General features: G+C 64.8%; 53 protein-coding genes, 1 tRNA gene and 1 rRNA gene (1 of these 55 running past the window's edge). 18 read left to right on the forward strand and 37 right to left on the reverse strand.

The genetic code is table 11. The annotated features are described in order from the left end of the window. The 17 genes from NUW87_RS08460 to NUW87_RS08540 all read right to left on the reverse strand — a co-directional run. Positions 1–450: ribosomal RNA gene (locus tag NUW87_RS08460) — 16S ribosomal RNA — on the reverse strand; the annotation flags it as partial. A gap of 636 nt (positions 451–1086) precedes the next feature. Beyond that, a complete protein-coding gene (gene tyrS / locus NUW87_RS08465; protein WP_239219219.1) occupies positions 1087–2349 on the reverse strand; it encodes a tyrosine--tRNA ligase in 1263 nt (420 codons plus the stop codon). A 12-nt stretch (positions 2350–2361) separates the two neighbouring features. Beyond that, a complete protein-coding gene (locus NUW87_RS08470) occupies positions 2362–2541 on the reverse strand; it encodes a Trm112 family protein (RefSeq protein ID WP_239219217.1) in 180 nt (59 codons plus the stop codon). Beyond that, a complete protein-coding gene (locus tag NUW87_RS08475; RefSeq protein WP_269028052.1) occupies positions 2538–3188 on the reverse strand; it encodes a hypothetical protein in 651 nt (216 codons plus the stop codon). Before NUW87_RS08475 ends, NUW87_RS08470 begins: the two co-directional genes overlap by 4 nt. After that, positions 3175–4770, reverse strand: a complete 1596-nt coding sequence (locus tag NUW87_RS08480) for an extracellular solute-binding protein (RefSeq protein WP_269028053.1) — start codon at positions 4768–4770, stop codon at positions 3175–3177. Before NUW87_RS08480 ends, NUW87_RS08475 begins: the two co-directional genes overlap by 14 nt. Beyond that, positions 4767–5942: a hypothetical protein gene (locus NUW87_RS08485; RefSeq protein ID WP_269028054.1), complete on the reverse strand. Its 1176-nt coding sequence runs from the start codon at positions 5940–5942 to the stop codon at positions 4767–4769. Before NUW87_RS08485 ends, NUW87_RS08480 begins: the two co-directional genes overlap by 4 nt. Positions 5943–5991: 49 nt before the next feature. Continuing rightward, positions 5992–7428 carry an argininosuccinate lyase gene (gene argH / locus NUW87_RS08490; protein ID WP_269028055.1) on the reverse strand — a complete coding sequence of 479 codons (1437 nt, stop codon included), beginning with the start codon at positions 7426–7428 and terminating at the stop codon, positions 5992–5994. 3 nt (positions 7429–7431) lie between these two features. Continuing rightward, entirely contained in the window at positions 7432–8646 is a 1215-nt protein-coding gene (locus NUW87_RS08495) for an argininosuccinate synthase (RefSeq protein ID WP_239219207.1), read from the reverse strand. Between the two features lie 90 nt (positions 8647–8736). Beyond that, positions 8737–9234 carry an arginine repressor gene (locus NUW87_RS08500; RefSeq protein WP_269028056.1) on the reverse strand — a complete coding sequence of 166 codons (498 nt, stop codon included), beginning with the start codon at positions 9232–9234 and terminating at the stop codon, positions 8737–8739. Further along, a complete protein-coding gene (argF, locus tag NUW87_RS08505) occupies positions 9231–10199 on the reverse strand; it encodes an ornithine carbamoyltransferase (protein WP_377734830.1) in 969 nt (322 codons plus the stop codon). The genes NUW87_RS08500 and argF overlap by 4 nt, the downstream gene beginning before the upstream one ends. Continuing rightward, complete coding sequence (locus tag NUW87_RS08510; protein ID WP_269028058.1) at positions 10177–11355, reverse strand: acetylornithine transaminase; 1179 nt, start codon at positions 11353–11355, stop codon at positions 10177–10179. The genes argF and NUW87_RS08510 overlap by 23 nt, the downstream gene beginning before the upstream one ends. Continuing rightward, the gene (argB, locus tag NUW87_RS08515) at positions 11352–12287 is read right to left on the reverse strand and encodes an acetylglutamate kinase (protein WP_272508790.1); all 936 of its coding nucleotides are present in this window, start codon (positions 12285–12287) and stop codon (positions 11352–11354) included. The genes NUW87_RS08510 and argB overlap by 4 nt, the downstream gene beginning before the upstream one ends. 12 nt (positions 12288–12299) lie before the next feature. Next, on the reverse strand, positions 12300–13460 hold the full coding sequence (gene argJ, locus NUW87_RS08520; RefSeq protein ID WP_269028060.1) for a bifunctional glutamate N-acetyltransferase/amino-acid acetyltransferase ArgJ: 1161 nt from the start codon (positions 13458–13460) through the stop codon (positions 12300–12302). Positions 13461–13517: 57 nt separating this feature from the next. Next, positions 13518–14573, reverse strand: coding sequence for an N-acetyl-gamma-glutamyl-phosphate reductase (gene argC, locus NUW87_RS08525; protein ID WP_269028061.1), 1056 nt, complete (start codon positions 14571–14573; stop codon positions 13518–13520). Between the two features lie 55 nt (positions 14574–14628). Beyond that, complete coding sequence (pheT, locus tag NUW87_RS08530; RefSeq protein ID WP_269028062.1) at positions 14629–17136, reverse strand: phenylalanine--tRNA ligase subunit beta; 2508 nt, start codon at positions 17134–17136, stop codon at positions 14629–14631. Between the two features lie 14 nt (positions 17137–17150). Then, positions 17151–18221: a phenylalanine--tRNA ligase subunit alpha gene (pheS, locus tag NUW87_RS08535; protein ID WP_377734819.1), complete on the reverse strand. Its 1071-nt coding sequence runs from the start codon at positions 18219–18221 to the stop codon at positions 17151–17153. A gap of 134 nt (positions 18222–18355) precedes the next feature. Beyond that, positions 18356–19168: a TrmH family RNA methyltransferase gene (locus NUW87_RS08540; RefSeq protein WP_269028063.1), complete on the reverse strand. Its 813-nt coding sequence runs from the start codon at positions 19166–19168 to the stop codon at positions 18356–18358. A gap of 37 nt (positions 19169–19205) precedes the next feature. On the opposite strand from NUW87_RS08540, the gene NUW87_RS08545 reads away from it, so the two are divergent. The 4 genes from NUW87_RS08545 (at position 19206) to NUW87_RS08560 (ending at position 22994) form a co-directional block, all read left to right on the forward strand. Continuing rightward, a complete protein-coding gene (locus NUW87_RS08545; RefSeq protein ID WP_269028064.1) occupies positions 19206–20351 on the forward strand; it encodes a sensor histidine kinase in 1146 nt (381 codons plus the stop codon). Between the two features lie 135 nt (positions 20352–20486). After that, a complete protein-coding gene (locus NUW87_RS08550; protein WP_269028065.1) occupies positions 20487–20654 on the forward strand; it encodes a hypothetical protein in 168 nt (55 codons plus the stop codon). A gap of 10 nt (positions 20655–20664) precedes the next feature. After that, positions 20665–21363: a response regulator gene (locus NUW87_RS08555; protein ID WP_269028066.1), complete on the forward strand. Its 699-nt coding sequence runs from the start codon at positions 20665–20667 to the stop codon at positions 21361–21363. A gap of 161 nt (positions 21364–21524) precedes the next feature. Further along, on the forward strand, positions 21525–22994 hold the full coding sequence (locus tag NUW87_RS08560) for a hypothetical protein (RefSeq protein ID WP_269028067.1): 1470 nt from the start codon (positions 21525–21527) through the stop codon (positions 22992–22994). Positions 22995–23127: 133 nt separating this feature from the next. Here the strand turns inward: NUW87_RS08560 and rplT are convergent, their stop codons facing one another. The 4 genes from rplT to uvrA all read right to left on the reverse strand — a co-directional run bounded on the left by rplT (position 23128) and on the right by uvrA (position 27464). After that, entirely contained in the window at positions 23128–23511 is a 384-nt protein-coding gene (gene rplT / locus NUW87_RS08565) for a 50S ribosomal protein L20 (protein WP_034999914.1), read from the reverse strand. A 53-nt stretch (positions 23512–23564) separates the two neighbouring features. Further along, positions 23565–23759 carry a 50S ribosomal protein L35 gene (rpmI, locus tag NUW87_RS08570; protein ID WP_034999913.1) on the reverse strand — a complete coding sequence of 65 codons (195 nt, stop codon included), beginning with the start codon at positions 23757–23759 and terminating at the stop codon, positions 23565–23567. 33 nt (positions 23760–23792) lie between these two features. Next, positions 23793–24365 carry a translation initiation factor IF-3 gene (gene infC / locus NUW87_RS08575; protein ID WP_082855650.1) on the reverse strand — a complete coding sequence of 191 codons (573 nt, stop codon included), beginning with the start codon at positions 24363–24365 and terminating at the stop codon, positions 23793–23795. Positions 24366–24605: 240 nt separating this feature from the next. Then, the gene (gene uvrA / locus NUW87_RS08580) at positions 24606–27464 is read right to left on the reverse strand and encodes an excinuclease ABC subunit UvrA (RefSeq protein WP_269028068.1); all 2859 of its coding nucleotides are present in this window, start codon (positions 27462–27464) and stop codon (positions 24606–24608) included. A gap of 85 nt (positions 27465–27549) precedes the next feature. Between uvrA and NUW87_RS08585 the strand changes: the two genes are divergently transcribed. From NUW87_RS08585 to NUW87_RS08595, 3 genes are all read left to right on the forward strand, one after another. Next, positions 27550–28143 carry an MBL fold metallo-hydrolase gene (locus NUW87_RS08585; protein ID WP_239219187.1) on the forward strand — a complete coding sequence of 198 codons (594 nt, stop codon included), beginning with the start codon at positions 27550–27552 and terminating at the stop codon, positions 28141–28143. Between the two features lie 87 nt (positions 28144–28230). Beyond that, complete coding sequence (locus tag NUW87_RS08590; RefSeq protein WP_239219186.1) at positions 28231–29271, forward strand: DoxX family protein; 1041 nt, start codon at positions 28231–28233, stop codon at positions 29269–29271. A 76-nt stretch (positions 29272–29347) separates the two neighbouring features. After that, positions 29348–31501: a HelD family protein gene (locus NUW87_RS08595; RefSeq protein WP_269028069.1), complete on the forward strand. Its 2154-nt coding sequence runs from the start codon at positions 29348–29350 to the stop codon at positions 31499–31501. 3 nt (positions 31502–31504) lie between these two features. Here NUW87_RS08595 and NUW87_RS08600 read toward each other — a convergent pair whose 3' ends face one another. The 6 genes from NUW87_RS08600 to rpsA form a co-directional block, all read right to left on the reverse strand. After that, positions 31505–31948, reverse strand: coding sequence for a universal stress protein (locus NUW87_RS08600; RefSeq protein ID WP_181888349.1), 444 nt, complete (start codon positions 31946–31948; stop codon positions 31505–31507). Positions 31949–32007: 59 nt separating this feature from the next. Further along, positions 32008–32466, reverse strand: coding sequence for a universal stress protein (locus NUW87_RS08605; RefSeq protein ID WP_239219181.1), 459 nt, complete (start codon positions 32464–32466; stop codon positions 32008–32010). 15 nt (positions 32467–32481) lie between these two features. Next, positions 32482–34581, reverse strand: a complete 2100-nt coding sequence (gene uvrB / locus NUW87_RS08610) for an excinuclease ABC subunit UvrB (RefSeq protein ID WP_269028070.1) — start codon at positions 34579–34581, stop codon at positions 32482–32484. Between the two features lie 66 nt (positions 34582–34647). After that, a complete protein-coding gene (locus NUW87_RS08615; protein ID WP_269028071.1) occupies positions 34648–34998 on the reverse strand; it encodes a DUF4259 domain-containing protein in 351 nt (116 codons plus the stop codon). 69 nt (positions 34999–35067) lie between these two features. Next, positions 35068–35661 (reverse strand): dephospho-CoA kinase, encoded by a 594-nt coding sequence (gene coaE, locus NUW87_RS08620; RefSeq protein ID WP_269028072.1) that lies wholly within the window; start codon positions 35659–35661, stop codon positions 35068–35070. Positions 35662–35765: 104 nt separating this feature from the next. Further along, complete coding sequence (gene rpsA, locus NUW87_RS08625; protein WP_034999903.1) at positions 35766–37229, reverse strand: 30S ribosomal protein S1; 1464 nt, start codon at positions 37227–37229, stop codon at positions 35766–35768. A 306-nt stretch (positions 37230–37535) separates the two neighbouring features. On the opposite strand from rpsA, the gene NUW87_RS08630 reads away from it, so the two are divergent. After that, the gene (locus NUW87_RS08630) at positions 37536–38768 is read left to right on the forward strand and encodes a YkvI family membrane protein (RefSeq protein ID WP_239219174.1); all 1233 of its coding nucleotides are present in this window, start codon (positions 37536–37538) and stop codon (positions 38766–38768) included. Between the two features lie 414 nt (positions 38769–39182). Here the strand turns inward: NUW87_RS08630 and polA are convergent, their stop codons facing one another. Further along, entirely contained in the window at positions 39183–41786 is a 2604-nt protein-coding gene (gene polA, locus NUW87_RS08635; RefSeq protein ID WP_377734839.1) for a DNA polymerase I, read from the reverse strand. 152 nt (positions 41787–41938) lie between these two features. Here polA and NUW87_RS08640 point away from each other — a divergent pair. The 9 genes from NUW87_RS08640 (at position 41939) to NUW87_RS08680 (ending at position 48223) form a co-directional block, all read left to right on the forward strand. Beyond that, positions 41939–42012, forward strand: a tRNA-Leu gene (locus NUW87_RS08640). Between the two features lie 334 nt (positions 42013–42346). Beyond that, positions 42347–42556, forward strand: a complete 210-nt coding sequence (locus NUW87_RS08645) for a helix-turn-helix transcriptional regulator (RefSeq protein WP_269028074.1) — start codon at positions 42347–42349, stop codon at positions 42554–42556. After that, complete coding sequence (locus NUW87_RS08650) at positions 42556–43059, forward strand: SRPBCC family protein (protein WP_269028075.1); 504 nt, start codon at positions 42556–42558, stop codon at positions 43057–43059. Before NUW87_RS08645 ends, NUW87_RS08650 begins: the two co-directional genes overlap by 1 nt. Positions 43060–43141: 82 nt before the next feature. Next, positions 43142–43597 (forward strand): MarR family winged helix-turn-helix transcriptional regulator, encoded by a 456-nt coding sequence (locus NUW87_RS08655; protein ID WP_239219160.1) that lies wholly within the window; start codon positions 43142–43144, stop codon positions 43595–43597. A 38-nt stretch (positions 43598–43635) separates the two neighbouring features. Next, positions 43636–44805, forward strand: a complete 1170-nt coding sequence (locus tag NUW87_RS08660) for an MFS transporter (RefSeq protein WP_269028076.1) — start codon at positions 43636–43638, stop codon at positions 44803–44805. A gap of 22 nt (positions 44806–44827) precedes the next feature. After that, a complete protein-coding gene (locus tag NUW87_RS08665) occupies positions 44828–45466 on the forward strand; it encodes a hypothetical protein (RefSeq protein ID WP_269028077.1) in 639 nt (212 codons plus the stop codon). Positions 45467–45582: 116 nt separating this feature from the next. Further along, complete coding sequence (locus NUW87_RS08670; RefSeq protein ID WP_239219154.1) at positions 45583–46482, forward strand: ABC transporter substrate-binding protein; 900 nt, start codon at positions 45583–45585, stop codon at positions 46480–46482. 2 nt (positions 46483–46484) lie between these two features. Beyond that, the gene (locus NUW87_RS08675) at positions 46485–47450 is read left to right on the forward strand and encodes an amino acid ABC transporter permease (protein ID WP_269028078.1); all 966 of its coding nucleotides are present in this window, start codon (positions 46485–46487) and stop codon (positions 47448–47450) included. Further along, on the forward strand, positions 47450–48223 hold the full coding sequence (locus tag NUW87_RS08680; protein ID WP_272508791.1) for an amino acid ABC transporter ATP-binding protein: 774 nt from the start codon (positions 47450–47452) through the stop codon (positions 48221–48223). The genes NUW87_RS08675 and NUW87_RS08680 overlap by 1 nt, the downstream gene beginning before the upstream one ends. 88 nt (positions 48224–48311) lie before the next feature. Here the strand turns inward: NUW87_RS08680 and NUW87_RS08685 are convergent, their stop codons facing one another. The 7 genes from NUW87_RS08685 to NUW87_RS08715 are packed head-to-tail and all read right to left on the reverse strand — an operon-like array spanning position 48312 to position 55410. Continuing rightward, positions 48312–49049, reverse strand: coding sequence for a TSUP family transporter (locus NUW87_RS08685; protein WP_269028079.1), 738 nt, complete (start codon positions 49047–49049; stop codon positions 48312–48314). Further along, positions 49049–49525, reverse strand: coding sequence for a pantetheine-phosphate adenylyltransferase (gene coaD / locus NUW87_RS08690; protein ID WP_239219149.1), 477 nt, complete (start codon positions 49523–49525; stop codon positions 49049–49051). Before coaD ends, NUW87_RS08685 begins: the two co-directional genes overlap by 1 nt. Beyond that, positions 49526–50116, reverse strand: a complete 591-nt coding sequence (gene rsmD, locus NUW87_RS08695) for a 16S rRNA (guanine(966)-N(2))-methyltransferase RsmD (protein WP_269028080.1) — start codon at positions 50114–50116, stop codon at positions 49526–49528. 18 nt (positions 50117–50134) lie between these two features. After that, the gene (locus tag NUW87_RS08700) at positions 50135–52237 is read right to left on the reverse strand and encodes an ATP-dependent DNA helicase RecG (protein WP_269028081.1); all 2103 of its coding nucleotides are present in this window, start codon (positions 52235–52237) and stop codon (positions 50135–50137) included. Continuing rightward, positions 52238–53782, reverse strand: a complete 1545-nt coding sequence (locus NUW87_RS08705; protein WP_269028082.1) for a DAK2 domain-containing protein — start codon at positions 53780–53782, stop codon at positions 52238–52240. It lies immediately after the preceding gene. A 24-nt stretch (positions 53783–53806) separates the two neighbouring features. Continuing rightward, positions 53807–54448, reverse strand: a complete 642-nt coding sequence (locus NUW87_RS08710; RefSeq protein WP_269028083.1) for a uracil-DNA glycosylase — start codon at positions 54446–54448, stop codon at positions 53807–53809. Beyond that, on the reverse strand, positions 54448–55410 hold the full coding sequence (locus NUW87_RS08715; protein WP_269028084.1) for a thiamine-phosphate kinase: 963 nt from the start codon (positions 55408–55410) through the stop codon (positions 54448–54450). The genes NUW87_RS08710 and NUW87_RS08715 overlap by 1 nt, the downstream gene beginning before the upstream one ends. A 34-nt stretch (positions 55411–55444) precedes the next feature. Here NUW87_RS08715 and NUW87_RS08720 point away from each other — a divergent pair, with 34 nt between their 5' ends. Continuing rightward, entirely contained in the window at positions 55445–56371 is a 927-nt protein-coding gene (locus NUW87_RS08720) for a DUF3515 domain-containing protein (RefSeq protein WP_269028085.1), read from the forward strand. On the opposite strand, the gene NUW87_RS08725 is transcribed toward NUW87_RS08720, so the two are convergent. Further along, a complete protein-coding gene (locus NUW87_RS08725; protein ID WP_269028087.1) occupies positions 56372–57412 on the reverse strand; it encodes a D-alanine--D-alanine ligase family protein in 1041 nt (346 codons plus the stop codon). A gap of 21 nt (positions 57413–57433) precedes the next feature. Further along, on the reverse strand, positions 57434–57671 hold the end of the coding sequence (locus tag NUW87_RS08730) for an NAD(P)H-dependent glycerol-3-phosphate dehydrogenase (RefSeq protein WP_269028114.1). The gene runs 761 nt beyond the window's last position; only the last 238 of its 999 coding nucleotides appear in the window; its start codon lies off the right edge, out of view; the stop codon is at positions 57434–57436.

Here is a 57671-nt window from a genome sequence, read left to right on the forward strand (position 1 = left end):
CGCTTCGTCCCTAGCGAAAGGAGTTTACAACCCGAAGGCCGTCATCCCCCACGCGGCGTCGCTGCATCAGGCTTGCGCCCATTGTGCAATATTCCCCACTGCTGCCTCCCGTAGGAGTCTGGGCCGTATCTCAGTCCCAATGTGGCCGTACACCCTCTCAGGCCGGCTACCCGTCGACGCCTTGGTAGGCCATTACCCCACCAACAAGCTGATAGGCCGCGAGCTCATCCCACACCGAAAAACTTTCCACCACACCATCCAAAATGTGGTCCTATCCGGTATTAGACCCAGTTTCCCAGGCTTATCCCGAAGTGCAGGGCAGATCACCCACGTGTTACTCACCCGTTCGCCACTCGAGTACCCCTGCAAGCAGAGGCCTTTCCGTTCGACTTGCATGTGTTAAGCACGCCGCCAGCGTTCATCCTGAGCCAGGATCAAACTCTCCACAAAAATGTTTCAGCAGAAACAGGCCGTGAAAAGCCCAAACCCAACCAAAAACAAACCAAACACCAACACCTGCAAAACGCAGGCACCAGTGACTGGCAAAAATCCAAAAATTACAAGGTTCAACAACCGACCCCAACCCGACGGGGTTATAAAGCAGGGCCGATCAAAAAACATACGTGAAACATGTTCAACCACACCCCACGCACACCATGAACCAAAAGATGACGCGATCCATCATTGGAATTCAACCACGCCACCACCGGCACACACCCAAAAAAGGCGTCCACCACACAGTGCACAAAAAGAGGCAGGCAAACACACCCACGCAACAAAAGTACATTGGCACACTATCGAGTTCTCAAACAACACCAGCACACCCACCAACCAGAACCAAACACAGCCCCAGCCGGAAAAGCGGCTTCATCAGAAGCTACACAACCAACCAACCAAAAGTCAAACTCACGTTAAACTCCGGTTAACCAGAACGTAACCCCTATTCAAATTATCTCGTCCCTCCCAACCGGCCGAACCGCTCGGAAGCAACGGATGGAAATATAACCACGAACCCAAACACAACACAAAACGCCCAGGCCAGAGTGCAAAACTGGCCTGGGCGATAGCTCGTCGTAAAGCTGGGTGCTACACGCGCTTCGCTCCCGCGAAGTTCTTCTTGCCGCGCCGCAGCACGAGCCAGCGGCCGTGGAGGAAGTCGTCCTCGGTGGGCGCCCACGCCTCGTCTTCGATGCGGACGTTGTTCACGTACGCGCCACCCTCCTTGATGGAGCGGCGGGCGGCGCCCTTAGAATCCGCCAGCCCGGCGCCGACGAGCAGGTCCACGATGGTGGTTTCGCCGGAGAACTCGAAGACGTCGGTCTCGGAGACGGACGCGGCGAGGGTTGCCTCATCCAGATCCGAAAGCTCCGCGCGACCGAACAACGCCTGGGAGGCGAGCTCGACGGCCTCGCGTGCTTCCACGCCGTGGACCAGATCCGTCATCTCCTGGGCAAGGCGGCGCTGCGCCTCGCGCTTGAACGGACGCTCCGCAACCTCCACCTCGAGGCGGGCGAGTTCCTCCTGGTCCAGGAAGGTGAACCAGCGCAGATAACGGATCACGTCGGCATCAGCGGTGTTCACGAAGTACTGGTACCAGGTGTACGGGCTGGTCATCTCCGGGTCGAGCCACAGCGATCCGCCGCCTGTTGACTTGCCAAACTTCTTGCCCTCGGAGTCGGTCACCAACGGAACGGTCAGCGCATGGGTCTGTGCACCGTCGATGCGGCGGTTCAGATCTACGCCGGCAACGAGGTTGCCCCACTGGTCGCCGCCACCGATTTGCAGGATGCAGTCGTGCTCGCGGCGCAGCTGCACAAAGTCGTTAGCCTGCAGCAGCATGTAGGAGAACTCGGTGTAGGAGATGCCGTCGTTTTCCAGGCGGCGCTTCACCGTCTCGCGTCCAAGCATTGTGGACAGGGAGAAGTGCTTGCCGATGTCGCGCAGGAACTCGATCACACCGAGATCCTTGGTCCAGTCGTTGTTGTTGACCAGCTTCGCGGCGTTATCGCCGTCGAAATGCACGAAGCGCTTGAGCTGGCCCGAGATGCGACCCGCCCAGTCTTTAACGGTGTCCGCGGAGTTCATGGAGCGCTCCCCCACGTCTCGCGGATCGCCGATCATGCCGGTAGCGCCGCCGGCGAGCACGATTGGGGTGTGGCCGGCTTCCTGGAAGCGCCGCAGCATCAACAGCGGCACGAGGTGGCCGGCGTGCAGCGACGGACCCGTCGGGTCGAAGCCGCAGTACAGCGTGATCGGTGTTTCGGTTGCCTCGCGCAAGTTATCCAGGTCGGTGGACTGGTTGATCAGGCCGCGCCAGGTCAGCTCATCAATGATGTTGGTGGAAGTCATGGTCGCTTTCTTCTAGTTCGCTGGGGTGTAGGTCTCTGCTTCGTCGATGAGCAGAACCGGGATGCCATCATCAATGCGATAGGCAATTCCGAGGCGTTCGTTGACCAAGAGCTGCTGTTCTTGGTTGTATTCCAGCGGGCCCTTGTCCTTGGGGCACGCGAGGACGCTGAGAAGCTTCGGATCCAGACTCATGGTTTCGGATCGTACCCGTCGCCGCCGCGGTAGCTGTCGTCGAGTCCGGGCAACTCCCCGAGCTCCTCCCTCAAAAACTGCGCCTGGGAGTCCATCGCCCGCAGGTTGTCGTCCAATATGCCCTGCCGCACCCGTCCTGCCGCGCGCGTGAGCGTGGTAAGCGAGTCCACAACCACCCGCACCGCGGAGGCGTCGCGGTACTGCGGGGCATCGAGATACGTATCGACGACCTCCGGGTAGTACACCTTCACCACATTCCATATCGTTTGGCGGTGCTCCGGGGTTGGTTCCAAATGCTCCCACTCGGAGAGCACAAACCGGACAGTGTCCTCGAGCGCACGCGCCTGCGCCATCACCTGGCGCGGCGGACGGGCACCGCTGAGGCGCTTGGACGTCTCCCGCAGCGATCGGTCTAGCACCACCGGTGTGGGCTCCGCCGGTGCCGCTGGAAGCTCCTTGGACTTGCGCGACGGGGTCAACGCTGCACCTGCGCCGTAGGCCGCCAGAGCCGCTACCGGCCAGTACATGCCGATGCCTATCACCAGGTGCAGCACGATCACCAGGATGGCAAGCACCAGCCCGACCTGGTTCTTCGCCGAGGCGAAGTAGCGGGCGGCTGCGTTTCCGGAAGGATTATTGGAAGCCACGGATCTCCTTAAACGCCGCCGCGAGGTCGCCGCCGAGCGCGTCGAACACTTCGCCGCCGGTCAGCTCCGCTAGTTCACGCATCTCTGCCTCGCTGGCGTCACCGTAGAGAATCACAAACACCGGTACGGACCGCTGCGCCGCCGGCAGCTGCTCGTAGTCCTCTTTGAACTTGGAAAAGCGTGGACCGACGGTGTCCTGGCCGTCGCTGAGCAGGACTATCGACGGGATACCGCCGGCCGGATCCGTCTTGCGCAGCGCTTCCAGCAGCGTCTGGTACATCGCGGTGGAGCCGCTGGCTTGGAGCCCGTCAACGTATGCGGTCAGCTTTGTGGCCGATGCCGGGTCCTCGTGGGAGAACCGCGCCGTGACGGACTCATTCGGCCTGCTGTCGAAGGACTGCAGCGTGACGTTCTCCCGGTCGCGCAGGGACACGTCGCCGGTGAGGGTGGAAGCGGAGCCGTCGATAAGCGAATGCATGATGTCCTTGAGCGAGGCGATGCGCTCGCCTTCCATCGAGCCCGAGGTGTCCAGCACGAAGGTGGTGGTGCCGGGCTGGCGGTAGGAGTTGTCGTAGGCGTAAAGCAGCTCATCCACCACGCCTTCGTTCGCGGGGAACGGCAGCTCGATGACCTGCTGGTCCGCGATCTCCGCGGGCATGTTGTCAACCTGTGCCACCGGCCTGCGGAAGGTATCCGCGATGTCGGGCTGGTGCTCGAGGAGCCAATTCGCAAGCTTTTCGACGCGCTCCCGTGCGTCCGCATTCTTCGGCTGCGAAAGCGCGGACAGCGGGTAATCCGCAGAGATCACACCATCCGCTGGAACAACGACCTCGATGGGCTGGCCCTGCTGACGCATCTGGTGGAGCGTGGCTTCGTAGTTGACGATCGCGTCTGCACGCTCGGGGTCGTTGGCGAACGCCTCCGCTAGCCACCCGGAGGACCCGGAGACCATGGATTGGGCCTGGAACAGCTGTTTGAGGCGCGGGCCGACGCGCTCCAGATCGGCCGGCACGATGGCGTCGCCGGTGTCCGCCAGCGCGGTGGCCACGGCGACCAGGGCGGAAAACCCGGAGTTGGACGCCTGCGGGTTGGTCATGCCGAAGCTGAACTCGCCAGCCTCTGCGGCCTGGGCGAACTCCGCCCACGTGGGCTGCTTAGTGTCCCAGCCGAGGCGCTTGGCGCTGTCCTCCCACACGCCGAACGCGACGGGGCTGGTGGCGATCTTCGTCTCGCCGTCCAGCTTGTCGGTAGCGCCGATGAGGTTGACGTAGCGGTTGGTGGCGAACCAGGTGGCGTCCACTTCCCCGTCGAAGTCGCCGCGCTTGAGCGTCTGCGAGTTGTCGAGGGTACCGCCGGGGAACTGCATATCGATGGAGAAGCCGAGGTCTTGAGCCGCCTGGTCGACCAGCCCTTGGAGGTCTTTCAGTTCTGTCGCGGCGACGACGGTCAGGTCGGCAGGCGTACCGGAGCCGGAGCCCGACCCCGAGCCGGAACCCGACCCTGCGGTGTCGCCGCCGAGCGAGACGCACGAGGCGAGCATGAGCGACATCAGGGCGGCGATGGCCGCGAGTAGGCGTTTCATTGGTCGTCCTCCTTCACCGGCACTGGCGCTCCGGCGTAGCGTTGCCCCACTCCGTCGATGAGCTGCTCGAGCCTGTCGTAGGAGGGCGGGTCGATGGAATTGACGTAATCGGATGGGGCGTCGAAGCCGCGGTCTGCGAGCTCGTCGGCCAAGCTGCCGGAGTTAGCGGGCCGGAAACCGTGGCGCGCGGCGAGCTGCTGCAACTGCGGGTCGTTAGACAGCAGGCGCCCCAGCTCCTTGCCGCCGGCCGATACTCCGACGATGCCATGGTTCGCGAGCACGGTGGGGCTCAAGTGCAGCAGCACCATGTCGTCCCGAATGCGCGAGTTCGGCCGCATTTGCTCGCCCAAGAACTGCGCCTCGTACACCATCACCATGGGCGCAGCACCCATACCCTGGCTCAGGTAGTCCGTGAATGGCCCGGACGAGGACGCTTCGCTATACCCTTGCGCCGTGAAAAACGGCGCGAGCTCGTCGATGAGGAAGCCGACGTCGTCCCTGTGCTCCGGGTCGCGCTCGGCGACCTCCCACGCCAGAAGCGACAGGTACATCGCCGCGGAGTTGGAGGTGCGGATGTCCGTGGAGCGGATCTGCACATTGCGTGGCGACGGGTACGTCTCGCCCAGGTCCCGCCAACGCTTGCCGGAGCGGGCCAGGTCCATGTACTTGTTCACGTCCAGGGTGTAGGCGCCGTTTTCTTCGCTGACCACGCCTTCCGCCACGAGGAGGTCAGCGATCGGTTTCCAGCTCGCCACCGCCATCGGCGTGAAGAACGGGAAGTCCACGGAGTAGCCGCTGCCCTGCTCGCGCACCTTCTGCGTCGCCGGCGCCGAGGACGGGAAGACGAAGTCTTGCTCGGCAATGTCCGTGGTGGTGGCGATCTGGCGCGAGCCGGCAGTGGTAACGCTGACGCGATACCCCAGCTCCTCCAGCCGGGCCACCACGTCGGGGTCTTCGAAGTAGGCCCGCTTTTCCGAGCCGATCACGCCGTGCAGCTGCGTCAGCTTGCCGCCGGACCCGTCAATTGTTTCCCCCTCATCCCCGTCGCCGAAGGGCAACAGCCCCCGACCCAGTGCGACGGCGGCGATGACCACCCCAACTAAAATGACGCCAAGCACCACGGAGACTTTGCGTCCCCGGGGCTTGGCGTCGTGGCTGCTCGGCACATTCATATCTCACATGCTAAATGGCCGGGCCGAGATGCGCGCCACAATCGCACAACTATTGCGAGCGCACCGGTGTCTTCGCCCACTCGCGCGCGGCCTTGTTCGCCTCGCGCACACGCTCGCGCTGCTCCTCCACTCGCGGGCGCGCGGTGCCGCCGCGGGTGTCGCGGGATGCCACCGCACCGTCAACGGTGAGCACCTCCCGGACCTCAGGAAGCAGTCGCTTATCGACGCTTTGCAGTTCCTCATCCGTCAAATCGACCAGATCCACGCCGCGGGATTCCGCGATGCGCACGCAGGCGCCGGACGCCTCATGAGCCTCGCGGAACGGTACGCCCTGGCGCACCATCCACTCGGCCAGATCCGTCGCCAGTGTGAACCCTGCCGGGGCCAGCTCGCGCATACGGTCCTCGTGGAAGGTCAACGTGGACACCAAACCGGTAAACGCCGGCAAGAGAATGGACAGCTGGGTCACCGAGTCCACCAGCGGCTCCTTGTCCTCCTGCAGGTCGCGGTTGTACGCCAGCGGCATTGCTTTCAGCGTCGACAAAAGGCCGGTGAGGTTGCCAATCAAGCGTCCAGCCTTGCCGCGGGCGAGCTCCGGCACGTCCGGGTTCTTCTTCTGCGGCATGATCGACGAGCCCGTGGACCACGCGTCGTGCAGGGTGACGTAGCCGAACTCAGGCGTGGACCAGGCGATGATCTCCTCGGCGAAGCGGGAGACGTCGATGGCGATCTGCGCCAGCACGTACGCCGACTCTGCCGCGAAATCGCGCGAGGCGGTGCCGTCGAGCGAGTTGTCGGTGGCGGAGTCAAAGCCGAGCTCCTCGGCGATCGCCTCCGGGTCCAGGTGCAGCGAGGAACCTGCCAGAGCGCCGGAGCCGTACGGCGAGACCGCGAGGCGCTTGTCCGCGTCCTGGATGCGCTCTAGGTCGCGCAGCAGCGGCTGGGCGTGGGCCAGAAGGGAGTGCGCGAGCAGGATCGGCTGCGCGGCCTGGAAGTGGGTCTTGCCCGGCATGATCGCGTCCGGGTGGGCCTCGGCCTGCTCGACGATTGCGTCGATCAGGTCCGAGACGTCCTGGGCCACACCACGGAGTGCGTCGCGCAGCCACATGCGGAACATCGCCGCAACCTGGTCGTTGCGGGACCGGCCCGCGCGAAGGCGGCCGCCGATCTCGGGTCCGACGCGGTCGATCAGGCCCCGCTCCATCGCGCCGTGCACATCTTCGTCCGTGGGCAGCGGGCCGAACGAGCCGTCGGCGACGTCGCGGCCGAGCTGGTCGAGACCGTCGAGCATGACCGCGAGGTTGTCGTCGCTAAGCAAACCTGCCTTGTTAAGCACCTTCGCGTGTGCCTTGGACGCGAGCACGTCGTAGGGTGCGAGCACCCAGTCGAAGTGGGTGGACACGGACAGGGCGAACATCGCCTCAGAGGGGCCGCCGGAGAATCGGCCGCCCCACAGTGCGCCCTCATTGGTCTTGTGCTGCTGCATCGATTACTTCTCCTGGTCGGCGCCAGCGGCACGATCGCGCTTGTTGGCGATCTGGGAGGACAGACCGTGCAGGCGCACAAAGCCCTTGGCCAGGGTCTGGTCGAAGGAATCGCCGGTGTCGTAGGTGGCCAGGTTGAAGTCGTACAGGGAGTGGTTGGAGCGGCGGCCGTTGACGGTGCAAGTGCCGGCGTGCAGCACCATGCGGATGTCGCCGGTGACGTGCTCCTGGGTGGACTCGATGAACGCGTCCAGGGAGCGCTTCAGCGGGCCGAACCAGAGGCCGTCGTAGACTTCCTCAGACCAGCGGGCGTCGATGAGGCGCTTGTAGCGGGCCAGCTCGCGCTCGACGGTGACGTCTTCAAGCGCCTTGTGCGCAGTGATCAGCGCAACAGCACCCGGGGCTTCGTAGACCTCGCGGGACTTGATGCCCACCAGGCGGTCCTCCACCATGTCAAGGCGGCCGATGCCCTGGGCGCCGGCGCGGCGGTTCATCTCCTCGATGGCCTCGAGGACGGTGACCTTGCGGCCGTCGATAGCCACCGGCTTACCGGCCTCGAAGGAGATGATCACCTCGTCCGGGGCGTTGCCCAGCGCCGGGTCCTCGGTGTAGGCGTAGAGGTCCTTTGTCGGCGGGTTCCACAGGTCCTCCAGGAAGCCGGTCTCGACTGCGCGGCCCCAGACGTTCTGGTCGATGGAGAACGGAGACGCGGCGGACTGCTCAATCGGCAGGTCCTTGCCCTCGGCGTACTCGATGGCCTTGTCGCGGGTCCAGGCGTAGTCGCGGGCCGGGGCGATGATCTCCAAGTCCGGGTCCTGGTTGAGGAAGCCGACCTCGAAGCGGACCTGGTCATTGCCCTTGCCGGTGCAGCCGTGGGCGACGTGGGTGCCGCCGTACTTGTGGCCGGCCTCCACCAAGTGCTTGACAATCAGCGGGCGGGAAATGGCGGAGACCAGCGGGTATTCGCCCTGGTACATGCCGTTGGCCTTGATGGTGGGCAGGCAGTATTCCTCAGCGAACTCGTCCTTGGCGTCCACCACGATGGACTCCACAGCGCCGCAGTCCAGCGCGCGCTGGCGCACGGACTCCATGTCCTCGCCGCCCTGCCCCAGGTCCAGGGAGACGGCGATGACCTCGCCGCCGGTCATCTCGGCGAGGTAAGGGATGGCGACAGAGGTGTCCAGGCCGCCCGAGTACGCGAGCACAACGCGGTTAGTCATAGTAAAAGATCTCCTTCGAAGTCCAGGATGATTCAGGATTATTCAGTATTATACAGCGTACGTAAAATTATGCGATCGGCGCGGCGATGTCTACTCGCCGACGCTTTCTTTCAGCCCGAACAGCTGCTGCGCCAGCTCTTTGCCGGTGAGCGGCTCGCGAGCGACCACGAAAACCGTGTCGTCGCCGGCGATGGAGCCGACCACTTGGTCGAGCCCCACGCGGTCGATGTAGCTGGCCAAATACTGGGCCGCCCCGGGAGGCGTGCGCACCACGGCGATCTGCCCGGAGTAGTCGACGGAGACGACTAACTCCTCAATCATGCGACGCAGCTTTTCGCGCGGGCCGGAGTGCGCCGATTCCAGCGAGTCCGCCTCCGAGCCCACGGTGTAGTAGGCGCGGCCGCCCGCACGGGGGCGCACCTTCTTCGCGCCGAGCTCGTCCAGGTCGCGCGAGAGGGTGGCTTGGGTGATGTCGATGCCCTCGTCCAGCAGCAGCTCAGACAGCTGCACCTGGGAGGACACGCGGGTTGATTCGAGCAGCTCGAGGATTCTCGCCTGCCGCGCGGTGCGGGATACAGGTTGGGTCATACTTGGTGCTCCAAAAGCCAGGCCAGCAGCGCCTTTTGGGCGTGCAGGCGGTTTTCCGCTTCATCGAAGACGCGCGATTGCGGCCCATCGATGACCTCCGCGGCGACTTCGCTCCCGCGGTATGCGGGAAGGCAATGCAAGAATATTGCATCCTCGGCCGCGCGCGACATCAGGGCAGCATCCACCTGGTACGGCAAAAACGGGGTGCGGCGGTCCTTGCCGTCTTCCTCCATGCCCATCGAAACCCACGTGTCCGTGATGACCACGTGCGCGCCCTCCGCAGCCGCGATATCGGAGGTCACTGCCACTGCCGCACCGGTTTCCTCACCGCGGCGCCGTGCGCGCTCAACGAACTTATCGCGCGGCTGGAAACCTTCTGGCGCGATGACGGTGATGTCCACGCCGGCGGTGGCAAAACCGATGAGGTAGGAGTTAGCCATGTTGTTGTCGCCGTCTCCCAGGTAGACGGCCTTCAGCCCCTTCAGCCCCGCCGGGCCCTCGTCCGGGCAGAAGTTTTCCACCACCGTTTGCAGGTCGGCGAGGATCTGGCACGGGTGCAGGTCGTCGGACAGTGCGTTGATGATTGGCACGGTGGCGGTTTCCGCCATTTCCCGCAGGTTGTCGTGGGAGTATGTGCGCCACACAATCGCCTCGACAAACCGCGACAGCACCGCGCCTGTGTCCTGGTAGTTCTCCTTCGTGCCCATCTGCGAGTTGCCGCTTTCGGTGACAATCGCGTGTCCGCCGAGCTGCGCGATGCCGGCGTCGAACGAGTAGCGGGTGCGGGTAGACGTCTTGTCGAACAGCACGGCGACGGACTTCGGCCCCTCCAGCGGCCGGCACGAGAAGGGATCGCGCTTCAGCTCCGCGGCGAGTGCGAGCACCTCGGCTTGCTCGTTGGGTGTCAGGTCGTCGTCTGACAGGAAGTGTCTGACCATCGGTCTAGCTCCTTTCTTTCGCTGCATCGATTGCGCGGGCGAGGCGCTGCATCGCCTCAGCAATCTCATCGTCGCTGATCACTAGCGGTGGTGTCAGTCGAATGACGTTTTCACCTGGCGCATTCAAAATTAGGCCTTCTTCGAGCCCCTGCTTGACGACGAGCTTCGCCACCGCCTCATCCAGCACCACCCCGAGCATCAGCCCGCGCCCGCGGACCTGCATGACACCGGGGATCTGCGAAGCAGCGTCGATAAGCATTTGCCCCTTGCGGCGCACTTCCGCGAGGAAGGCCCCGTCGATCACGCCCAGCGCTGCTTTTGCTGCGGCGCAGGCGACCGGGTTGCCGCCGAAGGTGGTGCCGTGCGAGCCCGGGGTAAAAAGCGTCGCTGCCTTGCCGCGGGCGATGGTCGCTCCGATGGGCAGTCCCCCGCCCAAGCCTTTAGCCATGGTGATCACGTCGGGCAGGACGCCTTCGTGCTGGAACGCGAAGAAGTCGCCGGTGCGGCCGACGCCGGTTTGGACCTCGTCGGTGATGAAGAGGATCCCGTGGGCGTCGCAAATCTCGCGCACCTTCGTGAGAAAGCCCTCCGGTGCGGGGATGACTCCTGTTTCGCCCTGGATGGGCTCCAGAATGATCGCGGCGGTGTTGCCCGGGTCTTGCTGCACCAGTGCTTCCAGCGCCTCGATGTCGCCGTAGGGGAAGAACTCGACGCCCGCCGGCATCGGTTCGAACGGTGCCCGCTTGTCCGGCTGACCGGTCAGCGCAAGCGAGCCCATGGTGCGGCCGTGGAAACCGCGCTCCGCGGCGAGGATGCGGCGGCGGCCGGTCAGGCGTGCCAGCTTGAAGGCGGCCTCGTTGGCCTCGGCGCCGGAGTTGCAGAAAAACACCCGCGCGGTGTCGTCGCCAACCCGGGCGCGTAGCGCTTCGGCGACCTCCACTACCGGCTGGGAGCCGAACAGGTTGGACACGTGCCCCAAGCGCGCCACCTGCGCGCTGACGGCGTCCACTATCGCCGGATGCGCGTGGCCGAGCGCGTTGACGGCAATGCCTGCGAGCATGTCGATGTAGGTGTTGCCGTCCGCGTCAGTGACGGTGGCACCTTCGCCGGAGACAAGCTCCACCGGCGGCGCCGGGTAGGTATCTAGTAGCGCGGAAGTCCAGCGCGAAGAAAACTCGCTCATGCGTCGTCCTTTCTAAAGATCGTGCCGTCCGGGTAGTGCGCTCGGTCGTAATCGTCCGGCAGCACCATGGTGCCCACGCCTCCCATGGTCAGAAGCTCCAGGAGCACGGAGTGCGCCACGCGGCCGTCGATGACATGCGCTGCCTTCACCCCGCCTTGGACCGCGGTGAGGCAGGCCTCCATCTTGGGGATCATGCCGGTGTCTAAGCCGGGCAGCATCTTGGCCAGCTCCCCCGCCTCGATTTTGGACAACAGCGAGTCCTTGTTCGGCCAATCCGTGTAGAGCCCCTCAACATTGGTGAGCACCACGAGGCGCTCGGCACCGATTGCGGCGGCCAGCGCGCCGGCGGCTTCGTCGGCGTTGATGTTGTAGACCTCGCCGTTTTCCCCCGGGGCGATTCCGGATACCACCGGGATACGGCCGGCCTCAATGATGTCCATCACCGCCTCCGGGTTCACATCCGTGATCGTGCCCACCAAGCCAATGTCTTGCGGCTCGCCGTCGACGACCACCTCGCGCTGCTTCGCAGTAAACAACCCGGCGTCCTCGCCCGAGGTGCCTACCGCGTAGGGCCCGTGCGAGTTGATCTTGCCCAAAAGGTCCCGGCCCACCTGGCCGAAGAGCACCATGCGCACCACGTCCAGGATCTCCGGGGTAGTCACGCGGAACCCGCCGATGAACTCTCCGCCGTCCAAGCCCAGGCGGGCGAGCATCTGAGTGATCTGCGGACCGCCTCCGTGCACCACCACGGGTTTCGCGCCCACGGTGCGCAAGAACACCATGTCGGCGGCGAACGCGGCCTTTAAGTCCTCATCGATCATGGCGTTGCCGCCGTATTTGACCACGACAATTTTATCGCGGTAGTGCTGCAGCCACGGCAGCGCCTCCGCCAGCACAGTGGCGCGCTGCTCGTTGGTCAGATTCGGCATCATCTCCCCCACCTCCTAGCTGGTGTAGGCCGAGTTGATCTCAACGTAGGCGTGCGACAGGTCCGTCGTGCGCACCGTCGCACAGCCCTCGCCGCCAGTGCCCAGATCCACCACGACCGCGATGTCCGCGCCACTTAGGTCCACGTCTCGCGCGCCGGGGGCACCGGTGGAGTATTCGCAGACGGTGTGCCCGTTGAAGGTCACCGAGATGTTGTCCGCGTCCATCTCCGCGTCGGCCATACCGACGGCGGCAAGCACACGGCCCCAGTTCGGGTCCGAGCCGAACATGGCGGTCTTGACCAGACTGTCGCGCCCGATGGTGCGGGCGGCATTCAGCGCCTGCTCGTTGTCTGCGGCCCCTTCAACGGTGATGCTCACCCGTTTGGTCACGCCCTCGGCGTCGGACTGCATCATCCCGGCCAGCTGCGCGCATGCTTCGTATACCGCTGCGTCCAGCTCGTCCTGGTCCGGGACTACCCCGCTTGCGCCGCTAGCCATCGCGACGACGGTGTCGTTGGTGGAGGTGGAGCCGTCGATGTCCAGGGTGTTGAAGGTGGTGGAGGTGGCGCGCTCCAACGCGGTCTGCAGCGCCTGGGCATCCACCTTCGCGTCGGTGGTCAGGCACACCAGCATCGTCGCCAGCGACGGCGCCATCATGCCGGCACCTTTACCCATGCCACCGACAGTCCAGCCGTCGCCCTTGACCAACACTTCCTTGGCGATGGTGTCGGTGGTGCGGATGGCATCAGCGGCGTCTGCCCCGTGATCGCCGAGCTGCGTGACTACGCCTGCGATGCCACGTTCCACCTTCTCCATCGGCAACAGATCGCCAATGATGCCGGTGGAGCAGACAGCCACCTGGTGCGGCTCGGCGCCGACACCTTCGGCCGTGAGCCGCTGCATAATTTGCGCGTCATGCAGCCCCTGCTCTCCGGTGCAGGCGTTGGCGTTGCCGGAGTTGAACACCACCGCTTTCAGCTCCCCTGCGGCCACCGCCGCGCGGCTGACCTTCACGGGCGCGGCGAAGACCTTGTTGCGGGTGAATACGGCGGCGGCAGCGAACTCGGGGCCTTCGTTGACAACGACGGCCATGTCCGGGTTGCCGGATGCTTTCAGGCCCGCGCTTGTGGCGGCGGCGGAAAAGCCTTGAGGTGCGGTGACTCCAAGAGCACTCATGATGGAGGGGTCCTTTCAGGGAAAAAGGGAAAGCTGGTTTGGGGGTCTAGCCGGCGGTTACGGAGCCACCGCGGCTCGCGACAGACCCGCCCCCTCGTCGAAGCCAAGCGCAAGGTTCATGCACTGCACCGCCGCTCCCCCGGTGCCCTTGGTCAGGTTGTCAATGGCGCTGGTGACAACAAGTTTGCCGGCTGCCTGGTCCACCTCAACCTGGACGTGGCACATGTTGGAACCCACCACATGCTGTGTTTGCGGCTGCTGGCCGGCAGGCAGCAGGTGCACGAACGGTTCCTCGGCGTAGGCGTTTTCGTAGGCGGCGCGCACCGCCCCCACGTCCGTGCCCTGCGCCAGTGGCGCGGTGACGGTGGTGAGGATGCCGCGCGGCAGCGGCGCGAGCACGGGGGTGAAACTTACCGCGACCTGGCCGCCCGCGACTTCCTCGAGGTTTTGCGCGATTTCTGGAGTGTGCCTGTGTGCGCCTGCGACGCTGTAGGCCTTCAGCGAGCCCATCGTCTCGGCGCCGAGCATGTCCACCTTGGCCTTCTTGCCGGCCCCGGAAACGCCGGTGACGGCCACAACCGTCAGGTCCGGCTCGACCAATCCAGCCTGCACTGCCGGCCATGCGGCGAGCGTGGCACCCGTGGGAAAGCAGCCTGGGACAGCGATGCGCGTTGCCTTTGCGACGTCCTCCCGGTGGCCCGGCAACTCCGGCAGACCGTAGGGCCAGGATCCTGCGTGTTCCGAGCCGTAATAGGCGTGCCACGCCTTAGCGTCGCGCAAGCGGAAGTCAGCCGCGCAGTCGATGACCATCACGTCCTCGCCCAGTGCGGCGCCGATGGCAGCGGAGTGGCCGTGCGGAAGCCCGAGAAAGACCACGTCGTGGCCGGAGAGCACCTCGACGGTCGTCTCTTCGATGACCCGGTCTGCAAGCTCCGGCAGATGCGGCATGAGCTCGCCGACGCTCTGGCCGGCGTTGGACGCACCGGTGAGCGCGCCGACCTTTAGCTTCCCCGCGAGATACGCCGGGTGGCCCAGCAGCAGGCGGAGAATCTCACCGCCCGCATAGCCCGTGGCCCCCGCGACCGCCACTTTGAGAACTTTGCTTTCTGACATGGCCGTCAGTGTAACAGTTATGCAGTCGCGTGGAAGTTATTCACGGAAAATATTCTTAGCCGCGCATTTCTGCGCCGAAGCGCTCCTTGGCCAACTCGGCCGCCTTCAGGCGCGCCTCCGAGGCCTCCTCCTCGGTCAGCGTGCGGTCCGGGGCACGGAACGCCAGGCCGAAAGCGAGCGACTTCTTGCCCTCGCCGAGGTTCTCGGAACGGTAGACGTCGAAAAGCGTGACTGCCTCGACGAGCTCGCCCGCACCCTCTTCGACGGCGCGGCGCACATCCTCGGCCGCCACAGCCTCGTCGACGACCAGGGCGATGTCTTGATTGAGCAGCGGGAACGCCGACAGCCGGGGTGCAGGCAGGCGCTCCGCCAGCGGGATCGCGGTCAGATCGATCTCCATCGCGCACGTGCGCGCCGGCAGGTTCAGCTTCTCAAGGATCTGCGGGTGCAGCTCGCCGGCGTAGCCGACCACCTCGCCGTCAACCTTCAGCGCCGCACAGCGGCCCGGGTGCCACGGCAGGTACTCGGCCGCTTGGACGTCCAGCTCAACGCCGCAGACACGGGCAACGAGCTGGGCTGCCTCGATGGCGTCCGACCACTCGTAGGCGCGGCCGGTGCCCCACGGGCCTTCCAGCTCCGTGTTGCCCAGTGCCACGGTCGCGGCGTGGAGGTGCTGCTTCGGCAGCGATTCGACGAGCTCCGCGACGACCTCGTCCGCTGGACGCTCGGACACGTCCGGCAGCGGCGAGACGTCCGCGCGCTTTTCCGAGGTCTGCGCCACGGAGTAGATCGCCACATCACCGCGACCGCGCGCGACGTTTCGGCCGGCAGCCTCCAGCATCGGCGGCAGCAGCGTGGTGCCCAGGATGCCGTAGTCCGCATCCAACGGGTTCTGCACCTTGACGGTGTTGCGGCGCGGGTCCTCTGCGTCCAGGCCCCAGGTGTCGAAGGTGTCGTTGGCGATAAACGGCGTGGGGATGATCTCCGCGTAGCCGGAGTACGCCAGCGCGTGGGTTACCGCACGGCGGCGGCGCTGCAACGGGCTCAAACCGCGGCCGCCACTGGGCGTGGGCAGGATCGACGGAATGTCGTCCAGGCCCTCCAGGCGCACGACCTCCTCGACCAGCTCCACCGGCACGGTGATATCGGTGCGCCAAGTCGGCGGGGTGACCTGAAGCTCGTCGCCGTCGCCAGCGACCTCGCAGCCGACCTCCTGCAGGCGGCGGACCACGGTCTCGCGCGCGTAATCCACACCGATCAGCTCAGCCGGCCGCGTGGCGCGCATCGCAATCGCATCACGCTTCTCGACGTCACCGACCAGCGTCCTGCCCGCATGAATCGTGCCGCCAGCGATCTCCACCAGCAGCGCGCACGCAATGTCCAGGGCGTTTTCCACCAGCTTCGGGTCCACGCCGCGCTCGAATCGGCGCGAGGCTTCCGAGCTCAGCTTCAGCCGGCGTGCGGTGCGCGCCACGGTCAGCGGATCCCAGGTTGCGGCCTCGAAGTGGACGTTGACCGTCTCGTCCGAGATCTCGGATGTGGTCCCGCCCATAACGCCGGCCAGCGACTGAATGCCGTTGTCGTCGCTGATCACCACGTCTTCAGCGGTCAAGGTGCGCTCGACGTGGTCGAGCGTTTCAAACTTCTCGCCGTCGGAGGCGTTGTGCACACGCAGGCCGCCGGCGATCTTGTCGGCGTCGAAGGCGTGCATCGGCTGGCCGGTAAGCAGCATGACGTAGTTGGTCACGTCCGTTGCGGCGTTGACCGAGCGCACGCCGGCGAGCATGAGCTCGCGCTGCATCCAGAACGGTGCGGTCGCGTTCGGGTCGATGCCTTCGACAGTGCGCACGCCGAAACGCTTGGCCTTGGTGGATTCCTCCACGGTCACCGGGATGGTCTCGCCTGCCGGGGCTGGCACGCCAGCAATGTCGATGCCGGCGATCGCGGGATCCTGCGCCACGTCTGCGAACTCGAGGTCGAAGGCGGAGGCGATCTCGCGGGTTAACCCGCGGGCCGACAGGGCGTAGCCGCGGTCCGGGGTGACGTTGACCTCGAATACGGTGTCGTCCGAGCCCAGAATCTCGCGCGCGTCCTGGCCGGGGGTAGCGGAGCCGTCGTGAAGCGTAATGATGCCCTCGCTCTTCGCGGCGAGCCCAAGCTCAGCCGCAGACGCCATCATGCCGGCGGAGATGTGGTCGTAGGTCTTTCGCGCCGAGATCTCGAATCCGCCCGGCAGCACCGCGCCCGGAAGCGACACGACGACCAGGTCGCCCTGCTTGAAGTTGCGGGCGCCACAAATGATGCCCTGCGGCTCGCCGGTACCGTTGGCCTGGCCCACGTCCACCTGGCAGTAACGGATGGGCTTCTTAAATCCAGTCAGCTCCTCGATCTCGGCGACGCGGCCGATGACCAGCGGGCCGGTGACTTCCGGAAGTGGCTCGTAGCCCTCTGTTTCGAAGCCGACGCGCACGAAGCCCGCGTCGAGCTCCTCGTCGGTGGGGTTGAAGTCCTTGTTACCTGCGTTCTGCAGCAGGCGGACGATCCAGTTTTTGGAAATGAGCATTATCAGTGTCTCCTTTACGCCTGCACGCCGAACGGGATGGTGAAACGGACGTCGCCTTCGACCATGTCGCGCATGTCCGACAGACCATTGCGGAACTGCAGGGTGCGCTCCAGGCCCATGCCGAACGCGAAGCCGGAGTAGACCTCCGGGTCGATGCCGACGGCACGCAGCACGTTCGGGTTGACCATGCCGCAGCCGCCCCACTCGATCCAGCCCGCGCCACCCTTCTTGTTGGGGAACCACACGTCCACCTCCGCGGACGGCTCAGTGAACGGGAAGTAGTTCGTGCGCATGCGCGTCTTCGTCTCCGGGCCGAACAGCACCTTGGCCAGGTGGTCGAGGGTGCCGCGCAGGTGCGCCATGGTCAGCCCCTTGTCCACGGCCAAACCCTCCACCTGGTGGAACACCGGAGTGTGGGTGGCGTCTAGCTCGTCGGTGCGGAACACGCGCCCTGGGCACGCGATGTAGATGGGCACGTCGCGCTCAAGCATGGTGCGCACCTGCACCGGCGACGTGTGGGTGCGCATGACCTGCTTGGAGCCCTCCTCGCCGATGTAGAAGGTGTCCTGCAGCGTGCGGGCCGGGTGGTCCGGGATGAAGTTCAGCGCGTCGAAGTTGAAGTACTCCGCTTCCACCTCCGGGCCTTCCGCAACTTCCCAGCCCATGCCGATGAAGATGTCCGCGATGTGCTCGGACAGCGTGGTGATCGGGTGCATCGCACCAGCCTGCGTGCGGGAGGTGGGCAGGGTGACGTCCACCTTCTCCTCGCGCAGCTGACGCTCGCGGTGCTCCGCCTCGCGCTGCACGCGCAGCTGGGCGTAGGCCTTTTCTGCGCGGCCGCGGGCCATGTTCACGAACCGGCCGGCGTCCTTGCGCTGATCCTTCGGCAGCGTCCCGAGTGCACGGCGGGCCTGCAGGATCGGGGCCTTCTCCCCCAGGTGCGCGCGGTGCGCCTCCTCCAGCGCAGCGAGGTCCTCGGCCGCCTCAAATGCAGCGATCGCCTCGTCCGCCGCCTTGTTCAGGGCGTCCTCGGTCAGTTCAATTTCCGGAGTTGGGTTTGCGTTTTCGGCCACGCTTGTGTTCACCCGCACCTTTCCACAAGTGCGCTGCGCTGTTTATACAGACCGCAGCAGTGTCGGTTCAAAAGCGTCCACCACTTTACCTATCGGCCGACACAGCGCCCGCGCGAGGGCGGGCGCTGCAACCCCAGCCGATAAAGCTAGTCCTCCGCGAGCGCCTTCGACGACTCCCACAGGCAGATACTCGCCGCTGTGGCCAAGTTCAACGACTCCGCACTGCCCTGGATAGGGATGGAAACGCGGTGATCGGCGGCCGACAGGATGTCGTCGTCGAGCCCATGCGCCTCGTTGCCGAACAGCCAAGCGGTCGGCTGCGCGAGCGTCTCCCCCGGCTGCGCCAGGTTCACCTCGCCGTTCATGGTGGTGGCGAAGGTGGACAGCCCGGCGTCTTCGAGCAGGCTGATCACGCGGCGGACATCTCGGTCGCGCGCCACGGGGATGTGGAACAGCGACCCCACAGTCGAGCGCACCACCTTGGGAGACTCCGGGTCCACGGTGTCGCCGGCGAAAATCACTGCGTCCGCGCCCACGGCGTCCGCGATGCGGATGATTGTGCCGGCGTTGCCGGGGTCGTTGGTTTCCACGCACACTGCCACCAGCTTCGGCCGGCCCTTCATGATCTTGGGCACCGTCCACAGCACCGGGCGGCACACCGCAAAGATGCCGGTCGAAGTGACCGCGTCCGCGAGCGAGTCCGCAGCTTTTTCCGTAATCGCGTGCGTGTAGACGTCCATGTAACCCGCCGCCCGTACGATCTCCTCGAAGCGCTCGGCCGCGGCCTCGGTGACAAAGAGGTCCGTCGCCGCCCCCGTGGCCACGGCGGCTTCCACAGCGTTTTCGCCTTCCGCCAAGAAGACCTTTGCTTTACGACGAGCTTGCGCCCTCTTCAACTTCCCCGCATTAACCACCCGCGGGGTGCGCTCTGTGAACGGCTGCTGGAAATCCAATGGCATAGCTCCAGACTACGTTGCGGGCGCTACGCTGTTTGCCGTGCCTACGTTTCCGGAGCTCGTGCGCGCCCGCCTTCTTTCACCGGCGGCGCGACCTTGGCGCATCGGTTTTGCGCTCGCCGCTCTTCTTTTCGCTTTCGGGCTGCTGGCGCTGCCCGGGGCGCCAATTGCCGTTGAGTGGTCCCGGTTCGCAGTGGCGCTCTACGCCGTGTTCCTCATCGTCGCTGCGTTCTTCGCCCCGGTCACGGCGGGGGTGGGATACGGCTTCTTACTGCAATTTTCCAATGTTGCACCGGAGTATCGCAGCGCAATCATCATCATCGGCATGTTCGCGATCGCCGCTGTCGTGGGGTTGCGTGTTCCCGCCAGATTAAGCCTGCCCCTGCTGGCCTATCTCTGGTACCTCGCACAGACAGACTTTCCCTCTGGCGTCTACCTCCCCATTTCGTTTGAAACAGCAACCTTTCTGTTCGTGTTGCTCCTTGTCGCGTGGACAGTGGGCTGGATTTTTCGAGCTTTCCTTATTACTCGTGAACGGCAAGCCGAGCGGTTGAAGGCAGAACTCGAGCGTGAACGGGAGCGTACTGTGAAGGCCTTGCACGGGTCAGTGGCGTCCTCTCTGACTTCAGTTGTGCTCCGAAGCGAGGCCTTGGCGATGTCAGGTGACGACCAAACAGCAAAGGCGGCGAAACTCATCGCCGAGGACGCTCGACGTTCCATGCAGGAAGTCCGTCAGCTCATCCGGTTTATGCGTTCCGACGATCCCGCGGACTTCAGCGAGAACAACGCCATGAGCACACCCACATTGGATGACTGCTTGCGGACCTTTTCGGACACCCTGCGCAGTCACGGCTACACGGTCACGGAAAGCGGCATGCACGGCGAGGGGCTGAACTCGATTGCCTTGCGCCACGCTCCAAACGCGTTCCGTGAGATCCAGACCAACGTGATCAAGTACGCAGATAAGCATCGTCCAGTGATCGTGGCCGCGGTCGAAGACGACCACGACGTGCAGATCTTGGTGCAGAACTTCGGCGCCCCGCAAGAGCAGAAAGTTGAGATGAGCACCGGCGTCGGCTTGGGGGAGGTCGCATCACTGTTGGCAGAAGACGGTGCCACTCTCGATGCGGGCTATCACGGCGAGGCGTTCCGCTACCACCTCACCGTGCCGAAGGAACGAAAGTAGATTGCCACGTGGGCATGAAGGATACTTTCGTACCAACTTGTCCCCTAAGCGCCCGAATTTATTGCACATTGTTACCGTATGCACCCATAATTCGATGTAGCGATTTACAGCTTTAGTTCACGAAAGGACAAGCAAATGCGCAAGTTTGCTCGCCTCGCCGCCTCCACCCTGGTTGCAGCCGGCCTCATCGCCGTCGCCCCTGCAGCATCTGCAGACGCACAGACTGTGGCAACCCCCTACGCAGCTGGTGCCATCGGCGACACCTTCGAGTGCGGCGGCATGCTCGGCCGTCTGTGGTGCTAATCGCACCGAGATGACAACACCTGATCACCCAATCCGGGTTTTCCTCGTCGACGATGATCCGCTGGTCCGCGAGGTGCTGAAAAGCTATCTCGACAGCGCCGAAGGGATCACCGTCGTCGAAACTGCTTCGGACGGGACCGAAGCACTCGAGCGCATCCCCCAATTAGACGTGGATGTGGTGCTGTCCGATGTCTACATGCAGCACATGGGCGGCGCAGAGCTGCTGCGCAACCTCGACGCGCGTGGTGCCGCTCCGGCCTTTTTGGCTATTAGCTCGTTGGACAATGACTCCGCGATGCTCGACATCCTCGACCACGGTGGGCGCGGATACATTCTGAAAAGCCAGCCACGCGAGGAAATTATCCTTTCGGTACGGCAGGCGGTCGCCGGTGGCACCGTAATCTCACCTGCCGCGATGAACAAGCTGCTCCCCCACCTCTCCCAGCGGGACGCGCAAGCTCCGCAAGCTGCTAGCGGAGCGCGTTCGAAGACCGTTATCAACGTGCCTGCGGGAGTTTCCGATACCGAGCAGAAAGTGCTCGAGCTGCTTTGCGACGGCCTGAGCAACGCCGACATCGCGAAGCACCTGAACTACTCCGAATCCACCGTAAAGAAGATGGTCTCGAAGCTCCTGTCAGCCTACGGCGTCTCCTCCCGCCTCGACCTTGTGGTTACCGTCCTCAACGGGCGTGGACCGCAGGTGCAGTAGCCCCCTAAGGTTCTGAACGAACGTATCGGCATCGGGAACGAAGGTGCCGAGACTCCAAAAATTCCTTGTCACACGACCGTGACACCCATACGTTGACCCCTGTAAGCAATCACCACGACTGCTAGCGACGCTGGCGGAAGCTTCACAGGAAAGGACAACGTATGACTCGTAAGACCCGACGCATCACCACTGCGCTACTCGGCACTCTGATGGCCGGCGCTGCCATCGCTCCCGCGAACGCAACCACCCTCGAGGAGTCCGCTCCCGAGACCCCGGCGAACAACGACAAGCTCCCGATCGTTCACACGTACCGTGGCTCCGACCACCTGAAGGCGAACGTGCTCAACCCGCGCCCGGTGTGTAACTCCACCGAGGACTACCGCACCGTCGTGTACAAGGTGAAGGACAACTTCCTGCCGGTGGGCACCATCTCCACCACGAACCTTTCCGACGAGGCAATCCCGCTGCAGCAGGATCTCTCCCGTACCCAGACGGTCTCCGCTTCCGTGAACGGCTCCAAGACCGAGACCCTGGATCTCGGCGGCTCCGGCTCCAAGAAGGGCATCGAGGGCAATATTGGTTACTCCCTGGCTAAGTCCCTGGGCTGGGACGTCTCCGCAGAGCTGTCCTGGAACGTCGGCCAGACCGTGGGCCCGTACGACGTGCCGGCCGGCAACACCGGCGAGGCAACCTACGGCTTCCGCACCGTCACCATGACCGGTACCCAGCAGCGCTGCCTCCCGAACGGCACCTGGGCAACCCCGACCGCCTGGGTTGCAAACATGCCGGTAAAGAACGAGGTCCGCGTGAAGAACTTCGACACCCCGGCTGATTCCTGGGCTCCCAACAAGGGTGCGCAGACCACCGAGGTCAAGGACGAGCCGAACGCTGAGTACGACAAGGACGTTGACGCCCTGAACAAGGGCGACAACATCGACGACGTGGAGAAGGTCGACGACAACAAGACCGCCGACGTCAGCAACGAGGACGTCAACCTCGCAACCGAGAACGAAAAGGCGGCCAAGGAAGAGGCTGAGAAGGCCGAGGGCACCACCGAGGACAAGGCCGACGGCGCTATCGAGGTCGACGCTGTCTCCGACAAGAAGGAAGAGTCCACCGACGAGTCCAACAAGGACGACGCCGAGAAGGCCGAGCACGACCTGGACCTCGAGCCGTACTTCACCGTGTCCTCCGCGAAGGCGAAGGGCTTCGCCGGCTCCACCGCGCTGCGCGTGAAGAACGTCGGTAACGAGCGCTACTGGGGCGAGTTCCCGGCTGTGACCTTCCGCGTCGCAGTCCACACCGAGGACGGCCCGGAGGGAGTTGACCGTCTGATCACCACCACCACCCGCGAGGGCGGCTACGCCCGCGACCTGGGTTGGGACGAGGACGAGCAGGCGCGCATCTTCGAGGTCACTCTTTCCAACCCGATCAACCCGGGTGAGGAAGCAGACCTCGTGTCCTTCTCCTTCGGCGACGGCGACACCAAGGAAGGCCGTCTGACTAACTACATCACCGTCACCCAGACCGGCCGTCTCGACGGTGACGACTCCGAGTACAACGACCAGGACGTCGATTCCCGCGACGTCACGCTCGACGACTTCGGCCGCGAGAACGAGGGCATCTTCTAACACAGCCCCAATAGCGACGAATGGCGTGCCCACCCCAACGGTGGGCACGCCTTATCGTTGCCAGACACGAAAAAGCTCCCGCTCTCCCGATTATTCGGGGTTGGGCGGGAGCTTCGTCGTTAAGCGAAAGTGCTTACGCAGCCTTCGGAGCGTTGACGTCCTCCGGCAGCGCGTTCTTCGCAACCTCGCACAGAGCGGAGAAGGCAGCGAAATCGCTGACAGCCAGCTCGGCCAGGATCTTGCGGTCGACCTCGACCTCAGCCAGCTTCAGGCCGTGGATGAGGCGGTTGTAGGTGATGTCGTTCATGCGGGCAGCGGCGTTGATGCGCTGGATCCACAGCTTGCGGAACTCGCTCTTGCGCTTGCGGCGATCGCGGTACGCGTAGGTCTGGGAGTGCAGCCACTGCTCCTTCGCCTTGCGGTACAGGCGGGAGCGCTGGCCGCGGTAGCCCTTCGCGGACTTGAGGATTGCGCGGCGCTTCTTCTTAGCATTGACTGAACGCTTCACACGTGCCATGAGTCAAACTTCCTTTTCTTCTTCTCGTAATCGGTTGATTGATCGGGCAGTGCTTAGGACATGCCGAGGAGGCGCTTTGCGCGCTTGACGTCTGCCTTCGCGACGTCGGTGGAGCCGGACAGCTTGCGGCGGCGCTTCGACGAGAGCTTCTCGTTCAGGTGGCGCTTACCAGCCTGCTCGCGGCGCAGCTTGCCCTTGCCGTTGACCTTGATGCGCTTTGCGGTGCCCTTGTGGGTCTTCTGCTTCATGGTGAAAGCCCTTCAGAGTGTCGATTGTTGGAACTACTTTTTGCCCTTGCGAGCCGGTCCGAAGACCATCGTCATGTTTCGGCCGTCCTGCTTCGGACGGGACTCGACAACGCCGAGCTCCCCAATGTCCTCAGCCAGACGCTCCAGCAGGCGGTAGCCCAGCTCGGGACGAGCCTGCTCGCGGCCGCGGAACATGATGGTGACCTTGACCTTGTTGCCCTTCTCCAGGAAGCGCTCAACATTGCCCTTCTTGGTCTGGTAGTCGTGCTCATCAATCTTGGGGCGGAACTTCTGTTCCTTGACCACGGTCTGCTGCTGGTTCTTGCGGGCCTCGCGGGCCTTCTGATCCTGCTCGTACTTGAACTTGCCGTAGTCCATGATCTTGGCCACGGGCGGCTTGGCCTTCGGGGCTACCTCAACCAGGTCGAGGTCCGCCTCGTACGCCAGCTTGCGGGCGTCGTCCGTGCGGACGATGCCCACCTGCTCGCCGGACGGGCCGACGAGGCGAACTTCAGGGACGCGGATTCGTTCATTGATCCGAGCTTCAGCGCTGATGAGAACTCCTAGAGACTTAAAGAAACAATGCGTGCCGCACTTGAACCGCAATCAGACTCATCCCACGCGAAAAACCCGCTCACCCTGGCGGATGGCGGGAGTTCGTCCAAAGCACGCCAAGACAGTTGTCTCGTCTGGCGCACCGTTTGACCCGTATCCAACTCAGTTGACTGAGCGGCTTGGGGTGGGATTCACTCCTCTTGCGGCCCCCACACCCGCATGACACGGGCGCGCTGGGCGGTGTAGGCAGCAATATACATGCTCATGCCTGCACAAACCAAATCGGGCGCGCTACCCTGTGACCAAAATGTCCTGCAGGAACTGTCCGGTGAAGGAACCGGGCACCTTTGCGACGTCCTCCGGTGTGCCCTGCGCGACCACCGTGCCGCCGCCGGAGCCACCTTCGGGCCCCATGTCCACGATCCAGTCCGCGGACTTGATCACGTCTAGGTTGTGCTCGATAACCAGCACGGTGTTGCCCTTCTCCACCAGGCCGTTGAGCACAAGCATGAGCTTGCGGATGTCTTCGAAGTGCAGGCCCGTCGTCGGCTCGTCCAAGATGTAGATCGTGCGCCCGTTGGAGCGCTTCTGCAGCTCCGCGGCGAGCTTCACGCGCTGCGCCTCGCCGCCGGACAGCGTGGTCGCGCTCTGGCCGAGCCGGACGTAGCCCAGGCCGACGTCCACAAGCGTCTGCAGGTAGCGGTGGATGGAGTTAATCGGCTCGAAGAACTCAGCGGCCTCCGAGATGGGCATCTCCAGCACCTCAGCGATGTTGTTGCCCTTGTAGCGCACCTCGAGCGTCTCGCGGTTGTAGCGCGCGCCTTCGCACACCTCGCACGGCACATACACGTCCGGCAGGAAGTTCATCTCGATTTTGATGGTCCCGTCGCCGTGGCAGGCTTCGCAGCGCCCGCCCTTGACGTTGAAGGAGAAGCGTCCGGCTTTATAGCCACGCACCTTCGCCTCCTGGGTTTCGGCGAACAAGCTGCGGATCTTGTCGAACACGCCGGTGTACGTCGCCGGGTTGGAGCGCGGGGTCCGCCCGATCGGGCTTTGGTCCACCTGCACGAGCTTGTCTAGGTGCTCCAGCCCCTCGACCTTCTTCACGCGGCCGGGAACCTGGCGCGCGCCGTTGAGCTGGTTCTGCAACGTCTTCGCCAGAATTTGGTTGACCAGCGTGGACTTGCCGGAGCCGGACACGCCGGTGACAGCCACCAGCACGCCGAGCGGGATGTCCACGCTGACGTTGTCGAGGTTGTTCTCGCGTGCGCCGATGATTTTCAGTTGCCTCTGCTTATCGACGTCCCTCCGGCGCTCCGGTACCTCAATAACCTTGCGGCCGGACAGGTAGTCGCCCGTGATGGAGTCTTTTGCCTTGAGGATGCCCTCCGGCTTGCCTTGGTAGACCACTTCCCCGCCGTACTCGCCGGCGCGCGGTCCGATGTCGATGAGCCAGTCGGCCTCGCGGATGGTGTCCTCGTCGTGCTCCACCACGACCAGCGTGTTGCCCAGGTCGCGCAGCTTCTTCAAGGTGGTGATCAAGCGCTGGTTGTCGCGCTGGTGCAAGCCGATGGACGGCTCGTCCAGCACGTAGAGCACACCAGCCAGGCCGGAGCCGATCTGGGTGGCCAGGCGGATGCGCTGCGCCTCGCCGCCGGACAGCGTGCCGGCGGAGCGGGCCAGGGTGAGGTAGTTCAGCCCCACGTCCAAAAGGAAGTGCAGGCGTGCCTGGATTTCGCGCAGCACGGCACCGGCGATCATCTCCTCGCGGTACCCCAGCACCAGGTTGTCCAGGTATTCGGAGGCGTCCTCGATCGACAGTTCAGTCAGGCCCGCGATGGAACGCTCCCCGTGCGTGGTGGAAGCCAGTCGCACGGCCAGGATCTCCGGCTTCAAGCGCGCGCCGTTACAGGTCGGGCACGGCACCTCGCGGGTGTAGGCGAGCAGGCGTTCCTTCTGCGTCTCGGACTCGGTCTGCTCCAGTTTGCGCTCCAGGTAGCCCACGATGCCCTCGTAGGCCGCCGTGTAGGAGCGCTGGCGCCCGTAGCGGTTCTTGTAGCGCACGTTGACTTTCGTGGACGAGCCGTGGATCAGGTGCTTCTGCTGCGTCTTGGTCAGCGAGCTCAGTGGCGCATTGGCGTCGAAGTTCTCCTCTTTCGCCAGCGCCTCAATGAGTTTGGTGAAGTACTTCTTGTTCGGGCTGGAGTTCCACGGCTGGAACGCGTCCACCGCAGGTGCGTCCGGGTCCGGGATGACCAGGTCCACGTCGATCTCTTTGCGCACGCCCAGGCCGTCGCAGGCCGGGCAAGCGCCGAACGGCGAGTTGAAGGAAAACGCGCGCGGCTCGTACTCCTCCACGTTGAGCTTGTGGCCGTTCGGGCAGGCCATCTTCTCGGAGAAGATCTGCACGCGCTCCGGGTCGTCGGCCTCCAGTTCAACAAAGTCGAAGCCGACTAGGCCGTCGGCAAGCTTGAGCGCCGTTTCCACGGAATCCGTCAGGCGCTGCTTCTGGCTGGCCTTGACAGTGAGGCGATCCACCACCACGTCGATGTTGTGCTTGATCTGCTTTTCCAGCTTGGGCGGGTCCGAAAGCTGGTAGGTCTCCCCGTCCACGTTCACGCGCGAGTACCCCTGCGAGGACAGGTCGGCGAAAAGGTCCTGGAACTCGCCCTTGCGCTTGCGCACAATCGGCGCGAGGACCTGGAATTTGGTGCGCTCTTCCAGCTCGAGCACGCGGTCCACGATTTGCTGCGGGGTCTGGCGCTCAATCACCGCGTCGCACACCGGGCAGTGCGGGGTGCCGGCGCGCGAGTACAACAGGCGCAGGTAATCGTAAATCTCCGTGATGGTGCCCACGGTGGAGCGCGGGTTGCGGTTGGTGGACTTCTGGTCGATAGACACCGCCGGGCTCAACCCGTCGATGTAGTCCACGTCCGGCTTGTCCATCTGCCCCAGGAACATGCGGGCGTAGGAGGACAGCGATTCCACGTAGCGGCGCTGCCCTTCGGCGAAGATTGTGTCGAAGGCGAGCGAGGACTTGCCGGAGCCGGACAGGCCGGTAAACACCGCCATCTTGTCGCGGGGCAGCTCAATGTCCACGCCCTTGAGGTTGTGTTCGCGCGCGCCGCGCACTGTCAGCTTTTCGGCCACGTCACTCTCGCTTTCGTTGATTAGTACTCCCAAGACGCTACCAACGCACCGGTGCGGACAAACATTCCTCACTAGTCTTGGCCGCATGCTTTCTCTTCGCCATATTTCTGTCTCCGACATGGACAACAACTGCTACCTCCTCTGCAGCGAGGGGCAAGGGTTGCTTATCGACGCAGCTGCGAACGCCCCCGAACTTCTGGCGATGGCCGACGACGCCGGCGTGAAGATCACCGCAGTGTTAACCACGCACCGCCACCACGACCACACCCGAGCACTCAAGGAGGTGCTCGAGGCCACTGGCGCGACGCACTACGCGCCGTTTTTGGACGCCCCGGCCATTCCTGCCCCGGCGGATGTGGAGCTCAACGACGGCGACACGATCGAGTTCGCTGGCCACCGCCTCTCTGTGACCATCCTGCGCGGTCACACCCCGGGCGGCGCCTGCGTGGCGGCAGAGATCGACGGCACCGTCAACCTGTTCGTCGGTGACTCGCTGTTTCCCGGCGGGCTGGGCAAAACCCAGTCCGAGGGCGACTTTGTCCGCCTGTTCAACGACGTCAAAGAAAAGGTCTTCGATGTCTACCCGGATGAGGCCGTCGTTTGGCCGGGCCACGGTAAACCCACCACGCTCGGCGAGGAGCGTCCGCACCTGGACGACTGGTGGGATCGCCGCTGGTAAGGACAAAACCCGCTACCGGGGTGGCGCAAAATCGCTACACTCGACGGGAGCACATTCAGCTACAAAAAGTAAGGATTGGGTAAAAGTATGATCCGGAAAATCGCACGCCCGATGCTGGCTTCGGTCTACGTGATCGACGGTGTCGAGACCCTGCTGAACCCGGCTGGCCACAAGGACAGCGCGGACAGCGTTTTGAAGAAGCTGCGCGCGCTCACCCCGCGCGAGTACCGCGGTTTCCTGCCGAAGAGCCCGGAGACTGCCGCGCAGATCATCGGTGCCACCAAGGCTGGCGCTGGCGCGTCCTTCGCCATCGGCAAGTTCCCGCGCCTGTCCGCCACCCTGCTCGCCGCCACTGCGCTGCCGACCGTTATGGGCCGCCACGCATTCTGGGAGGCTGAGGACGATGACGAGAAGGCACGCCGCCGCACCGGTGCCCTGACGGACCTCGGGCTTGCTGGCGGTGTGCTGCTGGCCACCGTGGACAACAACGGCAAGCCGGACCTGAAGTGGCGCGCGCAGCACGCTGCTCAGGCCGCGCAGAAGAACGTCAAGCAGGCGCTGCCGACCAAGTCTGAGACCGAGAAGGCTTGGGACAAGGCGTCCGACTGGTTCTCCGACGCGACCGACCAGGTCACCGACTACGTCGACGACAACAAGGGCGACTGGAAGAAGAAGGCCTCCAAGGCCGGCGACGCTGCCAACGACTGGCTCGACGACGCCAAGAAGCAGGCGTCCAGCTTCCTGTCCGACGCGGGCGATTGGCTGGACGACGCTGCTGAGAAGGCCACCGACAAGGCCGAGGACGCGTACGGCGACATCAAGCCGTCCAAGATTCAGCAGTTCAAGGCGAAGCGCAAGGTCAACAGCGTCGTCGGCAACCTGCAGGATCAGCTGGACGACCTGCAGCCGTCCGCCCTGGACAAGTTCAAGGCAAAGCGCAAGGTGAACAAGGCTTCCGCCAAGGCCCAGGACAAGGCGCAGAACGCGGTCGACGCCCTGCAGGACGCTTGGGACAAGCTGGACGCTAACCCGTCCTGGATTACCAAGCTCAAGTGGAAGCGCAAGGCGAAGAAGGCCGAGAAGAAGGCTCAGAAGCTGGTGAAGAAGGCGCAGAAGAAGTTCGCCTAAGAGCCGTAACTACTTCAACTACTTGGCGGCCCTGAGGCTGGGAATATTCCCAGTCCCGGGGCCGTTTGTTGTGAGGATGCAGGAAACAGAACAGACGTACGTGGATCAGCTTTTCGCGCACCTGGATAGCGAGGTGGCGCGAGCTCAAGCGCGCCTTGAAGAAGTGCAGCGCGACGTGGACCCGGACAACCCGGATTCGGACGCGCTGGTGCGCCGCGAAACGGAGTACCACGGGCTCAACGCGAAGCTGGATGCGCTTAACGTGGCCGAGACCGGCTTAGTCTTCGGCCGTATCGACGTCGCCGACGACGACCCGGAAAACCCGGTGCCGGGCCGGCCGGACCTGGAGCGGCGCTACATCGGGCGCATGGGCATCGACGACAGGGAGGACAACTACCGCACCCTCCTGTTGGACTGGCGCGCTCCCCTCGCCCGCCCGTTCTACCTGGCGACCACCGCGCACCCGGAGGGCGTGGAAACGCGCCGCAACATCCGCATGCGGGGGCGCACTGTCACCGCGGTTGACGACGAAGTGCTCTCCGGCGACGGCGCGGAAACCTCCGACGCCGGCGTCGGCTCCGAGGCGGCACTGCGCCGCGCGATGAACGAGGCCCGCACCGGCCACATGCGCTCCATCGTGGAAACCATCCAGCGCGAGCAGGACGAGATCATCCGCGACACCACCCGCGGCGTCATGGTGGTCCAGGGCGGACCGGGCACCGGAAAGACGGCGGTGGCGCTGCACCGGATCGCGTATTTGCTCTACACATGGCGCGAGCAGCTCACCCGCACTGGTGTCCTGGTGGTCGGCCCGAACCCGACTTTTCTCGAATACATCTCCCGCGTGCTGCCGGAGCTCGGCGAGACGGGCGTGGTGCTGGCGACCGCCGACCAGCTCGTGCCGGGTTTTGCCCCCACCGGCGAGGACTCCATCGCCGCGCGTGAGGTGAAGGGCTCCGAGGAGATGGTGACCATCCTGAAGCGCGCGGTACAGGCCTACGAGACGGTGCCGGACGAGCCGGTGCGCCTCACCTTCGACTCGGTGCCGGTGAACGCCACCCCGCAGATGATCAAGGCCGCCCGCACGAGGGCGCGGCGCTCCCGCCGCCCGCATAACCAGGCGCGCGCCTACTTCGCGGAGCGCTTAACGCAACTACTCGCGGAGGCGTTTGCGAAGCGCATCGGCGAGGACCCGCTCGGCGGTGCGAACCTGCTCTCGGACGCGGATGTGGACCAGCTTCACGACGACCTCGCGGACGACCCCCAGGTAGAGCAACTCATCGACACGCACTTCCCGGAGCTGGACCCCGTCGAGGTGCTAGGCGCGCTGCTGACCGACAAGGACGCCATCGATGAGGTAGCGCACGACTACGACGACTACACCCGCGACGCCTTGTACCGTGCGCCGGGCTCCCCGTTTACCCGCGCGGACACCGCGCTTGTGGACGAGCTGGCCGTGCTCATCGGCACCGTCGACCCCGAAGAGCAGCGCCGGAAGGAAGAAGAGGAATGGCGCGAGCTCGTCGCCGAGGCTGAGGGCGCGCTCGACGTGCTGTCCTCGTCCGAATCCACGGACAACGACGACGACCAGTTCGAGGCCGAGATCCTCTCCGCCGCAGATGTCATCGACGCGGAGACACTCGCCAGCCGCCAGCGCGAGACTGACACCCGCTCAACCGCACAGCGCGCACGGGCGGATCAGACGTGGGCATACGGGCACGTCATCGTCGACGAGGCGCAGGAGTTATCGCCAATGGAGTGGCGCATGGTGTTCCGCCGCTGCCCGTCACGGTGGATGACGCTCGTGGGAGATACTGCCCAGACGTCCTCCCCCGCCGGCGTGGACGATTGGACGAACGCGCTGGCGCCCTTCGTGGGCCAGCGCTTCCGCCTCCACGAGCTCACGGTGAACTACCGCACGCCGAAAGAGATCGCGGACTACGCCGCCGAGCTGTTGGCCGAGATCGACCCGGACGCCGCCGTCCCGGAGGCGATCCGCGAGTCCGGTGTGCCGGTGCAGTTTGTGCGCAGACCGGAGGACGTCGTAAAGCGCGACGGCTTGACCGCTGTCATTGATGCGGACAACGTCGGCGAGATGAAGGGCCTGGAGTTCGACAACGTCGTGGTGGTGGATCCGAGCAAAATTAAAGAGGCCTCGCCACAAGGGTGGCAAGACCTCTACGTCGCCGTCACCCGCGCCACGCAGACGCTGACAGTGGTCGGCGAATAACTGCTAGTTCACCGTGTGAACGATCATGACGTCGCAGTCGGACTGACGCGCGACGTCCGCCGGCACGGAGCCCAGCAGGCGGCCGGTCAGGGAGTTGATGCCGCGGTTGCCCACCACGAGCAGGTCAGCCTTGTTGTCGTTGACGATGGCCATCAGGGCCTGCACCGGGGTGCCCGGGCGGGTTGCGGTCTGCACGTCTGGCGCACCTGCTGCGCGGGCGTGTTCAGCTGCGCCCTCGAGGTTCTCCAGCGCCTTCTGGTCGCCCAGAATGGTCACGGAATCCTGGCGCAGCGTCTTCGCGGCCTCTTCTTCGTTCTCGTAGTAGGCGGTACCGATGACGAGGGTGGAACCGAACGCTGCGGCAATCTTCGCGGCGCGCTCAACGGCCAGCAGAGAGGACTTGGAACCGTCGGAGCCGACGACGATGGTCTTGTAGTTATCGGCCATGTGAAATCACCTTTCAAAAATGCGACGCGGTTAGCGTGGTTAGTGTACCCCTTGAGGGTTTAGTCGTGTCCCTCTGCCCGGGTATCCACGAGCATGACATCTACTGGGGCCTTCTTGGCCACGTTGCCGGGGATGTTGCCGAAGATGCGGCCGGCCATCGAGCGCATGCCCTTGTTGCCCACCACGAGCAGGTCGACGCCGTACTCGCCGACGGCCTCAACCAGTACGTTTGCGGGCTGTCCTCCCTTGGACACAAGGTTGATTTTTTCGGCCTGCTCCTCCTTGGCGATCTCGTCCGCCTTGCGCAGAATTTCGCGCGCGTTGGTGGCGGTGACGATGTCCACGCGGGACAATTCCGCGTTGGTGGAGTTCAGCATCGAGCCGGACGCGGTGTAGTGGGCGCAGATGATGGTCAGCTCAGCGCCGTAAACGCGGGCGAGGCTGGCTGCGGCGCGCACGGCGACCATGGAGGTGGCGGAGCCGTCGGTGCCGACAGCGATCGACTTGTAGGTGTGCAAAGCAGGTTCCTTTCGCTAATTGCCTGTGTCTTTAATACCACGCAGCTCTCGTTTGAGATCCGCAATCTCATCCCTAAGTCTTCCGGCAAGCTCAAATTTGAGTTCGCCGGCGGCGTCGCGCATTTGGACCGTCAGGTCGTCGATAAGCTTTTGCACCTCGTCGGAGGCCATGTTGGACACGTCCGCGCGCTCCGCAACGGCCGTATCGGAGCTCAAGCTTGCCGACGCATCCGCGTCCGCGTTGTCGTACACCTGGTCCAAAATGTCCGCGATCGCCTTGCGCAGCGGCTGCGGGTCAATGCCGTGTTTTTCGTTGTAGGCGATCTGCTTCTCGCGGCGGCGCTCGGTTTCGTCGATGGCCTCTTGCATGGATTCGGTGACCTGGTCGGCGTACATGATCACCTCGCCGGAGACGTTTCGTGCCGCGCGGCCGATGGTCTGGATCAGCGACTTGGTCGAGCGCAAGAAGCCCTCCTTGTCCGCGTCCAGGATCGCAACGAGGGAGACTTCCGGCAGGTCCAGTCCCTCGCGCAGCAGGTTGATGCCCACGAGCACGTCGTACTCGCCCAGGCGCAGCTGGCGCAGCAGCTCCACGCGCTGCAGGGTGTCAATATCGGAGTGCAGGTAACGCACCTTGACGCCGTTGTCCAGCAGGTAATCCGTGAGGTCCTCGGCCATGCGTTTGGTCAGCGTGGTCACAAGGACGCGTTCGTCCTTGGCGGTGCGGGTGCGGATCTCGTCGATCAAGTCGTCGATCTGGCCCTTCGTGGGTTTGACGGTGACCTTCGGGTCCACCAGGCCGGTCGGGCGAATCACCTGCTCCACAAACTCGCCCTGGGCGGCCTCGAGCTCGTAGTCGCCGGGGGTGGCGGACATGTACACGGTCTGCCCCACGCGGGCTTCGAACTCGTCGAACGTCAGTGGGCGGTTGTCCACCGCGGACGGCAGGCGGAAACCGAATTCCACAAGGTTGCGCTTTCGCGACATGTCGCCCTCAAACATGCCGCCGATTTGCGGCACGGTGACGTGGGACTCGTCGATGATGGTGAGGAAGTCCTCCGGGAAGTAGTCGATCAACGTCGCCGGCGCGGAGCCCGCCGGGCGGCCGTCCATGTGCCGCGAGTAGTTCTCGATGCCGGAGCAGAACCCGACCTGCTGGATCATCTCCAGGTCGTACTCGGTGCGCATGCGCAGGCGCTGCGCCTCAAGCAGCTTGCCCTTGTTCTCCAGCTCCTCGAGCCTGTCCGCGAGCTCCTCCTTAATAGCCTCGATAGCCTTTTCCATGCGCTCGTCCGTGGCCACGTAGTGGGTGGCCGGGAAGATGCGCACTTCATCTTCCTGGCTGATCACATCGCCGGTGAGCGGGTGGATGTAGTACAGCGAGTCCACCTCGTCACCGAAGAACTCCACGCGCACCGCCACCTCTTCGTAGGCCGGGATGATGTCCACGGTGTCGCCCTTGACGCGGAAGGTGCCGCGCTTGAAGTCGATGTCGTTGCGCTCGTACTGCACGTCCACTAGCAGGCGCAGGAAGCGGTCGCGCTCCACCTCCTCGCCCACGCGCAGCACAATGGAGCGGTCCAGGTAGGACTGCGGCGTGCCGAGGCCGTAGATGCAGGACACCGAGGAGACCACAACCACGTCGCGCCGGCTCAGCAGCGCGGAAGTGGCGGAGTGGCGCAGGCGCTCCACGTCGTCATTGATGGACGAATCCTTCTCGATGTAGGTGTCTGTCTGCGCAATGTAGGCCTCTGGTTGGTAGTAGTCGTAGTACGACACGAAGTACTCCACCGCGTTGTTCGGTAGCAGCTGGCGCAGCTCGTTTGCCAGCTGCGCCGCCAGCGTCTTGTTCGGCGCCATGACCAGCGTGGGTCGCTGCTGCTTCTCAATGAGCCACGCGGCGGTGGCTGACTTACCGGTACCGGTCGCACCCATGAGCACGACGTCGCGCTCGCCGCGGTTGAGTCGTTCATCCAGCTGTGCAATCGCCGTTGGCTGGTCGCCGGAGGGTTCGAACTCGGAGACGACCTCGAAGGGTTTTTCGCGCCGCTCAATCTCCCCCACGGGGCGGAACTCTGACTGCGCGAGGACGGGATGTTCAGCAGCAAAAGCCATAGCGGTCAGTGTATCGCCAAGTGCGTCGGGTGAGGCATTGCTCGTCGATAGGCAATGGCTTCCAGACTAGGCGGCGTACTTGCGGGAGCTCTCCAGCCACTCCTGCAGCTCGCCGGCTTCCTCCCACATGGAGTACAACGCGGATCCACCGGGCCGTAGCACCGCTTGCGCACGGCGGCGGATCCACTGCTTGTCATCCAAGGTAAACGGATAGTCGATCGTGCCCTCGAGCCCCTCCGGCAGGTGGCCGTTGATGAGGGCGGCGAGTGCGATCACGGATTCTGCCTCGTCCGTGCCCAGGGAGCCCAAACCGCATTGGAAGCGGAACTGGGCCATGCAGAAAGTGCCGTTGACCAGCGCTGTCACGGCATCATTTGCAGAGTCGTTGTCGAACGGCCCTGTGTTCCACGTTCCCATGCCCCCGCAAGTTAAAGCAGCAAGGTAAATGAAACGTGTCACACCGGTAAATTTCGCCGGTACAGTTCACTAACCTTTGATTTTCTCCACCAGCGCAGCCACCTGCACGTCGAGTGCGTCGAGCGGGCCGTTGTTGTCGATCACGACGTCTGCGGCCGCCAGCCGCGCCTCATCGTCGATCTGTTGCGCCATTCGGGCCCTCGCGTCGGCCTCATCGAGCCCCCGCTTTGCGACGAGCCTCCGGATCCTCTCGTCCTTGTCCACATCCACGACAACGGTGAGGTCCATGTCCTGATTCAGCCCAAGGTCCACGAGCAGTGGCATGTCGTAGATGACGGCCTGCTCCCCCGCTTCTTCGGCGGCAGCGAAGCGACGCTCGGACTCGGCCCGGATAGCGGGATGCGTGATCGCGTTGAGGCGCTTGGTGTCCTCCGTCGTGGCAAACGCGCGCCGCGCGAGCTCCCCCCGGTTGAGCGCACCGTCGGCGCCGATGAGGTCCGCGCCGAACTCTGCCGCAACCTCGCCCAGCACTGGTGAGCCGGGTTCCATGATGTCGCGTGCGATTTGGTCAGCGTCGACCACAGCGAAGCCAGCGTCGCCAAGCATTCTCGCCACTGTGGATTTTCCGCTGCCGATGCCGCCTGTCAGGCCCACTTTCTTCATGGCTCGAAGATAGCAAAACGCCCCGCGCACCTTGGTGGTGCACGGGGCGTTCGTCGCTAAGCGAGATGCTTAAGAGTTTCTCCTAAGCACGAGCCTGCGAGTGCTTAGTTGCCGGCGAGCTTGTCGCGCAGAGCCGCGAGCTGCTCGTCGGAGGCGAGGGAGCCGATGTTCTCCTCAGCCTGGTCAGCTGCCGGAGCTGCAGCTGCAGACTCGGAGGAGTAGTTGGCCTGCTCGCCCTCCTGCTCCGCGGCCTCGGCGGCAGCGGCGCGGTGACGCTCGATCTGAGCGGTGTGGGCCTGGTGGCGACGCTCTGCCTCGGCGTAGCGTGCCTCCCATGCCTGGCGAGCCTCGTCGTAGCCTTCCATCCACTCGTTGGTCTCCGGGTCGAAGCCCTCCGGGAAGATGTAGTTGCCCTGCTCGTCGTAGGAGTCGGCCATGCCGTAGCGGGACGGATCGAACTCTTCGACGTAGTCCTCGTCAGCCTGCTTGAGGGACAGGGAGATGCGGCGACGGTCCAGGTCGATGTCGATGACCTTGACCATGACCTCTTCGCCGACGTTGACAACCTGGTCCGGGACCTCCACGTGGCGCTGAGCCAGCTCGGAGATGTGGACAAGGCCCTCGATGCCCTCCTCGACGCGGACGAACGCGCCGAACGGGACGAGCTTGGTGACCTTGCCCGGGACGATCTGGCCCACAGCGTGGGTGCGGGCGAAGACGCGCCACGGATCCTCCTGGGTCGCCTTCAGCGACAGGGAAACACGCTCGCGGTCGAGATCGACGTCGAGCACCTCGACGGTGACCTCGTCGCCCACGGCGACAACCTCGGACGGGTGGTCGATGTGCTTCCAGGACAGCTCAGAGACGTGCACCAGGCCGTCGACGCCGCCGAGATCGACGAACGCACCGAAGTTGACGATGGAGGACACGACGCCCTTGCGGACCTGGCCCTTCTGCAGCTGGTGCAGGAAGTCGGAACGGACCGCGGACTGGGTCTCCTCCAGGTAAGCGCGGCGGGACAGGACCACGTTGTTGCGGTGCTTGTCCAGCTCGATGATCTTCGCCTCGAGCTCCTGGCCGATGTACGGATCCAGGTCGCGGACGCGACGCATCTCCACCAGCGATGCCGGCAGGAAGCCGCGCAGGCCGATGTCGAGGATGAGGCCGCCCTTGACGACCTCGATGACGGTACCGGTAACCGGCTGGTCGTTGGCCTGCAGCTCCTCGATGGTGCCCCAAGCACGCTCGTACTGAGCGCGCTTCTTGGACAGCATCAGGCGGCCTTCCTTGTCCTCCTTGGTCAGGACAAGTGCGTCGATCTCATCGCCGACCTCGACCACGTCTTCCGGGTCGACGTCGTGCTTGATGGACAGCTCGCGGGTGAGGATGATGCCCTCGGTCTTGTAGCCGATGTCGAGCAGGACCTCGTCGTGGTCGACCTTGACCACGGTGCCGGTGACGATGTCGCCATCGTTGAAGTACTTGATGGTCTCGTCGACTGCGGCGAGGAATTCCTCAGGGCCACCGATGTCGTTGATGGCTACCTGGGGTGCGTTGGAAGTGCGCATAAGTTCTATGTGCTCCGAAAAATAGGAGATCGTGATTGGACAGGAGCGTCTCTCTCGACCACGTAAACCTGCAGCTAGAAGCAGCAAGCTCGCGTGCGCCGATCTCGCGCCGCAACGGCCACCTCACCCTCCTATTACGGTGGGCACCGCGCTCGCGCGTAGACACGCCCGCACGAGTGTAGACACTTTGCCCAGCTAGAGCAAATGATTCGCAGGTGCTTTCCGACGCCCCTCCGGTTTGCTCCGACCGCTAGCATTAACAGACACCAATACTTGCCATAAGTAACGCAATTGGAGCAGTTTTTTATGTGGAAACGCAGCCTCGCAGTCGCTGCATCATTCGTCGGCATCGTTGTCGGTGCCGGCTTCGCCTCCGGTATGGAGGCGCTGCAGTATTTCGTCGCCTACGGCACCAACGGGTTCTACGGCGTGATTCTAGCCAGTGTCACCATGCTGTTCGCCGCGACAGCGTTCATGACCTTCGGCTCATATTTCCTGGCGCGCGAGCACAACGAGGTTTTCTACAACGTCACCTCGAAGCCCGCAGCCTTCATCATGGACTGGTCCGCGGTGGCGTGCATGTTCTCCGTCGGGTTTGTCATGTTCGCCGGCGCCGGGTCGAACCTGCGACAGTCGTTTGAGTGGCCTATCTGGGTGGGCGCTGTGGCAATGCTTGCGCTCATGCTGATTGTCGGCCGGTTCGACGTGGACAAGGTCTCCTCAGTAATCGGCTGGGCCACCCCACTACTTGTGGTGTTCGTGCTGATTGGCAGTATCTACTCGTTCACGCAGGTGGACGTGAGCTTGAGTGAGGTCGGCAGCTACGCCCAGCAGGAGGTCTCCCGCGCAGACGGCACCCCGTACTGGTGGCTGGGAGCACTCAACCACACCGGTCTGAACGCACTGTGCGGCGTGTCAATGGCGCTGGTGATGGCCGGCGACGAGTTCGACACGAAGAGCAGCCGCCTCGGCGGCATCCTCGGCGGCGTGATCTACGCGGTCATGCTGGCGCTGCTCGTGGCGTCGCTGCTGATCCAGGTGGAGTCCGTCAACGGCACCGACATGCCACTGCTCGCCGTGATCGAAAACGTGAACCCCGTACTCGGTTTCATCATGACCTGGGTCATCTTCCTCATGGTCTTCAACACCTGCCTTGGCATGTTCTACGCGCTGGCCAAGCGCCTGACCCGCAAGAACCCAGAGCGCTTCTACCCCACCTACGCTATCGCCTGCGTTGTCGGGTTTGGGCTCTCTTTCGCCGGCTTCCAGCCGTTGGTGAACAGCCTGTACCCAATCTTGGGCTACCTCGGCCTCTTCGTCATGGCAGTGATGACGGTGACCTACCTGCGGCACCGCGACGAGCTCAAGGACGAGGGCGAGCGCCGCGCCGACGCAGTCGAAGCCGAGGACGGCCAAGAAGTGGACAAACTGGCCACCGAATCGAACTTGGAGGACGACGAGTTCAAGGACGCCCTCCAGGAGGAAGTTGAGTCCTCCGAAGACGACAACGAGCGGCGTTCACTCAACGACCTGCTTTAGCAAACCGGGGGTACACACCGGGGGCGAAACGCTCAGTTACACGGAAGTAAACTCCTCGTAACTGAGCGCTTTTTCATGCTGGCCAGCCGTCCAATTATTCATGTGACCCAGTTAACGGAATGTTCGATTCTGGGCTTATCCTGTAGGTCCGTTGAGCCTTTCCTTACCCAACGGTAAGGTCGCGCTTGGCTTTCGGGGAACGACCTGGCCAGGGGTGAAATCTAAGCCCCAGCCGGGTCATGGCCGCCCCCGGTGGCCCCTTCCCCCGAGGGGAGGTTCACAACTGAATATGCACTCGGAGCTGCAGGGGGAAGCTCCACGGAGGGGACCACGGCCGTGGGAGGGGTGCCGTGCGCGAGGCGGGTAGGAATCGATATCGTTCCTACCCGCCTTGGCGTTGCTTAAGCCACTTGCTTAGTGCGCGGCCGCGTCCCAGTTGGCGCCGGTGCCAGCGGAGACCTCCAGCGGAACGAGCAGCTCGATAGCGTCGTCCATCTCGCGCTCCACAATCCCGCGCACCTCGTCCAGCTCGCCCGGGGCGATCTCGACAACAAGCTCATCGTGGACCTGGAGCAGCACGCGAGATTTTTTGCCTTCCAACGCCGCGTCCACCCGCAGCATGGCCACCTTGATGATGTCGGCGGCCGTGCCCTGGATAGGCGCGTTCAGAGCGGCGCGCTCGGCGTTCTCGCGCGCAACCCGGTTGTCGCTGTTCAGTTCCGGCAGGTAGCGGCGGCGGCCGAACACGGTGGACGTGTAGCCGTCGCGACGCGCCTGCTCCACCACCTCATCCAGGTAGCGCTTCACGCCGCCGAAGCGCTCGAAGTAGCTGGCCATGATGTCTTTCGCCTCGCCGGCGGAGATAGACAACTGGTTAGACAACCCGTACGCCGACAGGCCGTAGACCAGACCGTAGGACATTGCTTTGACGCGGCGGCGCAGCTCCGGGGTGACCTGGTCGATGGGCACGTCGAACACGCGCGAGCCGACGAAGTTGTGCAGGTCCTCGCCTGCACGGTAGGCCTCAATCAGGCCCTCATCCTGGCTTAAGTGCGCCATCACGCGCATCTCAATCTGCGAGTAGTCCGCGGTGAGCAGGCACTCGTAGCCCTCGCCCACCACAAACGCGGATCGGATGGCGCGGCCCGCCTCGGTGCGCACCGGGATGTTCTGCAGGTTCGGCTCCGCGGAGCTGAGCCGGCCTGTGGACGCCACCGTCTGGTTGAACGTGGTGTGGATGCGCTCATCCGGCTGCACCGTCTTAATCAAGCCCTCGATGGTGGACTTGAGTTTCTGGTGCTCGCGGTGCGCCAGCAGGTGGTCCAAAAACGGGTGCGGGTTCTTCTCCGCCAGCGCCTCGATCTCACCTGCGGCGGTCGAGTACCCGGTCTTGGTCTTCTTCGTCTTCGGCAGCTCCAGTTTGTCAAAGAGCACTGCCGACAGCTGCTTCGGGGAAGACAGGTTCAGCGAAGGCTCGTCCACAAGCTGGCGCGCCTCCTGCTCAATCTGCTCCACCTTCAACGTGAGCTCTTTGCGCTGGTTTTCCAGCACATCCAGATCCACCGCGATGCCGGTGTGCTCCATTTCCGCAAGCACGGTGACTAGCGGCAGCTCCAGGTCCGCGTAGAGCTCGTAGGAGTCGATCTCGCGCAGCTCCTTCGTCAGCTCCGCGGACAGTTCCAGGATCGCAGCGGCCGCATCCACGTCCGCAGTATCGCCGAGCAGGCTCATCTGGTCGGAGCCGACGTTGAGCTGGCGTTGCAGGTGGCGCTGGTAGATGTCTTCCAGTGCGTAGGTGCGCTGTCCGGGTCGCAGCAGGTAGGCGGCAATCGCGGTGTCGTGCGCAATGCCTGCGAGCTCGATGCCCCGGCCGCGCAGCATGTGGTACGCGGCCTTCGCCTCGTGCATGTACTTCGGCGCGTCCGACTCGAGCCACTGCTTCACCGCGGCGTCCTCCGCCGCACTCAAGTCCGCGGCGAGCTTGGACACACCGTGCCTTTGCTTATCGACGATCGCCAGGGCCACCACATCGCCCTGTCCGGGCGTGGCATTGCCGGAGACGTAGACGGCAAGACCGTCGTCCTGACGGCTGCTGAGCCAGGTGTCCAACGGTTCGTCGTCGATAGTGACATCTTCAAGCTCGACGGCCTCAGTCTCGGGCGCGGTGCCGTCGGTAGGCACGGCGGCGAGGACGCGCTCGCGGAGGTTGACACCGAACTCGAGGTCGTCGAAGCGGGAGGCGATTTGGGTGACGTCCGCCGGCTTGAGCTCCAGATCGTTCGGGGCGACCGGCAGCTCGACGTCGGTGACCATCTGCGTGAGCTCGCGGTTGAGGCGCACCTGGTCGATGCGCTCACGGAAGTTGTTCGCGGCCACGCCCTTGAGCTCGTCGGCGCTTTCGATGAGGCCTTCGAGGCTGCCGTACTGCGTGATCCACTTTGTGGCGGTCTTCTCCCCCACTTTGGGCACGCTGGGCAGGTTGTCTGACGGATCCCCGCGCAGCGCCGCGAAGTCCGGGTACTGCGCAGGCGTCAGACCGTACTTGTTCTCCACTTCCCCGGGCGTAAACCGGGTCATGGTGGACACGCCGCGGGTGGGATACATCAGGGTCGTTGTGCCGTCCACAAGCTGGATGTAGTCGCGGTCGCCGCTGACAAGCACGATCTCGAAGTCGCCCTCGGCGCGGGCCTGGGTCACCAGCGTGGCGACGATGTCGTCCGCCTCGAAGTTCTCCTTGCTCAAGGTGGTGATGCCGAGATCCCCCAGCACATCCTCAATGATCGGCACCTGGCCTTTGAACTCCGGCGGCGCGGCCTCGCGCTGCGCCTTGTACTCCGGGAAACGCTCCGTGCGGAACGTCTTACGGCCCACGTCGAAGGCGACGGCGGCGTGCGTCGGCTTCTCGTCCGCCAGGATGTTGGCGAACATGGATAGAAACCCGTAGACCGCGTTCGTGTGCTGGCCGCCCGAGGTGGAGAAGTTCTCCGCGGGCAGCGCGTAGAAGGCGCGGAAGGCCATCGAGTGGCCGTCGATAAGCAGCAGTCGCTTCGTGTTCTCGGGTGTATCGCTCACGGTTGGCCAGTCTAGCGGGCTGCCCGACATGGCCCGGCCGGGGCGTTTACCCTGGGATTTCACCCCTGGGGGTTCGCTGGGATAAACTTTCGCCCGACGCCCCAGTAGCCCAATTGGCAGAGGCAACGGATTCAAAACCCGTCCAGTGTGAGTTCGAGTCTCACCTGGGGCACGCTGTGTTGTCTCGAGACATCGTTCCTACGGTGTCTCGAGATTTTTCTTTTTCGGCGTACCCCGGGGTGAAGGCTGAAACCAGATCTCAAGCCGAGCGCACCTGCAAAACCCCAGGTCGCGAACAGGCTTGAGGTCTTGTTTTGCGGCGAGGTCTGGTTCGCCGACCTCCCGGCTGGGCCAACCGCGCTCGCCGGCCTGGAATGCGTAGGCAGTGGCCAGAGACTACCGGGCCATTCATACCGTCTCGAGCATCAATTTCCTTCACCATGATGTAAAGTTCCCTTGACACTCTGCCCGCTCGCCTTTACATTTTGCAAATGGAAGGAGGCCACATGGGCGACCACACCAACACGGTTCGTAGATGGCGACGCTGGCACGAGTTGTCGCAGCAGGAGCTCGCTGACCGCGTCGGCGTTTCCCGGCAGACCATCGCCAATATCGAGCGGGGCAACTACTCGCCTTCCGTCTACTTAGCGCTCGACATCTGCCGTCAGTTTGAAAAGTCAGTTGAAGAAGTCTTTGGCCAAACCAAGGAGGAATGATGTTCAGGAATTTCGGAGACTCAATCGTCAACTACGTCGACGGCACTGCCACCGACGAATTCGAGGCCGCGACGTACCACAAGGCCAGCTCGGTGGGCTTTTACACCTCACTGATCGGCATGGCGCTGGTCGGCGCGATCCTCGCGTGGGTACTGCCTGGTCGTCAGGCACTGTGGTCGGTCATCGTGCTTTTAATCCCGCTCATTAGCAGTGCGGCGAGCTCTCAGTGGATGCGCAACTACGTCGCCTCACCAGTCATCCGCCTGCGCGATACTCCCCGTGGCGTGCTCATCACCTACTTCGCATTGTGCGCAGTCTGGCTGGTAGGTGTCATCGTCACTGGCGGCTTCGACCCCTCCGGCGGTTTCGACAGCGCGGGCGCTACCGGCGCCATCGTCGGCGCCATCGTGGGCGCAGTGGTGGCCGGAACCATGTTCGGGCGCATCAGCAAAAAGCGTCGCCAGCGAGACCTGAAACGCTTCGCCGCGGAGGCCGAAGACTAGCGCCCGCACCTCTCGCCGACCCCGCAGACCGTTTCTGGCCTGCGGGGTTTTGCTATACATAGGCAACCTATATAGTTCCCCTATGCACTCCAACGAGGACCTCGCCGCGCTCGCTGTTGAGCTCATCGCGGCCGGAAGCCATTTCACACGCGCCGCGTACCAGGCGTCAGGCATGGAGCTTTCAAACGTGTCCATGCGCGCGCTTGCGGCCCTCGAGCGCGAGCCGGGGCTCCGGATTGGAGAGCTTGCAGCACGGGAAGGCATCCGCCAGCCCTCCATGAGCCAGGCCATGAAGCGGCTTGTGGACGACGGTTACGCCGCCAGACACACCGCCGACGACGATGCCCGCGCAACAGCGCTGACCATCACCGACGCCGGCCGCGAGGTTCTACGCAGCTACAGGGCAGCAGCAGCCGAGGCGGTGGCCCCTGTGTTCGAGCCGTTGAAGCCGGAGGACGTCGCGACGCTCAAGCGCGCGGCGGAGCTCCTGCCGGAGCTGACAGCAGAATTGAGACAACGAGAAGGAGGACGCGCGTGACAGACACGCCGCACGAAAGATCCGCATCCCATTCCATTTTGAAACAGCCGGTAGCGGTATGGGCCCTGGCCTTCGCCTGCGCCGTCTCGTTCATGGGCATCGGACTGGTGGATCCGATCCTGCCCGCCATCAGCCGCGAACTGGATGCCTCCCCAACGCAAACGATGCTGCTGTTTACCAGCTACCTGCTGATCACGGCGCTGGCGATGTTCTTCAGCGCGTTCATCTCATCGCGTATCGGCGTCAAGACCACGCTCTTGATCGGTTTGGCACTGATCGTCGCCTTCTCTGCCCTATCTGGCGCCGCAGGCTCCGTCGACGCGATCATCGGCTTCCGCGCCGGCTGGGGCCTAGGAAACGCACTGTTTATCTCGACGGCGCTGGCCGCCATCGTCGGCGCGGCGGCCGGGCACGCGGGCCAGGCGGTGATCCTGTACGAGGCCGCGATCGGCGTCGGTATGGCCATCGGCCCCCTCGTCGGCGGCGTGCTGGGCGAGATCAGCTGGCGCGCCCCCTTCTACGGCACGGCAGTGCTCATGGCGGCCGGCTTTGTAGCGATTGCGACGCTGCTGGCCAAGGCGGGGCGCAAACCGGAGCCCGTCGCGCTGACGGCGGGGCTCGCCGCAGCCAAGGATCCGGCTCTGCTCACGCTCGGCTTGGTGGCGTTTTTCTACAACTTCGGGTTTTTCACTCTGCTCGCCTACTCGCCCTACCCCATCGAGGAAGCTGCCGCGCTGAGCGGGCGAAACTTCGGCGCGACTGAGCTGGGCTACGTCTTCTTCGGCTGGGGCCTGGCGCTGGCCGTGTCTTCGGTGTTCATCGCGCCTCGCCTGACCCGCGCCTTCGGCCTGATTCCCGTGGTGGTCACCGTGCTCCTCGGCTTCAGTGCAGTACTAGCAGGCCTCGGCTTCGGCGCTCACCGGCTGGGTGTCGTGGTGGTCCTGGTCATCCTCGCGGGTTTCTTCAGCGGCGTGTTCAACACGGTACTGACTGAAGCTGTCATGGAGGCCACGGAGATGCCGCGAAACGTGGCGTCGTCCAGCTATTCGGGTATGCGCTTCCTCGGCGGCGCGGTGGCGCCAGCTGTATCCGGCCCTCTGGCTGCGTCGCTGGGCGCTGGCGTGCCGTACTGGTTCGGCGCAGGTTCTCTCGTGGTGTCCCTGCTCGTCCTCTTTGCAGGCCGCAAGACTCTGCATCGCATTCTCTAACGGATTGGTTAAGATACGCCCCATGCGCAAGTCTCTCATCGCCGGCGTGACCGCCGGAGCACTCGTCCTTGCAGGCCTGAACGCGCCATCCGCTACCTCGGAGACCAAGCCGGAAGGCACCGGCATCAACACCGAAGACGCCGAGGTTTTCCGCAAGACCGCGGACGCGTTTGAAAAGCTTTCGGCCGAGGGAAACTCCTCGAGCAGCGAGGAAAGCTCCTCCAGCAAGACTGACAATAAGAAGAACAAAGGCCCGCGGAAGCCGGGCGATCCGTCGCCTGGGCTCGAGGGGCTGAATCCGGATCCAAAAAACGATCCGCTTTACATCGATCCGGAGAAGAACCCGCTCAAGGAGGTCTCATCCTCGGATATGTTCCTGGAGTGGACCGACGACATGGAGGAAGGCGACGGCAAAGACTTCGTCCAGGCGTGGGCGCGCAACTCCTCTGTCCCGGACACCGCTAACCCGGTCGAGCTGTGGAAGCAGGAGGCTCAGGGCTCGGCGATGATGTCTTCCGGTTTCTTCACCGGCGATTTCGCACAGTCCTCCGCAGGTTCCAGCCAGGCAACTTCGGTGCTCATCCCTGTTTTTCTGGGCATGCTGGTCATCGGCTCGCTGATTGAGCTGGTCATGCGCGGCGTTCGCATGGCGCAGCCCTAGCCAAAAACTTTTGCTTATCGACGGCCCCAGGGGTGACCCCGGGGCCGTCGATACGCATTTGCACCCGGGTGTAATATACGATGGATTGTAAATATTCATCGTATATTGGAGCCGGTATGCAACACACCACCTTCCTACGCGTTGCCGCGTGCCTGGGCGCGACAACGCTGCTCGCGGGTTGCGTGACCAACGAGGAGGGCGGCACCCCCGACGGCTGGGAACCCATCGTCCCGGACGCTGTGCCCGAAATTGCGGCCATGGTGCCGCCAGAGGTCGCCGCTGACGGCGTGCTCAACGTGGGCACGAACCCGCCGTTCGCCCCCTTCCAGTTCAAGGACTCGCAAGGCGAGCTCATCGGCGTGGAACTAGACCTCGCGCGCGCCGCCGCGGGCGTGATGGGCATGGATTTCCAGGCCGACGACATGGATTTCGCCATGATCTTGCCCGCCGTGTCCGCGGGCAGCCTTGACGTTGGCGCGTCCGGTTTCACGGACAACGAGGAACGCCGCCAGTCCTTCGACTTTGTCAACTTCCTCTACGCCGGCGTGCAGTGGGCCGCCCAGCCTGGTGCTGACGTGGACCCGGACAACGCCTGCGGGCTGACGGTGTCGGTGCAGCGCACCACCGTCTCCGACACCGACGACGTGCGCCCGAAGTCCGAGGCCTGCGAGGCCGCCGGCAAGGACCCAATCACGGTGCTGGCCTTCGACACCGCCGACAACGCCGCACTCGCCACACTGGTGGGCCGCGCAGACGCGTACAGCGCTGACTCCCCCGTCACCGCCTGGGCCGTGGAGCGCTCCAACGGCGAGATGGAGATGATCGGCGAGATGTTCGACGCAGCCCCCTATGGCTTCGCGGTGCCAAAAGGCTCGCCCCTTGCCGACGCGATGACGGCGGCGATGCAGCACCTCATCGACACTGGCGACTACGAGCGGATTCTCGAGCAGTGGAACATCGAAACCGGCCTTTTGGACCAGGCCCTGAAAAATGAACAACCTCTGGGAGGACAGTGAGCATGAGCACCCCCTATTCCAAGTACGCCGCGAGCCAGAAAGAGCGCACCCGCCCCGAGCGCATCCAGGCCAAGCCGCTTCGCCACCCGGGCCGCTGGGCACTCGCCGCCCTGCTCGTGGTGCTGGTGGTCTGGTTTGTCATCGGCGCCGCGCGTAACGACGCCTACGGCTGGGACACCTATTTCTCCTACCTCCTGGACACCCGCATCGCCACCGCGGCGCTGCACACCATCGCCATCACAGTGCTGGCCATGATCCTCGGCGTGGTCGGCGGCGTGCTGCTGGCGGTGATGCGCATGAGCCCGAACCCGGTGTTCAAAACCGTCGGCTGGATTTTCCTCTGGATCTTCCGCGGCACCCCGGTCTACGTCCAGCTGATGTTCTGGGGCCTGATCGGCGCGATCTACGACACGATCAACCTGGGCTTCACCGAGATCCCGCTGGACCCGTTCACCTCCTCGGCGTTTGCACTCGCCGTGGTGGGCCTGGGCTTAAACGAGGCCGCCTACATGGCCGAGATCGTCCGCTCCGGCATCTCCGCCGTTCCGGAGGGCCAGGTGGAGGCCTCCAAGGCGCTGGGTATGAGCTGGAGCCAGACCATGCGCCGCACCGTGTTGCCGCAGGCGATGCGCATCATCATCCCGCCCACCGGCAACGAGTTCATCTCGCTGCTGAAAACCTCCTCACTGGTGGTGGCCATCCCCTACTCGTTGGAGCTCTACGGCCGTTCCATGGACATCGCCGCCGCGCTGTTCGAGCCGGTGCCGATGCTTTTGGTTGCCGCAACCTGGTACCTGGTGATCACCTCGCTGCTCATGGTGGCGCAGCACTACCTGGAGCGCTACTTCGACCGGGGTGCCACCCGCCAGCTCACCGCCCGCCAGCTGGCCAGCCTGGCCGACGCCGAAGGCACCATCCCCAACAACGTTGAAATCGTGGAAGAACCGCAGAAGAAGGGGCAGCGCTAATGACCGTCAAGCAAAAACCAATGATCCAGGCCGTGGACGTGTGGAAGTCCTTCGGCAACCTCGACGTACTCAAAGGCATCGACCTGGAGGTCTACCCCGGCGAGGTCGCCTGCCTGATCGGCCCGTCCGGCTCCGGTAAGTCCACCCTGCTGCGCTGCGTCAACCACCTGGAGAAGGTCAACGCCGGCCGCCTCTACGTCGACGGCGAGCTCATCGGCTACAACGAGCGCGGCGGCGTGCTGCACGAGATGAGCGAGAAGGACGCCGCCAAGCAGCGCCGCGACATCGGCATGGTGTTCCAGAACTTCAACCTCTTCGGCCACCGCACGGTGCTGGACAACATCATCGAGGCGCCCGTGCACGTCAAGGGCCAGCCGGTGGACCAGGCCAAGGCGCGCGCCATGGAGCTGCTAGAGATGGTCGGCCTAGCCAGCAAGGCGGACGCCTACCCGATCCAGCTTTCCGGCGGCCAGCAGCAGCGCGTGGCCATCGCGCGCGCGGTGGCGATGGATCCGAAGCTCATGCTTTTCGACGAACCCACGTCCGCCCTCGACCCCGAACTCGTCGGCGAAGTGCTCCGCGTGATGCACGAGCTCGCGGAGCAGGGCATGACCATGCTGGTGGTTACCCACGAGCTGGCGTTCGCCCGCGAGGTGGCCGACAAGGTCGCGTTCATGGACGGCGGCCGGATCATCGAGTACGGCACCCCGGAGCAGGTGCTGGACAACCCGCAGCACGAGCGCACCAAGGCGTTCGTGTCCACCCTGTTCTAGGCGCGCATTTTTGTACGAATCGACATTTTGCCCGTTTGGTCGGGAACTGACCTGGGCGAACGCAAATCAGCTGTCGATTCGTACAAAATTAGGCCAGCAGGCCGCGCACGAGCGCCGTCACCCCGCCGGCGAAAGCTAACCCCAGCGCGATGCGGTGCGCGGTTGAAGACGGCACCCGCGGCGCCAGCCGCTTGCCCGCGCCAATGCCCACCGCCAAAGCGGACAGCGTGGCCACCCACAGCGCAGGCTCGATGCCCGTCACATCCGCGGCGCCGGCGACCACCTTCACCGTGAACGACAGCGTGCCGGCAACCAAGAAGATCGGCTGCAGCGTGGCGGCGTAGACCCGCTGCGGCCAACGGGCAGCCTCCGCGTAGACCGTGATCGCTGGGCCGGCCACCCCGGCCAGGGTGTTCATGAACCCGCCGATCACACCAGACAGCGCCGCGGGCACCACACCTTCCACACGCGGCACGTAGCGCTTGCCCAGCGTGACCACGGACAAAGCCAGCAGCAGCAACGCGCCGACCAGCACGAGCAGCACGTTGGTCGGCGCGTTCGCCACCACCCAGGTGCCGGGGACCACGCCAAAGACTAGCGCGAGCGCGATCGGGGCGAACTTTTTCCAGTCCACGTCCGCGCGCATGCCCCAGGTGTTGGTCGCCGCGTTGATGACGGCGAGGAGGTTGACCAGCAGGATGCCGTCGACAGGCCCGAGCAACAGCGAGAGCACAGGGGCGGCGATCAGCCCCACGCCCATGCCGGAGATGCGCTGCAGGCACGCGCCCACTGCGACGGCAATGCCGACGCCCAACGCGACGAGCACTAGCGGTACTTCTCCGCCATCGCCTCGCGCACGGTTTCCGGCACCAGGCCAGTGACGTCGCCGCCGAACTTCGCTACTTCCTTGGTCAGCGAGGAGGAAATGTAGCCGTACTTCTCGTCCGTGAGCAGGAAGTAAGTGTCAACTCCGGTCAGGCGGCGGTTCATCTGCGCCATCGGCAGCTCGTACTCGTAATCCAGCGAGGAGCGCAGGCCCTTGACCAGGGCGGTGATGTGGTGGGCGGAGGTGTAGTCCACCAGCAGCCCGCCCCAGCTGTCCACGCGGACGTTGGGCAGGTGCGCGATAACTTCGCGGATCAGCTCGACGCGCTCGTCAATAGAAAACAGCCCCGAGGTCTTCGTCGGGTTACCGGTAACCAGGACCACCACCTCGTCGAAGTGCCGCGAAGCGCGGGTGACAATGTCCAGATGGCCGTTCGTGATCGGGTCGAACGAACCCGGGCACACTGCGGTAGTCATTTACTCCTCCACCTCTGCTTCAGTTTCCGGATCCGAGTACACGGCCATGTCCATGCGCGCGATGCCGTACAGGCGCTTCTTCAGCTTCTGGCCGGTCGGGGTGAACTCCTTCGGCCAGTCCGTCTCGGGGCTTTCGCGGTGGCGCTCGACGACGACCACGGCGCCGTCGTGAAGCACCGGCTTAAGCGCCTCCACCATCTCCGCGACGGCCTCATCCGCGAGCTCGTACGGCGGGTCCGCGAGCACGATGTCGAAGTGGTTGCGCGGCGCGCGGGCGAGGTACGTCGATGCCTTCACTGGCTCGATGGTCACATTCGGGTGGCCGACCACACCGGCGTTGTATTCGATGACGCGCACGGCCTCCGGGTTGTTTTCCACCAGCACCACCTCGGCGGCGCCACGGGAGGCCGCCTCCAGCCCCAGCGCGCCGGAACCGGCGAACAGGTCGAGCACGTTCATATCCACGAATCCGAATCGGACCTGCAGGGAGGAAAACAGGCCCTCGCGCGCTCGGTCTGAGGTGGGACGTGTGCCCTCTGGCGGCACCTTGATCTTGCGGCCGCGGGCCTCGCCGGAAATGATGCGGTTCATGGCCACAACTCTAACGCCCTAGCTCTTGTCCAAATACTCGAAGTCCTCCGGAATGAAATCCGCAGTGGCGGCGCGGGCGAACTCGAGGTTGTCTGCCACCAAACGGGCGGCGTCGTCGTACGCCCTGCGCACCAGCTCGAAGTCCTCCACCAGGTTGAGCAACTTCAGCGTGCGGTGCATGCCGGACTGCTGCGTGCCCAGCACGTCGCCCTCACGGCGGTTGAGCAGGTCCAGCTCCGCCAGTGCGAACCCGTCCGTGGTGGACGCGACTTGGGACACGCGCTCAAACGACGGGGTGCCTTCCTCCGCCTGCGTGTGGAACAAACACAGCGACTGGTTGCCGCCGCGGCCCACGCGCCCGCGCAACTGGTGCAGCTGGGACACGCCGAAGTGCTCGGATTCGCGCACCATCATCACCGTCGCGTTGGGTACGTCCACACCCACCTCGATCACCGTGGTGGCCACCAGCACATCTACCCCGCCGGCGGCGAAGTCCCCCATCACGGTGTCTTTCTCATCGCCTTTCATCCGCCCGTGCAGAAATGCCACGTTCAGGCCCTCGAACTCCGTGGACGCGAGCTCGGCGAAGACCTCGAGCACGCCGCCCTCGCCGTCGATGCGCGGGCACACCACGTACGCCTGGTGCCCGGCGGCGACTTCCTCGCGGATCTTTTCCCAGGCGCGCGCCACCCAACGCGGCTTGAACTCGGGCACCACCGCGGACTGGATCGGTTTGCGCCCGCCGGGCAGCTCGCGCAGGGTGGACACGGTCAAATCGCCGAATACGGTCATGGCGATGGTGCGCGGGATCGGCGTCGCCGTCATCACCAGCAGGTGAGGGGTTTCATCCCCCGCCTTGGCTCGCAGCGCGTCACGCTGCTCGACGCCGAAGCGGTGCTGCTCGTCCACCACCACCAGCCCGAGGCGGAAAAACTCCACCCCATCCTGAATCAGCGCGTGGGTGCCAACCACAATGTCGGCCTCGCCGGTCATGATCTTCAGCAGCGCGTCCTGCTTCTGCGCCGCCGTCATCGACCCGGTCAGTGCCACCACGCGGGTGGGCAGGCCGGCGTTCATGAGCACCTTCGTCATGGAGCGGGCGTGCTGCAACACCAGCACTTCGGTGGGCGCGAGGAAGGCGCACTGTGCGCCGTTGTCCACGGCCTGGAGCATGGCGATCAGCGCCACGATGGTCTTGCCGGAGCCGACCTCGCCCTGCAGCAGACGGCTCATGGGCACGGTGCGCGCCATGTCGCGGGTGATCTCCGCGACCACCTCGTCCTGGCCGGAGGTTAGCGGGAACGGCAAGCGCTGCACCAATAAATCCTGGTCCCGGCCTTTCACGCGCGGCAGAGCCTGGGCGCTGCGGGCCTCTGCGTCGGCGCGACGCACGCCCATCGCCAACGCCACGGACAGCGCCTCGTCGTACTTCAGCCGCTCCAGCGCACGCGCGGGCCCCGGCGGGCCCGGTTCGTGGATCTGGTGGACAGCCGAATTCAGGGGCAAAAATCCTATTGGGGTGAAGCCGAGAGGCTCGTCGATAGGCGGAAGCTCTTTGAGCACCGCATGCACTGCGCCCATGATGGTCCAGGTGCTGACGTTTTTCACCGCCGGGTAGATGGGCAGCCACTCGCGGCCGCTCATGATCTGCTCGATGTCGCCGAAATGGCCGAGCTGCCGCAGCGCGCCGGTGGCCTGCGTGGGCCCGTCTAAAAGCACGAAGTCCGGGTGCGAGAGCTGCGGCTGGTTGCGGAACACGTCGTACTTGCCGGTGAGCATCACCCGCCGGCCCTCTTTGAGCACGCGCTGGGCGTAGTGGGAGCCGAAGAATGCGGCCAAAAATACCTGGCGGCCGTCGTCCACGTGCACCTTGTAAATGGGCCGCTTCGGCTGCTTCTTGGAGGTGAACTGCTGGGTGCCCACGACCGTGCCGATGACGTTAATCGTGTCGCCCGGGCGAACCCCGGCGAGGTCGGCGCCGGTGCCGTAGTGCAGGTAGCGCCGCGGGTAGTGCCGCAGCAGCTCGCCGCAGGTGTGGATGTCGAGGTGCTTGCCTATCGCCTTGGCCTGTTTGACGGGAATGACCAGGTTGAGCGGACGTGTGTCCTCGAAACCCAGCATCTACTCCACCCCAATCTCCGCGCAGGCTTGCAGTCCGTCCGCAGGATAGACCATCACGTCGACACCGAGTTTGCCCGCGAGCTCCTCCAACGCGTCCGCGCGCAGCTCGCTCGGGTCGAACAGGATGCTCACCTGCTCCCCGCCGTGTTCGAGCAGGCGACGGCAGGCGCGCTCGACGGCGTCCATCGGCTCGTCGGCGATGAGGAGATGCTCGCCGCGAGAGGTGACCACCACGTCGCCCTTCGCCACCGCGCCGCCCAAGGTCAATGCGCCCTTTTCGGCGCGGAAAGCGAGCGCCGTGCGCATCTCGCCGGCGGCCTCGGACATGGTGAAGGCGGCGGTGGCCAGCGGCTGCGCCGGGTCGTGCACGGACAGCGCCGCGATGCCGGAAACCAACCGCACCGTTGGCAGGATGGTGATGGACTGCTCCACCGCGCGCGCCGCGTTTTCCACAGCGGCGAGTTCACTGCTGCTCAGCTGGCCGTTCGGCAGCACGATCACTTCGTTGCTGCCGGAGCGCGTGATTGCATCCAGCATGTCCGTCGCCACGTTCGGCCCCGGCACCACGGTCGCCGCCCCGGAGGCGGCGTACAGGCTGGTTACGGACCCTGGCGGGGTCACCGCGATGATCAGGCGCTCGGGCGTGCCGGCAGCAACGGCGCTCGCAAGCACCTCCAAGCGCAGATCTTTCACCTCACCTGCTGCGAAGGCGGTCTCGATGACCTTGCCGGCGTCGCGGGAGTGGATGTGCACCGTGGCCTCAGCATCGTTCAGCGGCGCGACAATCAGGCTGCCGCCCAGCCCCGCCAGCTTGCCTTTCAGCGCATCAAGGTCGCCGCGGAAGCTAAACATCACTTCTAACTCGCCCTGGGTGCCGTGCGTCTGGGGCGTTTGCCTATCGACGCCCTCCGTCTCCCCCTCGCCTTCCCCTTCAGCCGCGCCCAGATCAGTCAGCGTGCCCAGCACCGCTACCAGGCCCGCCCCGCCGGCGTCAACCACCCCGGCCTCGCGCAGCGCCGGCAGCTGGGTCTGGGTGAGCCGCAGCGCGTCTTGGGCGGCGGCGGTGGCGGCTGATGCGACGTCGACAAGCGAGAGGTGCGCGTTCGGGCGCGCGGCGTCGGCGGCGGCGCGCAGCACCGTGATGATAGTGCCCTCGACCGGCTCCGCGATGGCGCGGTCCACGAACCCGACGGCGTTGGTGAGCGCGACGGCGAGCATCTCGCCTTCCGTCGCGCCGTAGCTGGCTGCTTGGGCGAAGCCGCGCAGGATTTGGGAGAGCACGACGCCGGAGTTGCCGCGCGCGCCGCGTACCGCGCCGACGGCCAGCGCCTCGGCGACTTCAGTCAGGCCCGCGCCGTCCGGCAGCTCCGCAGCAGCCTCGACCGCCGCGGCCATCGTGTGCGCCATGTTGGAACCGGTGTCCCCGTCCGGAACTGGGAATACGTTGAGCTCGTTGATCTCCGCGCGCTTGCGCTCCAGCTCACCGGAGGCGCGGCGGGCCCATGCGAGCAGGCGTGCGCCGTTAGAAAGCGGAGATGCAGACATGCTGAGAGAGTTTACAGGTTCCGCTTAGAGTGCCCAGTTGACTGGCTGGGCACCCATCGTTTCCAGCGCCTGATTCGCCCGCGAGAACGGGCGGGAGCCGAAGAACCCGCGGGAGGCGGACAGCGGCGACGGGTGCGGCGACTCGATGCGCGGGGTGTCGCCCAAAAACTTCGCGGCCGTCTGCGCGTCGCGGCCCCACAGGATGGCCACTAGCGGGGTGCCGCGGGCCACCAGGGCCTCAATCGCAGCCTGGGTTATGGCCTCCCAGCCCTTGCCGCGGTGCGACGCCGGCGCGCCCGGGCGCACGGTGAGCACCCTGTTCAGCAGCAAGATTCCCTGCTTCGACCACGAGCTCAAGTCCCCGTCCTTGCGCGGCGGGACGCCCAGATCGTCCTGCAGCTCCTTGTAAATGTTCACCAACGAGCGCGGCGCGGCCACCCCGGGCTGGGTGGAAAACGCCAGCCCCATCGGATGCCCCGGTGTCGGGTACGGGTCCTGGCCCAGGATGAGCACGCGCACATCCTCGAACGGGTCCGCAAACGCCCGCAGGATGTCGTTGCCGCGCGGCAGGTACTCGCCCTCGGCGCGCAGGAAATCGCCCATGGCGTGGATCTGATCCTCCACCGGCGCCAGGGGCGCCTGCCAAGATTCGTGTACGGGCAGCATCAGAAACTCTCCCATCCGGTGTCGGTGGCGGGCGCGGAGCCGTCGATACGCACGCCCTGCTTCTTGGTCACCGCGCCAATGGAGCGGAAGCCCACCGGCGCAGAGCCGTCGATGGTGCCGATGAGCGTGTGGTCCTCCCCGCCGCCAAGCACCCATTCCCAGGGGTCCACGCCGAGCAGCGTGCCGGCCTCGACCAACAGCTGGTCGGGGGCGAGCGCGTTGGACGCGAGGTCGATGCCCACACCGGATGCCTCCGCGAGCTGGGTGATGTCCCGGATCAGCCCATCCGAGTTGTCTGTCATGGAGCACGCCCCCGCAGCGCGCGCCACCACGCCGCGGCCCGGGGTCAGCTCCGGCACCTGGTGCGCGGCGACGAGCGGCTCCAGCCGGGACGGGATGTCCACGCCAGCCTGCAGCAGCGCCAGCCCCGCCGCGGAGTACCCGATGCGTCCGTGCGCGATCACGCGGTGACCCGGGCGCGCCCCGTCCAGGGTCAGCGGCGGGCGGTTGCCGCCGAGCGCGCCCATGGCGGTCACGGACACCACCAGGTAGTCGCCGCCCGTGACATCGCCGCCGACGAGCTCGCAGGCGTAGTCCGACGCCATCTCGCCCACCCCGCGCGCGAGCTCCTCCAGCACCTTCGCCGGGGTGTCCGGGTGCGCGGAGACCGCCATCAACGCCGCGATCGGGCGCGCCCCCATCGCCTCGATGTCCGCGAAGTTCTGCAGCGCCGCCTTGCGCCCCAGCAGGTAGGGCGTGGTGGTCTGCGTGGTGAAGTGGCGGTCCTGCACGAGCATGTCGGTGCTGGCCACCACGCGCGAGTTCGGCGCCGCTTGGGTGAGCACCGCGGCATCGTCGCCGTTGAGCGGGGACGGCGCCTGGGCGCGGATCACCGCGATGACTTCGCGCTCGCCGAGCTCGCCCAGTGTCGGCCCGCCGGTAGGAAAGCCTGTCTCGATCACGTCTGCGCGCACCCTTTCACTAGACTCAGCCGCCATGGGTTCCACGGCGCATGATGCTCAATTTAACCGCACCACCATCTACGTCAGTCTTGGGCTGGCGGTAGCGCTGGTGCTCGGCGTGCTCGTCGGCGCGCGCGTGTTCTTCAACCGCGTTGCGTTGCAGCCGGTGGCGATGACGCAGCTGCCCGCGCCAGAGGCGTCTTCCGCGGAGTGCACATCGCTTATCGACGCCCTCCCGTCCACCCTCGCAAACCTCAAACGCGCCGAATTGGCCGAGCCCGCCCCCGAGGGAGCCGCCGCGTGGCAGGCCTCCTCCACCGAGCGCATCACCCTGCGCTGCGGCGTGGACGCGCCCGCGCAGTACACCCCGTACGCGCAGACCGAGGACATCGACGGGGCCCGCTGGCTGCGCGTCAACGACGCCACCCCGGGCTCCACCCTGGCCACCTGGTTCACGGTGGACCGCTCCCCCGTCCTCGCCGTCACCGCCGATACGCAGCAGCTTCACGACGGCACCGCCCCCGTCGCCGGCCTCGACACCGCAGCGCTGACTGGCCCCGCCCCCGAGCAGCGCCCCGCCCCGCTCGCCGACCTCGCAGCCGGCGATTCCAGCAAGTGCGACAGCCTGCTCGCCGCGGCTCCCGATTCCATCGCCGAGGGCTACACCCGCGTCGACGCCGTGAGCGAGCAGACCGTGGCCTGGTCCGCCGTAGGCCAGGACGCGATCGTGCTGCGCTGCGGAGTCGCCGACCCGGACAACTACGGCCCGGGCGCACGCCTGGACCAGATCAACGGCGTGCCCTGGTTCGAAGACGTGAAGCTGGCCAACGGCACCACCGCCTCCACCTGGTACGCGATGGGCCGCGATGTGCAGGTGGCGGCGTCGCTGCCGCAGGCGGAAAGCAACGAGGCGATCACCAACCTGACCAACCTCATCGCCGAGCACACCGCGCAGGCGTAGCTAGCGCAGCGCGGTGCGGATCAGGGTGTCCAGCAGCTGCGGGTAGTCCACGCCCGTGGCGGCCCACACCTGCGGGTACATGGAAATCGCGGTGAAGCCGGGCATGGTGTTGATCTCGTTGAGCACCGGCCCGTTGTCGGTGACGAAGAAGTCCACGCGCGCGAGCGACTTGCAGTCCAGCGCATGGAAGCACGTCACCGCCATGTCCTGCAGCTGGGCGATCAACTCGTCGGAGTACGGTGCCGGGATGGTGGCGGTGACGCCTTCTTCGAGGTACTTCGTTTCAAAGCCGTAGAAGCCCTCAGCGGAGTCCTCGGTGCCGTTGAGCTTGGCGGGCACGGATGCCGCGATGGTGCCGTCGGGGCGCTCGAGCACACCGACTTCCACCTCGTCGCCGACCAACTCGGCCTCCACGATGACTTTGCCGTCGGACTCGAGCGCAAGCGACACCGCGTCCGGCAGCGCATCCCAGCTGGTCACCTTCGACACGCCAATGGAAGACCCGCCGTTGGCCGGCTTCACAAACACGGGCAGACCAAGACGCGAGCGCTCCGCCTCGGTGAGCTCGCGCGCGCCGTCCAGGATCACCTCGCGCGTGACCGGGATGCCGGCCGCAGCAACGAGCTTTTTGGTGTACTCCTTGTCCATCCCGCACGCGGATGCCAGCACGCCCGGGCCGACGTAGGGCACCCCGGCCATCTCCAGCAGGCCTTGGACTGTGCCGTCCTCGCCGTATTTGCCGTGGAGCACCGGGAAGACGGCGTCGATGGTGGTGATGGTCTCGCCGGAGGTGACGTCGTAAAGCAATCCCTTACGCTGCGGGTTCAACGAGAGCGCGACTTCGCGCCCAGGCTTAACCACGGGAAGCTCCGCCCCTTCCGCCGGCTTCGCCACACCCTCAACCCAGACACCTTCCTGCGTGATGCCGATGGGAACCACCTCGTACTCGGCGGGCATGTGCGACATGACCGAGTCGGCGGAGATGCAGGAAATCGAGTGCTCGGTGGACATGCCACCGTACAAAACAGCTATGCGGATCACGGGGAGCTAGCCTACCGGGCGCTACTCCGCTTTCTTGCTGCGACCCATCAGCGCGGCGATGACGTCCGCGACCTTCATGCCCTCGTGGCACACCGAGAACACGCCCTGGGTAATGGGCATCTCCACGGAGTGCTCTTCCGCGAGCTGGAAGATGCTGCGCGAGGACACCACACCCTCCGCGACCTGGCCTTTGGTGGCGGCGCGGGCCTCGTCCATCGTGGCGCCCCCGCCCAGCGCGGCGCCGAAGGTGCGGTTGCGC

The sequence above is a fragment of the Corynebacterium pilbarense genome, assembly GCF_026930265.1.
GTDB classification, from domain to species: Bacteria; Actinomycetota; Actinomycetes; order Mycobacteriales; family Mycobacteriaceae; genus Corynebacterium; species Corynebacterium pilbarense.

Coding starts and splice junctions, on each gene's coding strand:
- pheT (WP_269028062.1), bottom strand. CDS start 17,136: ATGCTCATTTCCAAAAACTGGATCGTCCGCCTGCTGCAGAACGCAGGT.
- argJ (WP_269028060.1), bottom strand. CDS start 13,460: ATGAGTGCTCTTGGAGTCACCGCACCTCAAGGCTTTTCCGCCGCCGCC.
- rpmI (WP_034999913.1), bottom strand. CDS start 23,759: ATGAAGCAGAAGACCCACAAGGGCACCGCAAAGCGCATCAAGGTCAAC.
- argC (WP_269028061.1), bottom strand. CDS start 14,573: ATGTCAGAAAGCAAAGTTCTCAAAGTGGCGGTCGCGGGGGCCACGGGC.
- NUW87_RS08550 (WP_269028065.1), top strand. CDS start 20,487: ATGCGCAAGTTTGCTCGCCTCGCCGCCTCCACCCTGGTTGCAGCCGGC.
- NUW87_RS08655 (WP_239219160.1), top strand. CDS start 43,142: ATGCACTCCAACGAGGACCTCGCCGCGCTCGCTGTTGAGCTCATCGCG.
- polA (WP_377734839.1), bottom strand. CDS start 41,786: ATGGCCTTCCGCGCCTTCTACGCGCTGCCCGCGGAGAACTTCTCCACC.
- NUW87_RS08470 (WP_239219217.1), bottom strand. CDS start 2,541: ATGAGTCTGGATCCGAAGCTTCTCAGCGTCCTCGCGTGCCCCAAGGAC.
- NUW87_RS08700 (WP_269028081.1), bottom strand. CDS start 52,237: ATGCTGGGTTTCGAGGACACACGTCCGCTCAACCTGGTCATTCCCGTC.
- coaE (WP_269028072.1), bottom strand. CDS start 35,661: ATGAAGAAAGTGGGCCTGACAGGCGGCATCGGCAGCGGAAAATCCACA.
- tyrS (WP_239219219.1), bottom strand. CDS start 2,349: ATGACTTCCACCAACATCATTGATGAGCTGACCTGGCGCGGCCTGATC.
- uvrB (WP_269028070.1), bottom strand. CDS start 34,581: ATGGCTTTTGCTGCTGAACATCCCGTCCTCGCGCAGTCAGAGTTCCGC.
- NUW87_RS08510 (WP_269028058.1), bottom strand. CDS start 11,355: ATGAGCGAGTTTTCTTCGCGCTGGACTTCCGCGCTACTAGATACCTAC.
- NUW87_RS08540 (WP_269028063.1), bottom strand. CDS start 19,168: ATGCCATTGGATTTCCAGCAGCCGTTCACAGAGCGCACCCCGCGGGTG.
- argB (WP_272508790.1), bottom strand. CDS start 12,287: ATGATGCCGAATCTGACCAACGAGCAGCGCGCCACTGTGCTGGCGGAG.
- NUW87_RS08680 (WP_272508791.1), top strand. CDS start 47,450: ATGACCGTCAAGCAAAAACCAATGATCCAGGCCGTGGACGTGTGGAAG.
- NUW87_RS08650 (WP_269028075.1), top strand. CDS start 42,556: ATGTTCAGGAATTTCGGAGACTCAATCGTCAACTACGTCGACGGCACT.
- NUW87_RS08500 (WP_269028056.1), bottom strand. CDS start 9,234: ATGACCCAACCTGTATCCCGCACCGCGCGGCAGGCGAGAATCCTCGAG.
- NUW87_RS08560 (WP_269028067.1), top strand. CDS start 21,525: ATGACTCGTAAGACCCGACGCATCACCACTGCGCTACTCGGCACTCTG.
- NUW87_RS08665 (WP_269028077.1), top strand. CDS start 44,828: ATGCGCAAGTCTCTCATCGCCGGCGTGACCGCCGGAGCACTCGTCCTT.
- NUW87_RS08630 (WP_239219174.1), top strand. CDS start 37,536: ATGTGGAAACGCAGCCTCGCAGTCGCTGCATCATTCGTCGGCATCGTT.
- NUW87_RS08675 (WP_269028078.1), top strand. CDS start 46,485: ATGAGCACCCCCTATTCCAAGTACGCCGCGAGCCAGAAAGAGCGCACC.
- NUW87_RS08480 (WP_269028053.1), bottom strand. CDS start 4,770: ATGAAACGCCTACTCGCGGCCATCGCCGCCCTGATGTCGCTCATGCTC.
- rpsA (WP_034999903.1), bottom strand. CDS start 37,229: ATGCGCACTTCCAACGCACCCCAGGTAGCCATCAACGACATCGGTGGC.
- argH (WP_269028055.1), bottom strand. CDS start 7,428: ATGCAGCAGCACAAGACCAATGAGGGCGCACTGTGGGGCGGCCGATTC.
- coaD (WP_239219149.1), bottom strand. CDS start 49,525: ATGACTACCGCAGTGTGCCCGGGTTCGTTCGACCCGATCACGAACGGC.
- NUW87_RS08585 (WP_239219187.1), top strand. CDS start 27,550: ATGCTTTCTCTTCGCCATATTTCTGTCTCCGACATGGACAACAACTGC.
- NUW87_RS08615 (WP_269028071.1), bottom strand. CDS start 34,998: ATGGGAACGTGGAACACAGGGCCGTTCGACAACGACTCTGCAAATGAT.
- NUW87_RS08645 (WP_269028074.1), top strand. CDS start 42,347: ATGGGCGACCACACCAACACGGTTCGTAGATGGCGACGCTGGCACGAG.
- NUW87_RS08590 (WP_239219186.1), top strand. CDS start 28,231: ATGATCCGGAAAATCGCACGCCCGATGCTGGCTTCGGTCTACGTGATC.
- NUW87_RS08600 (WP_181888349.1), bottom strand. CDS start 31,948: ATGGCCGATAACTACAAGACCATCGTCGTCGGCTCCGACGGTTCCAAG.
- NUW87_RS08710 (WP_269028083.1), bottom strand. CDS start 54,448: ATGCTGCCCGTACACGAATCTTGGCAGGCGCCCCTGGCGCCGGTGGAG.
- NUW87_RS08495 (WP_239219207.1), bottom strand. CDS start 8,646: ATGACTAACCGCGTTGTGCTCGCGTACTCGGGCGGCCTGGACACCTCT.
- NUW87_RS08595 (WP_269028069.1), top strand. CDS start 29,348: ATGCAGGAAACAGAACAGACGTACGTGGATCAGCTTTTCGCGCACCTG.
- rplT (WP_034999914.1), bottom strand. CDS start 23,511: ATGGCACGTGTGAAGCGTTCAGTCAATGCTAAGAAGAAGCGCCGCGCA.
- NUW87_RS08485 (WP_269028054.1), bottom strand. CDS start 5,942: ATGAATGTGCCGAGCAGCCACGACGCCAAGCCCCGGGGACGCAAAGTC.
- rsmD (WP_269028080.1), bottom strand. CDS start 50,116: ATGAACCGCATCATTTCCGGCGAGGCCCGCGGCCGCAAGATCAAGGTG.
- argF (WP_377734830.1), bottom strand. CDS start 10,199: ATGCAGCGAAAGAAAGGAGCTAGACCGATGGTCAGACACTTCCTGTCA.
- NUW87_RS08705 (WP_269028082.1), bottom strand. CDS start 53,782: ATGTCTGCATCTCCGCTTTCTAACGGCGCACGCCTGCTCGCATGGGCC.
- NUW87_RS08720 (WP_269028085.1), top strand. CDS start 55,445: ATGGGTTCCACGGCGCATGATGCTCAATTTAACCGCACCACCATCTAC.
- NUW87_RS08670 (WP_239219154.1), top strand. CDS start 45,583: ATGCAACACACCACCTTCCTACGCGTTGCCGCGTGCCTGGGCGCGACA.
- NUW87_RS08555 (WP_269028066.1), top strand. CDS start 20,665: ATGACAACACCTGATCACCCAATCCGGGTTTTCCTCGTCGACGATGAT.